Below are 57030 nucleotides of genomic sequence, written 5' to 3'. Positions count from 1 at the left end.
GTGACGGCGGCGGCCTCGATCGAGGGCGGTGGTCGGGTCAGACACCCCATGTCGTTTGGTGTCAAGCGGCAAGGGGGTGGGCGTGATGCGACCAGGCAGTTGCTTCGTCGTAGAGAGTGCGGGTTTTGAGCATCCGTGGAGGATGCCGACGAGGCGGTTGCCGAGCTGGCGGAGAGCGGGGTTGTAGCCGATCTCGCGGGTGCGTTGCTTGGCGTAGTAGCGGCGGGCGCCGGGTGAGGCCCGCAGGGCGGAGAACGCCTGGGTCTGCAACGCGTCGGCGAGGCGGTTGTCGCGGACGTAGCGGGCCTGGACGGTGTGGCTCTTGCCGGAGGCCCGGGTGATGGGACTGGTGCCGGCGTAGTTCTTGCGGGCCTTCGCATCGGCGTAGCGGGGGGATCGTCTCCGAACTCGGCGAGCACCCGGGCGCCGGTGACCTCCGCGACCCGGTAGCCGGAGGCGATCAGGGCCTGCACCCAGGAGCCGCGGTCGGTCTCGGTCCCGACCACCACCGCAGCGGCGTCCGGGTGCTCACCGCCGTGCTTCGTGACGGCTCGTGCAGCTTCGCGATCCCCTCCACGCCCTCAAGCAGCCTCGCCACGGCCAGTTTCCGGCCTGCCTCGTCCTGGACCTCGACATCGTGATGGTCTTCGGCCCAGACATCGCCGATCAGCAGCAACTCGTCCTCTTGGTCAGGTCCTTCGCTCCTTGCAGCCTGCGGAAGGCGCGGCACGCGGCCTAATGGATCCAGTGCTCACGCCCCACTGCACGGCGGGCACGCCACCCCATCAACGGTCTGGCCTCCCGGCCGACCAGCAGGGGCACGGTCTGACTCCGGAAGTCACATGCTTCAGGCAGCGAAAGTGCTCACCTGCTGGCGGCTACGGCACCGAGTCTCGCCGACCCGGCAAGTCCCATTAGGCGGTGGGTACGGCCACCAGGTCCAGTCGGCCGTCGGCCAGGGCCACGATGGTGGAGACCAACACCTGCAGGCCGGTCAGTTCGGCTTCCTGGTCGGGCAGGGAGAGGTGCTGCATCGTGAGCCCGTCGAAGCCGGCGAGGAAGAACCGGGCGATGGCCTCCGCCGGATGGGCAAGGGCATGGCCGGTGCGGTCGGCGGCCTCCGCCACCAGCTTCGTCGTCACCTTCGTGACCTCGCGGTGGTGGCTCTCCAGAGCCTCGCGCAGGTGCGGTGTCCGCAGCGCGAACATGGCCAGTTCGGTGAGCAACTGGTGGCTCGCCGGTGTCTCGTGCACCGTGCGCCACAGTGCGGCGGCCAGTGCGGCGACCGTCTCCTCGAAGCCCGCGTCCGCAGGCGCGGCCCGCTCGACCTGGGCGACCAGCTCCTCGGTGAGCTGTTCCATGACGGCCTTGTACAGATCTTCCTTGGTGCCGAAGGTGTAGTGCACCGTCGCCTGGGCCACGCCGAGCTCGGCGGCGATGGCGCGGGTGCTTCCGGCGGCGATGCCCTCCCGGGTCATCAGGTCGATCGCCGCCTTGATCAGCTGAGGGCGGCGTTCAGCCGCGGAAACATGTGCCATGAGGACATCATACCGACTTAGTCCATTGATCCAGTCGATCGATCATATCGATTGGGTCGACTGCGACGGCCGCCCGCTGCGGTCCCCTCTGTGGCCGCACAGGTCATTTCCTGCCCGACGCCGGGTGCGTAGGTTCCCGGCAACGCCTGCGAGGAGTGCGGGCGAACGCCTCTGAGGCGTGAGGGAGAAGGAGGTCGAACAATGAGTGAAACCCGGCATGACACGTGCGTCATCAGGGCGGGACCCGCGGGGCCGGCGGTCGCGAGGGCGCTGGCGGAGCGGGACCTGCCGTACATGCACCTTGAGCGGCACGCCCGGCTGGGAGGGCTCTGGGGCATGGACGATCCCGGCAACCGATGTACGAGTCGGCCTACTTCAACTCCAGCAGGACCCTCACGGCCTTCGGCGGCTGTCCGATGCCGGACCACTGCGCGGACTGTCCCTCGCACCGCGGCATCCTGTCGTACCTGACGTCCTTCGCCGAAACGTACGGGCTGACGGACCGGATCGAGTCCGGTGTCGAGGTCCGTGGCGTGGAGAAGAACGCTGACGGCACCTGGACGGTTACCTGGGCTGACGGGCAGGAGACCGTCCACGGCCAGGTCGTGGTGTGTCCCGGGTCGCAGTGCTACCCCGACATCCCTGATGTTCCGGGCGACTTCACCGGAGAGATCAGGCACAGCGTCGACTACCGGAGCGCGGATGAGTTCCGGGGCAGGCGAGTACTGGTGGTGGGGGCGGGCGCCTCCGGCTGTGACATCGCGTGCGACGCCACCCGGACCGCGGGCCACGTGGTGATCAGCATGTGCCGCGTTTACGGGTTCATTCCCAGGCACGTCTTGGGCCGTGCGGCGGACACCCCTGCCGACGGCGGGCCGAAGCTTCCCGTGTGGCTCGCGCAGAAGGCCTTCGGTCCCCTGTTGAGGATCCTGAACAGCGACGTGACCTGCCTGGGCCTCCAGAAGCCGGACCGCAAGCTGTTCGAGACGCATCCCGTGGTGAACTCCATACTGCTGCACCACCTGCTCATGGCGGCTGCTGACGACCGGAAACGGCTCGTCGTGCTCGTATCGGTCAAGAACGAAGGCAGAGCCATAAGAAAGACGGTGCATCAGGGCCGGGTTCCGCCTCCTCGGGGGCGGGGCCCGGCCCTTCGGTCTGCACGGACCTGCCACTGGCTTACGGGGACCTTCCACGGCGGAAATCTCCCTGCAACGTCAAGCGTGTCTACTCATATGCAACAACGATTCACCACAGTGGACATCCGGTATCGAGCAGGGAGGGCCCCATGACGACCGACCCCGAAGCGGACAACCCCGATCTCGCCGAGCTGGTCCGCGCCGACGGCATCGAGTTCGTGCTGGCCGTCTTCGTCGACCTGACCGGCAAGCCGTGCGCCAAGCTCGTCCCGGCCCAGGCCGTCGAGGAACTCCGCGACGAGGGCGTCGGGTTCGCCGGGTACGCGGCGGGCGCGCTCGGCCAGCAGCCCAGCGACCCCGACGTCATCGCCCGGCCGGACGTCTCGTCGTACACACCCGTCCCGTTCATCAAGCCCGGCCTCGCCCTCGTCCACTGCGACCCGTACGTGGAGGGCGAACCCTGGCTGTACGCACCGCGCGTCATCCTGCGCAGGCTGCTGGAGCGGGCGGCGGCGCAGGGGCTGTCCCTGTCGGTGGGTGCCGAGGTCGAGTACTTCCTCGTCAACCGGGACGAGCACGGCGTGCTCCGCGTCGCCGACACCAAGGACACCGCTGCCCAGCCCTGTTACGACGCCCGCGGGCTGACCCGCATGTACGACCACCTCACCGCCGTCTCCAGTGCCATGAACTCCCTCGGCTGGGGCAACTACGCCAACGACCACGAGGACGGAAACGGCCAGTTCGAGCAGAACTTCAAGCACGCCGACGCCCTCACCACCGCCGACCGGGTCATCACCATGAGGTATCTGGTCTCCGTGCTGGCCGAGCAGCGCGGCATGACCGCCACGTTCATGCCGAAGCCGTTCACCGACCGCACCGGCACCGGCATGCACCTGCACATGTCGCTGTGGCGGGGAGGGGATCCCACCTTCCCCGACGCCACGGACGGGCGAGGACTGGGCCTGTCCCCGCTCGCCTACTCCTTCGTCGCCGGGATCGTCGAGCATGCGCGGGGGCTGCAGGCCGTCATCGCGCCGACGGTCAACTCCTACAAGCGCACGGGTGCGGTCTCCACCCGCTCCGGCGCCACCTGGTCGCCGCGCCTGGCGGGCTACGGCGGCAACGACCGTACCCACTTCGTCCGTGTCCCCGACGGCAACCGCATCGAGCTGCGCGGCGGAGACGGCGCCGCCAACCCCTACCTCGCCGCTGCCGCCGCCCTCGCCGCAGGCCTCGACGGCATCGAGCGCGGCCTCGACCCGGGCGAGCCCGGCGCGGCCGGCAAGGGCCCGGAACTCCCGCCCACCCTGCTGCACGCCGTGGAGGCGCTGCAGGCCGACGACGTGATCAGCGGCGCGCTTGACGCGGTGGGCGCCGGGGTGAGCCGGTACTTCGCGGACCTCAAGCGCGAGGAGTTCTTCGACTGGCACGCCACGGTCGGCCCCTGGGAGCTGGACCGCTATCTGACCGCCTTCTGACCATCATCCGATCGCCTTCTGAAGGGACTTGAGATGTGCGGAATCGTGGGGCTCCATCTGCGTGAGCCCGCACTCGAACCACGACTCGGCGAGCTGCTGACCGCGATGCTGGGGCAGGTCGTCGAGCGCGGCCCCGACTCGGCAGGTGTCGCGGTCTACGGTGATCCGCGGCTGTCGCCAAAGGGGCGCGCCGTCGTCTCGCTGCTCGGCGTCACGCCGGCCGAAGCCGAGGCGGCGCTGCCCGGTGCGGTGGCCATCGGGGCCGACGCCACCACGGTCGTGCACGCGGAAGTGTCGATCACCGGCCTGCTCGCGGTCGTCGCGGATGCGCTGCCGCACGCCACCGTCATCGGCTCCGGCACCGACATGGCCGTACTCAAGGGGACCGGAAATCCGGCGGAGTTGGCCGAGGGCTTCGGGCTGCCGACCGTCACCGGCCGGCAGGGCGTCGGCCACACCCGCATGGCCACCGAGTCCGCCGTCACCCCCGAAGGCGCCCACCCCTTCTCCGTCGGCCCCGGGCAGTGCCTCGTGCACAACGGGTCCTTCGCCAACCACGCCACCATCCGCCGCGAACTGCGCGCCCAGGGTGTGGAGTTCGACAGCGAGAACGACTCCGAGGTCGGCGCGCGCTTCGTCGCCCACCAGCTGGAACAGGGCGCCGACCTGGAGAAGGCGCTGCGGCTGCTGTGTGAGCGGTTCGACGGCTTCTACACGCTGCTGGTGTCCACCAGCGACTCCTTCGCCGTCGTCCGCGACGCCATCGCCTGCAAGCCGGCGCTGGTCGCCGAGACCGACGCGTGGGTGGCGATGGCCTCCGAGTACCGGGCGCTGGACGTCCTGCCGGGCATCGGAAACGCCCGCATCTTCGAACCCGAGCCGGAAGAGGTGTACGTATGGCGACGCTGATCGACCTGGCCGAGACCCCGGTGCGGGAGCTCAACCAGGCTCTGCACGACCAGGGCGCGACCGCCTGGCGGATCCTCAACCCCCGTGGCGCACACGCCGTGGCCTGCGGCATCCGGGAGGATCTCGCCGTCGACATCGAGGGGCACGTCGGTTATTACTGCGCCGGCATGAACCAGCGCGCCACGGTCACCGTCCACGGCAACGCCAGCACCGGAGTCGCCGAGAACATGATGTCCGGCACGGTGCGCGTGCGTGGTAATGCGTCCCAGTCGGCCGGGGCCACCGCCCACGGGGGGCTTCTGGTCATCGACGGGGATGCGTCTGCGCGGTGCGGTATTTCCATGAAGGGCGTGGACATTGTTGTCGGCGGCAACGTCGGTCATATGAGTGCGTTCATGGGGCAGGCCGGGCGGTTGGTGGTCTGTGGTGACGCAGGGGATGCGCTGGGGGACTCGTTGTACGAGGCCCGGATCTACGTCCGCGGCACGGTGAAGTCCCTCGGCGCGGACTGTGTCGAGAAGGAGATGCGGGCCGAACACTTCGCGGAGCTGGTCGAGTTGCTCAAGGCCGCAGAGCGGGACGAGGGCCCTGCCGAGTTCCGCCGGTACGGGTCGGCGAGGGCGCTGTATCACTTCAAGGTCGACAACACCGCTTCGTATTAGCTCCGCTGGGAGGACGTTATTTGTCTGCGGGCCGGTTGTGGCGGTCGCGCCCACGCGGCGGAGCCGCACATCCATACAGCCCCGCGCCCCTAAAAGAGGCGCCACACCCCCGCTCTGTAAGGAGTTGAACCTTGGAACCCGCATCCCATGGCCTGCGTGAGTCGGCCACCTTCGATCGTGCCACCATTCACGCCATTCAGCGTGCCGCCGAGACCGGTATCTATGACATTCGCGGTTGGGGGGCCAAACGCAGGCTTCCGCACTTCGACGACCTGTTGCTGCTCGGCGCCTCCATGTCCCGCTATCCGCTGGAGGGTTACCGCGAACGCTGCGACACCGACGTGGTCCTCGGCACCCGGCATGCGAAGCATCCCCTGCGCCTTGCCACTCCCGTCACCATCGCCGGCATGAGCTTCGGTGCCCTGTCCGCCCAGGCCAAGGAGGCTCTCGGACGCGGTGCCAGCGAGGTCGGGACGTCCACGACCACCGGCGACGGTGGTATGACGCCGGAGGAGCGCGGGCACTCCAAGCACCTCGTCTACCAGTACCTGCCGTCCCGTTACGGCATGACCCCCGATGACCTGCGTGCCGCCGACGCCATCGAGGTGGTTCTCGGCCAGGGCGCCAAGCCCGGCGGCGGAGGCATGCTGCTCGGCCAGAAGATCACAGAACGGGTCGCAGGGATGCGCACGCTGCCCATAGGCATCGACCAGCGCAGTGCCTGCCGCCACCCCGACTGGACCGGTCCCGACGACCTCGCCATCAAGATCCTGGAACTCCGTGAGATCACGGACTGGGAGAAGCCGATCTATGTGAAGGTCGGCGCGACCCGGACCTACTACGACGTGAAGCTGGCCGTGCACGCGGGCGCGGACGTCGTGGTCGTCGACGGCATGCAGGGCGGCACGGCAGCCACCCAGGACGTCTTCATCGAACACGTCGGCATCCCCACCCTGGCCGCCCTGCCCCAAGCCGTGGGCGCCCTGCAGGAGTTGGGCGTGCACCGCGAGGTCCAGCTGATCGTCTCCGGCGGTATCCGGGGCGGCGCCGACATGGCCAAGGCCCTCGCGCTCGGCGCGGACGCGGTCGCCATCGGCACGGCCGCGCTGATCGCGCTCGGCGACAATCACCCGAAGTACGACGCCGAGTACCGTGAACTCGGCTCCGCGGCGGGCTACTTCGACGACTACCAGGACGGCCGCGACCCGGCCGGCATCTCCACCCAGGACGAGGAACTGTCCGCCCGCCTCGATCCGGAGGAGGCCGGCCGCCGGCTGGCGAACTACCTGCGCGTGATGACCATGGAGGCCCAGACCCTCGCCCGCGCCTGCGGCAAGGCGCACCTCCTGCATCTCGAGCCCGAGGACCTGGTTGCCCTTACCATCGAGTCCGCCGCCATGGCCCGCGTCCCGCTCGCGGGCACCAACTGGATCCCCGGGGAGGGCCTGTGATCGCCGTCGTAGGTGCCGGACTGATGGGCGCGGCCACCGCCTGGCAACTCGCCCGGCGCGGCCACGAGGTCACGCTCATCGAGGCGTACAACATCGGCCACAAGCACGGCAGCTCGCACGGCAGCTCACGGATCATCCGGCGGGCATACGCCGACCCCTTCTACGTAGGGCTGACCGGGCAGGCGTACGAGCAGTGGCGGGAACTGGAGGTCGACAGCTCAACTCCCTTGCTGCGCAGGACCGGTGGCCTCGACATGGGCAAGAACCGCGACCCGAAGGCGATCGCCGACCTTCTTGCCGCTGCCCGCGTGCCTCATGAACTCCTCGGCCCGGAGGAGGCCGCGGAGCGCTGGCCGTACATCCGCATCACGGGCCCGGTGCTCTACCACCCGGACGCGGGTGTGGTTGACGCCGACCAGACCGTCGCGGCCTGCGTACGGCGGGCGATCGAGCACGGTTCGCAGGCGATCATCGGTGCGCGGGTCACAGGCATCGAGGTCCAGGGCGGCGAGCGGGTGCTCCTGCGCACCGACGACGGACGCGAGGTCGTCGCGGACACCGTGGTGATCGCCGCGGGCGCCTGGCTGCCCGAGCTCGAACTGCCCGTCCCGCTACCGCCGTTGGAGGTGACCCAGCAGCAGGTCTTCCACTTCCGGCAGCGGGATCCGTCCGTCCAGTGGCCGACGCTGATCTGGGACGGGGCGCTGCATCTCTACGGACTGCCGTCGGGAAGCGACGGCGGCCCGCTGCCCACGGTCAAGGTCGCCGAACACGACCGTGGCACCCCCACCACCGCCCGCACCCGCAGCGGGGTCGTCGATCCGTCGTCGCGGACGCGGGTGAGCGGCTTCGTCCGCGACCGTCTCCCGGGCCTCGATCCCGACCCGACCGCGGAAGCGACCTGCCTCTACACCACCACCGCCGACGAGGACTTCGTCCTCGACCGCCACGGGCCCTTCGTCGTCGTCTCCCCGTGCTCCGGACAAGGCGCGAAGTTCGCCCCGCTCATTGGCGCGATGGCGGCCGACCTCGCGACCGGCCGCGCCGAGCCCCACTCCCGATTCCGGCTGGGGCGCTCGGCATAGGATGCGCCGGTGACCGAGCACCCCGAACCCGCAGCGGCAGCCGACGACAAGGCCCTGGAGCGCATCATCGCGGTCCGGGCCCGTGAGTACCGGCAGGCGGCCGGGCTCTCGGTCGGCGAGATGGCGCAGCGGGTCGGCATCTCCAAGGCCATGCTGTCGAAGATCGAGAACGCCCAGACCGCGTGCAGCCTCACCACCCTCTCCCGGCTCGCACGCGGTCTCGACGTGCCGGTCACCGCCCTGTTCCGCGGCATGGACGACGAACGCGAGGCGGTCTTCGTGCCCGCCGGACACGGCGCGCGGATCGTGCGGCGGGGCACCAAGATCGGCCACGAGTACGCCCAGCTCGGGTCCCTCCGCGGCGCCCACAAGCGCATGGACGCCCTGCTGGTCACCCTCACCGAGGAGAGCGAGGTCTTCCCGCTCTTCCAGCACGCCGGCACCGAGCTCCTCTACATGCTCGAAGGTGTCATGGTCTACGGCCACGGCAAGTCCAGCTACACCCTGCGCCCCGGCGACGCCCTCCAGTTCGACGGCGAGGCCCCGCACGGGCCCGAGCGGCTGGTCGAACTGCCCATCCGCTTCCTTACGGTGACGGCGTTCGGGGACAGCCCGCACCACTGAGCCATTTTCCATCCTCAGTCTGAGCTGGCCAGATGGAGGGTGAGGACAGTTTGGACGAGGCTTGTGATCGGGGTCGTCGAGCAGCGGAGTTTGTGTAGGAGCCGCCAGGACTTGAGGGTGGCGATGGCTGGTTCGACCAGTGCCCGGACCTTCGCATGGGACCGGTTGACGGCCTGCTGACCGGCGGAGAGGCGGTCCTCTTCGGCACATTGCCCAGTTCCTGCCTTGCGCAGGCACTCAACATGGAGATCCGGATCACGGTCGACGGGGCCTTCACAGAAGAGCTCTGGTAGCTTCGTGGGCCAAGCGGCAACACGCGAGAACTGTCCGCAGAAGCCATGTCCGCCCGGGTGACGAAGTCAGGCTTGCCGATCTCGCCGACGAGCATCTCGACGACCAGCGCCCGCCCGCCCTCGTGCACGGCGGACCGGCAGTTCCTCAGGATGGTGACGCACTGGTCGTCGTCCCAGTCGTGCAGGACCGTCTTCAGGAGGTAGAGGTCCGCGGGGGGAACCTCGCTGAAGAAATCGCCCGCCGCGGTGGAGAAGCGGTCCGCCAGGCCGCGCCTCCCGGCCTCGCGGCGGGCGCCCTCGACGGCGTGGGGAAGGTCGAGGACCTGCTCGTGCAGCCGGGGGTCCGCCTCCATCAGCGCCAGGACGAAATGGCCGTCCGCGCCGCCGACATCGACCACGGTGGACACGCCGGCGGTGTCGAGCGCGGCCACCGCGCCCTGCGTCACCAGGGCGGACAGGTCCCCCATCGACCGGGCGAAGAGCGCTGCCTCCCCGGCGTTCTCCGGCCGCGTGCAGTACTCCCTGATCTCCGCTCCCAGCGCTTTCTCCGCCTGGTTGCTCCCTCGCCGCACCGCCTCGGGGAAGTGCGCCAGGGACGTCCAGTGCGCATGTCCGGTCTGGACCAGCACCAGGGAGCGCAGGGAACCCGGTACGTCCGCACGGAGCGCCCGGCCCGGCGCGGTGAGGCCGAAACGGCGATCGCCCTCGTGGCTCAGGAGTCCGAGCGAGGAGGCCGCACGCATCAGGCGGAAGGTGGCCCGGGGATGACTGCCCGCGCGCTCCGCCACCTCTTCGGCCGTCAGCGGGCCCTCCGCAAGGTGATCGGCGATGCGCAACTCGGCCAGCGCGCGGAGGGTCTGCGCCACGACGCCGCCGGTGAGCAGCTCCATGACGGCGGCGGCGTCCGCCGCGGGATCGTTCGGTGCGTCGGCGGTGCCGGGCGTCATGTCGGTCAAGGCAACCGACTCCTTTCACGTGTCACACGTCCGGGGCAGGCCGGAGGGGTGGCGGGGCAACAAGGGGAAGACCCGGGGCACGGCGGGGCGGCGCCCCGATGGGGGCACGGCGTGGACCCGAGCTGCGCATGCGCCGGCTTCGGACGCCACACGCCCCGGCCTCCGTGTCCCCTGCCGGGATCGGCTTCTCCGTGCACCTTAGGAAGATCCGTACGGTGCGCGCTTGTATCTCAGGGACATGCTGATGGAACATCAGCGTCATGGAATGACAGAGAAGTTGCGTCGGCAGGCGATGAGCGGCACGGGGACGGGGAGTACCGGGCCGGCGGCCGCCGTCCGCAGCAGGACCTTCGCGGTGGACGTCACGGCCCCGGGCACCCCGCAAGAGGGTATCGGCGCCTTCCGCCGCGCGTGGCGTGCACAGGTCGGTGCCGCGTTCCCGCTGCCTTCCTTCGCTCCGGGTGCGTCGGGTGGCTTCCGGGTCAGGGTGCGGGCGTCCAGAGTCCACGACGCGGTGATCGCGGACCTCTACAGCGAGTCGTTCGCCGGCCGTACGCAGGGGGTCCGGAGCCACGTCGAGGACCGGGTGCTGGTCCATGTGGTGCGGCGCGGCACGTGGCGCTTCGGCGGGCCGCACGACGGCGGCGGCGGAGCCACCGTGGGGGCCGGGCAGTTCATCGTCCGGCACAACGGTCCGCCGTCGCGGTTCGAGGTCCAGCCGGGCACGAGGGCGGATGTGCTGATCCTGCCCGCCTCACTCCTCGGGCCGGTGCCGGCCGGCCATCAGGTGCTGGGACCGTCGGACTCGGCCGAGATGCGGGTGCTCATGGCCCAGGCGAACATGACCGCCGCCACGCTGGAGGACCTCTCCCCGGCCGGCCTACGGGCCGCCCGCAACGCCCTGGTCGAGCTGGTCAGGGGTGTGCTGCGGCGGGAGCTCGACGGCGACGAGCCCCATCCGGCTCGGGCGGTGGCGCAGGCGGCGAAGGACATCGTGGACAGCCGCCTCACCGACCCTGATCTCTCCCCTTCGATGCTGGCCCGTGAGCTCAGCATCCCGGTACGGACGCTGCACCGGGTGTTCGCCGCGGCCGGGGAGTCCGTGGGCGCCTACATCCGCCGCCGCCGGCTGGAGCAGGCCCGTCTCCGGCTCCTGGCCGCGCCGCGCGGCCGGCTGAGCGTTTCGGAACTCGCCGCCTACTGGCAGTTCGCGGACAGCAGTCACTTCATCCGTGCCTTCAAGCAGCAGTACGGCCGGACACCCGCCCAGTACGCCCGGGCCCACGACTGCCACCGCGGTGAGGGCAGTGAGGCAGTGACGGCGGCCACTCGGCGCACCCCCCTGCCCCGGACCGGCCCTGATACGGGGACGGCCGGTCACACCGCGCGTTCCGCAGCCAGCCCTCTACCGCCCCCGGGGCGGCGCCGTGGAGGCGCGTACCACGAGTTCGGTGGCGAGTTCGACGTGGTGGGACTCGGCCTTCTCACCGCCTGCCAGCCGGAGGGCGGTGCGCAGGGCGGCACCGCCCATCTCCCGCAGCGGCTGGCGCACGGTGGTCAGCGGTGGTGAGGCCATCCGGGCGAGGCTGGTGTCGTCGAAGCCGACCACGCTCAGGTCCTCGGGGATGCGCAGGCCCCGGGCGCGGGCGGCCTCGATCACGCCCAGGGCGATCTCGTCGTTGCCCGCGAAGATCGCCGTCGGCCGCTCGTCCAGGCCCAGGAGCTCCGTGGCGCCGAGCAACCCGGTCTCGTAGGTGAATTCTCCGGGCCGGACGTAGGCCTCGGGCACCTGTGCGCCTTCCGCCTCCACCGCGGCGCGGTAGCCGTGCATGCGTGCCTGGTTGCACACGGCCATGGCGGGTCCGCCGAGATAGGCGATGCGGCGGTGGCCGAGGGAGAGCAGGTACCGGGTCGCGGCCAGGCCGCCCGCGAAGTTGGTCGCCCCGACGCTGTGGACCCGGCTGTCCGGCAGGTGCAGCGGGTCGAGCACGACCAGCGGCAGCCCGGACCGGGCCAGTTCGTTCAGATGCGCCGCGGTGTACACGCTGGTGACCGCGATGACGGCGCGGCGCCCGGCGGAGACCAGGTCCCGGGCCCAGTGCGGGGCGCTGGACGCCTTGCTGACCACCACCGAGGCCCCCAGTTCGGCCGCGGCGTCGACGATGCCCTCCAGGGTCTCGGCCACGTACGACTTGAGGCCCCCCTTGAACTGCACCTCGATGGTCGGGCTCTCGACGGCCTCGGTGTGACGGAACACGGGCGCGAGGTAGTCGTGCTGGTGGAGCAGTTCCTGCACCCGGGTGCGGGTGTGCGGCGCCACGTCACCGCGGCCGTTGACCACCTTGGACACGGTCGCGACGGAGACCCCGGCCGCCTGGGCGATGTCCGCCAGCGTGGTGCGCCTGCCGTTCGCTCGCATCGGTTCCTCTCAGCTGTACGTCCACCGGTGTGGTGAGCCGCCGGTCGGGACGGCGGCGCAGGTGGAGCCGGTCAACCGTACGGCAATCCGGCGCCGCGCTCGTCCGGGGAGGCGCCAACCGGCCCTTCGCCTCGACGCCTCCCCCGATCCGCGTGAGCTGTGGGCGATCGCGGGGGAACGCGACCCGATCACCGTGCAGCACGCCGTCCCGGCCACGTGCGCCCGCGCCCGGCTCCAGGGGCGGCACCCCGGCGCGCCGGGCCGGTTGCCGGGCGGTCCGGCCCGGCAGCCCGAACGGCGGCGGACCTGCACCGAGGCCGGTGGACCGGCCGGCCACGGCACTCCCCGACGCGGTTCATTTCGAAACAGTTTCGGTCCCTGTCAAGACCCTCAGAGCCCTCCTCCACCTGATGTTATGCAGCGACTTGCCGCGCGACAACGTGCCCGCACGTACCTTGACAGTCGCTCGACCCGAAACCTAATTTGCACGGACAGGGCTCAGAGAAGGCTGTTTCGAAAACCTTTCACCATGACTCACGAGAAGCCGGCGGCTCTCGAGTACGGAGAAAAGACATGGCGCTCTCCCGACGTACCCTCCTCGCCCTGGCCGCCGGCGTGCCGGTCTCCGCGGCGCTGACGGCCTGCGGCGGCTCGTCCGGGCCCGGCCGGAGCGGTGGCGGGGCCACGTACTGGTACCTGAACGGCCAGCCGCAGGAAACGGCCAGAGCCGGCGCGGTGGACGCGTTCAACAAGGCCCACCCCGACGGGCAGATCAAGGACACCACCTTCCAGAACGACGCGTACAAGACGAAGATCAAGACCGCCATCGGTTCCGGGCAGGCGCCCACCATCATTTGGGGCTGGGGCGGCGGGACCCTGCGCACCTACGCGGAGGCGGGCCAGGTCGAGGACCTCACCTCGTTCTTCGAGGAGCACTCCGACGTCAAGGAGGGGCTGTTCCCGTCCTCGTTCGGCGCGGCGACGGTCGACGGCAAGATCTACGCGATGCCGTGCGAGACCGTGCAGCCGATCATCCTCTACTACAACAGGAAGGTCTTCGACCAGGTCGGCGTGGAACCGCCGGAGTCCTGGGACGACATCATGGCGCTGGTGCCCAAGTTCAACGCGAAGGGCATAGCACCGTTCTCCCTCGGTGGTCAGTCCCGGTGGACGAGCATGATGTGGCTGGAGTTCCTGTTCGACCGCATCGGCGGCTCCGAGGTCTTCCAGGCCGTCATCGAGGGCGAGAAGGACGCCTGGTCCCACCCTGACGCCATCAAGGCGCTGACCAAGGCGCAGGAGCTGGTCGAGGCCGACGGGTTCATCAAGGGCTTCTCCTCGATCACCGCGGACTCCAACGCCGACCAGGCACTGCTGTACACCGGCAAGGCCGCGATGATGCTGCACGGCGCCTGGTCGTACGGCATCCAGCAGACCGACGGCGGGGACTTCGTCTCCGGCGGCGGCCTGGGCTACATGACCTTCCCGCCCGTCGAGGGCGGCAAGGGCGATCCGAGTAACACGGTCGGCAACCCCGCCCAGTACCTGTCCATCTCCTCGAAGGCGAGCGCGGAGCAGAAGAAGATCGCCAAGGACTTCTTCGCCACCGGCGTCCTCCAGGAGGCCGAGGTGAAGCAGTGGATCGACAACGGGTCGGTCCCGATCCGACTGGGCACGGAGAAGCTGCTGGCCGCCTCCGAGAGCGCCGACTTCCTGCGGTTCACCTACGACATCGCCAGCAAGGCCGAGGTGTTCGTCCAGTCCTGGGACCAGGCGCTCAGCCCGACGGCCGCCGAGACCCTGCTGGACAACATCGTCAAGTTGTTCCAGCTGTCCATCTCCCCCGAGCAGTTCGCCCGCAACCTCAACGCGGTCATCGGGAAATGAGCGCGCTCACCGGCCACCCGCCACGTCGCGAACCGCGCAGCATCCTGCCGTGGCTGGCGACGCCGGCGCTGGTGGTCTTCGTCGGCTTCGCCGTGATTCCGCTCGTCGGTGTCTTGGCGCTGAGCTTCACCACGTGGGACGGGATCGGCACCATCCGCCCGTCGGGGCTGACCAGCTGGCGCGCGGTGCTCACCGACCCCGGACTCCCGCACGCCCTCTGGGTGACGTTCGCGGTGATGGCCCTGTCCTGGGCCGTCCAGACGCCGCTGAGCATCCTGCTCGGCGCCTTCCTGGCGGGCCGGCAGCGCTACCGTGCGGTGCTGGGCGTGGTGTACTTCGTCCCCCTGATGCTCAGCTCCGCGGCCATCGCGATCGCGTACAAGGCCCTGCTGGACCCCAACTTCGGGCTCGGCGCCGGGCTGGGGATCCCGCTGCTCAGCCAGGACTGGCTGGGGCGCCCCGGGCTCGCCTTCGGGGTCGTCGTCTTCGTCGTCTCCTGGCAGTTCATCCCGTTCCACACCTTGATCTACCAGGGTGGTGTCCAGCAGATCCCGAAGTCCCTGTACGAGGCGGCGCAGCTGGACGGGGCCGGACGGATCCGGCAGTTCTTCGGCATCACGCTGCCCCAGCTGAAGTACACCATCATCACCTCGTCCACGCTGATGGTGGTCGGGTCGCTGACCTTCTTCGACCTCATCTTCGTCCTGACCGCGGGCGGCCCCGGCGACGCCACCCGGGTCCTCGCCCTGGACATGTACAAGCGGGGCTTCCAGGCCAGCCTGATGGGACCGGCCAGCGCCATCGCGGTCATCCTCGTCCTGGTGGGCCTGGCCCTCGCCCTGCTGCTGCGCCGGCTCGGGGGCCGGGACGCCGGCGCGAGCCAACTCGAGGGGGCCTGACGTGACCACCACGCTGACCAAGCCGCGACGACCGCAGAAGGCCGCGCACCGCGAGCGGCAGCACCGTTCCCCGCAGCCCGCCCGCCGGCGCAACTGGGCCGGCGGGCTGGCCGGATGGCTCTGGCTCGCCGTCGTCGCCGTACCCCTGTACTGGACCCTCATCACCAGCCTCAAGGCCCAGAGCAACTACTACGCGAGCAACCCGCTGGTGCCCACGGGCAGCCCCACCCTGGACAACTACCGGCTGGTCATCGAGTCCGACTTCCTCCGGTACTTCGTGAACAGCGTCGTGGTCACCGCCGGCGCCGTGGTACCGGCGGTCGCGTTCTCCTTCATGGCCGCCTACGCGATCGTGCGTGGCTGGCGCATGCGGTTCCTGCGGGCGATGAACGGGCTGTTCCTCATGGGCCTGGCCATCCCGCTGCAGGCGACGGTGATCCCGGTCTACCTGATCATCATCAGGCTGAACCTGTACGACAGCCTGCCGGCGCTGATCCTCCCGTCGATCGCCTTCGCCATTCCGCTGTCCGTGCTGGTGCTCGCCAATTTCATCCGCGACGTGCCCAAGGAGCTCTTCGACTCGATGCGGGTCGACGGCGCCACCGAGTGGGCGACGCTGTGGCGGCTGGCGGCACCGCTGACCCGGCCGGCCATCCTCACCGTGACCATCTTCAACGCGCTGACCATCTGGAACGGATTCCTGCTGCCGCTGGTCCTCACGCAGAGCCCGGACCTGCGGACCCTGCCGCTGGCGCTGTGGACCTTCCAGGGCCAGTACGGGGTCAACGTCCCCGCCGTGCTCGCCGCCGTCGTCCTCACCACCCTGCCCGTCCTGGTCCTGTACGCGTTCGGCCGCCGCCAGCTGCTCAGCGGCCTGACCGCCGGATTCAGCCGCTGACCGGCGGCGACGCCGCCGCCTGGAGACGCCGCACCCCGCCCTGACCTGCTCGTCGAACCGTCCGCCCGTCGCTCCCTGCACGGGGGCCCGAGGGGCGTAGGAGGAAAGTGAACGCCAGCGTGGCCTCGGATACCGCCCCCGGTACCCCCTCTGGAACGACCCCGCCGTCCCCGTCACCGCGCGGGTCGACGCCCTGATCGGCGCGATGACCCTTGAGGAGAAGACCGCCCAGCTGTACGGAGTGTGGGTGGGCGCCTCCGATCAGGGCGGTGAGGTGGCCCCCCATCAGCACGACATGGAGGAACCCGTCGATCTCGACGCGCTCCTGCCCGCCGGGCTGGGCCAGTTGACCCGCCCCTTCGGCACCGTCCCGGTCGACCCCGCCCTGGGCGCGCTCTCACTGGCCCGCACCCAGGCCCGCATCGCCGCCACGAACCGGTTCGGCATCCCCGCTCTCGCGCACGACGAGTGCCTGGCCGGCTTCGCCGCCTGGCGGGCGACGGCCTACCCCGTCCCGCTGTCCTGGGGCGCCACCTTCGACCCGGACACGGTGCGGCGCATGGCCGCCGCCATCGGCCGCGACATGCGCGCCGTCGGCGTCCACCAGGGGCTCGCGCCCGTCCTGGACGTGGTGCGCGACGCCCGCTGGGGCCGGGTCGAGGAGACCATCGGCGAGGACCCGTACCTCGTCGGCACCATCGGGACGGCCTATGTGCGGGGCATCGAGTCCGCGGGAATCGTCGCCACCCTCAAGCATTTCGCCGGCTACTCGGCCTCCCGCGCCGGCCGCAACCTCGCCCCCTCCTCCGTGGGCCCGCGGGAGCGCGCCGACGTGCTGCTGCCGCCCTTCGAGATGGCGATCCGCGAGGGCGGCGCCCGGTCGGTGATGAACGCCTACACCGACACCGACGGGATACCCTCCGCGGCCGACGAGGAACTGCTCACCGGGCTGCTCCGCGACACCTGGGGCTTCGAGGGCACCGTCGTCGCCGACTACTTCGCCGTCGCCTTCCTGAAGACCCTGCACGGCGTCGCGGGCGACTGGGCCGGCGCCGCCGGCTCGGCGCTGCGCGCGGGCATCGACGTCGAGCTGCCCAACGTCAAGACCTACGGCGCGCCCCTGGCCGAGGCCGTGGCCGACGGCCGGGTACCGGAGGCGCTGGTCGACCGCGCCCTGCGCCGGGTCCTGACCCAGAAGGCGGAGCTGGGCCTGCTCGACCCGGACTGGGACCCCCTGCCGGCCGCGCTCGGCGGGGCCGGCCTGGATGATCCGGGCACCCTGGACGATCCGGACGCCCTGCGCGGCCGGATCGACCTCGACGGCCCGGAGAACCGCGCGCTGGCCCGCACACTCGCCGAGGAAGCCGTCGTGCTGCTGAGCAACGACGGCACCCTGCCGCTCGCCGGGCCGCGCCGCATCGCCCTGCTCGGCCCCAACGCCGACGAACCCACCGCCGTGCTGGGCTGCTACTCCTTCCCCCAGCACATCGGCGTCCGGCACCCCGGGACCCCGCTCGGCATCGAGCTGCCCACGCTGCGCGACACGCTCGCCGCCGAGTTCCCGGACGCCGAGATCACGGTCGCCCGCGGCACCGGGATCGACGACGGGGATCTGTCCGGCATCGAGGAGGCCGCCCGGGTGGCAGGCGAGGCCGACCTCGCTTTGGTGGTGCTCGGCGACCGCGCCGGTCTCTTCGGGCGGGGCACCAGCGGCGAGGGCTGCGACGTCGAGACGCTGGAGCTGCCCGGCGCGCAGCAGCATCTGCTCGACACCCTGCTCGACCTGGAGACTCCCGTGGTCACCGTGTTGCTCGCGGGACGGCCGTACGCCCTCGGCCGCGCCGTGACGGAGTCCGCCGCGATCGTGCAGTCCTTCTTCCCGGGCGAGGAGGGGACGCACGCGATCGCCGGGGTGCTCAGCGGCCGGGTCAATCCCTCGGGGCGTCTCCCGGTGAGCGTGGCGCGCGGGCCGGGCTCCCAGCCGGCCACCTACCTCGGGGCGCGGCTCGCCCACGCCAGCGAGGTGTCCAGCCTCGACCCGACCCCCGCGTTCGCCTTCGGTCACGGCCTGTCCTACACGCGGTTCGACTGGGCCGATCTGACCGTGGACGCCCAGGAGGCCCCGACGGACGGCGAGTTCACCCTCTCCTTCACCGTCCGCAACACCGGCGAGCGGTCCGGGACCGAGGTCGTCCAGCTCTATCTGCACGACCCGGTGGCCTCCGTCGTCCAGCCGGTGCAGCGCCTCGTCGGCTACACCCGGGTCGCGCTGGAGCCGGGCGAGGCCCGGCGCCTCCGGGCCACGGTCCCCGCCGACGTCGCCTCCTTCACCGGGCGCGACGGCCGGCGCGTCGTCGAACCGGGCGAGCTGGAACTGCGCCTGGCCGCCTCCAGCGCGGAGCCGCGCCTGACGGCCGGGGTCACGCTGACCGGAGCCGAGCGCCATGTGGACCACACCCGGCGCTTGCACGCCGCGATCGGGCAGGAGCCGGCCGCCCGGGCATGAACCGGGAGTGTGCGGCGCCGCCGGAGTAGCGGCGGCGCCGCACACGGGGCCCGCGGGGCCGGGCCCCTGGTGGTCTCCGGGCCGTTCGTCTCACAGCAGCCCGCGCCGGGCGAGGTTGCGCATCAGCGCTCCGACGCCGAACGTCCACGGCGCGGCCTGTTCGCTGGGGACGACGGTGTTGACCAGGGCGCCGAGGCGCGGGCTGGAGATCCGCACGAGGTCGCCGTACTCGTGGGTGAAGCCCGCGCCGGGCGTCTTCCGGTCCTCGGTGGGGGCGAAGAGCGTGCCGGTGAACAGCACGAAGCCGTCCGGGTACTGGTGGTGCGGACCGTGCGTGGCGGCCACCAGGTCCAGGACGTCGCGGCTGATCTCGCGCAGGGAGCTGCTGCCGTGCAGGACGTAGCCGTCCGGGCCGTCGATCCGCAGGTCGATGTCGAGCCCGCGTACGGCGTCGAGGCCGAAGTCCTCGTCGAAGAGGCGGATGAACGGGCCGATCGCGCAGGAGGCGTTGTTGTCCTTCGCGCGGGACAGCAGCAGGGCGCTGCGTCCCTCGATGTCGCGGAGGTTGACGTCGTTGCCGAGCGTCGCGCCGCGTACCCGGCCGCGCGAGTCCACGACGAGCACGGCCTCGGGCTCGGGGTTGTTCCACACCGAGGCGGAGAGCACGCCGATGTCGGCGCCGGTGCCGACCGCGGACAGCACCGGGGCCTTGGTGAACACCTCCGGGTCCGGCCCGATCCCGACCTCCAGGTACTGCGACCACAGCCCTTCGGCGAGGAGCAGTTCCTTGGCCCGGTCCGCCTCCGGCGACCCGGGGCGGATGCCGTCGAGCGCGCCGCCCACCACCTGCCCGACGCGGGCCCGCACCCGCTCGGCCTGCGCCGGATCGCCGCCCGTGCGCTCCTCGATGACGCGTTCCAGCAGACTCCGGGCGAAGGTGACCCCCGCGGCCTTGATCACCTGCAGGTCGACGGGGGCGAGCAGATGCGGGACGTCACGGCGGCCGGGCGGTGCCTCCAGCAGTTCGTCCAGGGGCCAGACCTGCCCGCCGCCGGCCTCGCGGACGACCGCCGCCGCGTCCTCGCGCTCCATGAGGCCGGAGACGGTGGGTGCGAGGGCGGTCAGGTCGACGACGTGCTCACCGCGGACCGCGGCGACGCACGGGCCGTCACACTCCGGGTCGTGGACGCGCGCGACGAGGGCGGCCCGGCCGGCGTCCTCCGGCAGGACGGAGCCGGGGGTGAGCGCCCGGCGGGGACGCGCTGCTGCCGATTCCACGATGCTCTCCTGGCTTCGAAGGGGCGCGAGCTGACGCGAGAGGGCGCGAGGTGACGTGAAAGTGGGCGCGGTGCCCCGGGGCGGGGTCAGTGGGAGTCGCGGGGGACCTCGTGTCCCCGGCTTCCGCGCAGGAAGCCGAAGTCGGCGCCCTGGTCGGCCTGTTCCACGTGCTGGGTGTAGAGCCAGGCGTAGCCGCCGGCGTACCGCCCGGCGGGTGCCCGCCAGGCCTCCCGGCGCCGGGTGAGCTCGGCGTCGTCCACGTCCAGGCGCAGGGTGCGGTCCGGGACGTCGAGGACGACGGGGTCCCCGTCGCGCACCAGGGCGAGTGGTCCGCCGACGGCGGCCTCGGGCGCCACGTGCAGGACCACCGTCCCGTATCCGGTGCCGCTCATGCGGCCGTCGCAGACGCGCACCATGTCCGTGACGCCGGCCTTCAGCAGCTTGGCGGGGAGCGGGACGTTGGACACCTCGGGCATCCCGGGGTAGCCCCTGGGGCCGGCGTTGCGGATGACGATGACGGTGTTCTCGTCGACGTCGAGGTCCGGGTCGTCGGCCACGGCGTGGTAGGCCTCGGGGGAGTCGAAGACGCGCGCCGGGCCCCGGTGGGTGAGCAGGTGCGGGGACGCCGCGGACTGCTTGATCACGGCGCCGTCGGGGCACAGGTTGCCGCGGAGGACGGCGATACCGGTGCCGGCCGGCTGGAAGGGGGCGTCGAGGGAGGTGATGACCTCGGAGCCGACGCGCTCGGCGGTCTCGGTGTTCTCGGCGAGGGTGCGCCCGGTGACCGTGATCTGCTCGCCGTGCAGCAGCTCGCCGCCGAGCAGTTCGGCGATGACGGCGGGCAGGCCGCCCGCGTAGCAGAAGTCCTCCATGAGATACCCGCCGCTGGGCATCAGGTTGACCAGGGTCGGCACCGCCCGGACCAGCTCGTCGAAGTCCCGCAGGCCCAGCTCGACGCCGACGCGGCCGGCGATGGCGGTGAGATGGATGATGGCGTTCGTGGAGCCGCCGATGGCCGCGTTGGCCCGGATGGCGTTCTCGAACGCCTCCCGGGTGAGGATCCGCGAGGGGCGCAGCTCCTCCTCCACCATCCGCACGATGCGCTGCCCCGCCGCCTGCGCTGTCTCCATCCGCCGGGAGTCGACCGCGGGCCAGGCCGCCGAGCCCGGCAGCTGCATGCCGAGCGCCTCGGCCATGCAGGCCATCGTGGAGGCGGTCCCCATGGTCATGCAGTGGCCGTCTGAACGGGCCATGCACCCTTCCGCGAAGAAGCACTCCTCCTCGGTCATCCGCCCGGTCTTCAGGTCCTCCTCGAACTTCCACACGTGGGTGCCGGATCCCACGTCCTGGCCGCGGTACTTGCCGTTGAGCATCGGCCCGCCGGTGACCATGACGGCGGGCAGGTCGACGCTGGCGGCGCCCATGAGCATGGCGGGGGTCGTCTTGTCGCAGCCGGACAGCAGCACGACGCCGTCGAGCGGATTGGCCCGGATCAGCTCCTCGACCTCCATGGCCATGAGGTTGCGGTACAGCATGGCGGTGGGGCGCATCAGGGTCTCGCCGGTGGCCATGGTGGGGAACTGGAGGGGAAAGCCGCCCGCCTGCCACACACCGCGCTTGACGGCTTCGGCGACGCGGGTCAGATGGGCGTTGCACGGGGCGAGTTCGGAAGCGCTGGTGGCGATGCCGATGACGGGGCGCCCGTCGAACACCTCGTGCCCGAACCCCTGGTTGCGCATCCAGGAGCGGTACAGCATCCCGCTGCGGCCCTGTGCGCCGAACCACGCCTGGCTGCGGCGGCTCGTCTGCTGACCGTCGGTCATGTGGCACTCCCGTGGCTCCGGCGTACGTGGTGGCGGTCCGCTGCGCGATGGGGCGTTGCGCGATGAGGCGTTGCCGGGTGTGGGCCCGCGGGCCGTACCCTGTACCGCAATCATTAAATGATTCGATGAATGGCGTCCAGGGGGCGGGCAGAGATCGTGGAGCAGCACTTCCTGACCATGCACCAGCGCGTGGTCGACGAACTCGGGCGGCGCATCGCCGGTGGCGTGTGGGGGCCGGGAGATCCGCTGCCGGTGGAGGACGTGCTCGCGGCCGAGATCGGTGTCAGCCGGGGAGTGGTGCGGGAGGCGGTCAAGGCGCTGGTGGCCAAGGGGATGTTGCGCGTGCGTCCGCGCACCGGCACGCGCGTGCTGCCCCCGGAGCAGTGGAACCACCTGGACCGTGACGTGCTGCGCTGGCGGCAGACCGGGAACGCCACGGCCCTGCTGCGCGACACGAGTGAGCTGCGCCGGATCGTCGAGCCCGGGGCGGCGCGCCTCGCCGCCGAACGGGCCGGACCCGAGCGCGTACGAGCCCTGTACGACTCGCTGGCCGCCATGGAGGCCGCGGCGGCGGACCCCGGCCTCGGCGGCTACGTCGAGGCCGACATCGCCTTCCACCGGGCCCTGCTGGACGCCGGCGGCAACCGTCTCCTCGGCTCGCTGGGCCGCGCCGTCGGCATCGCGCTGGAGCACAGCTTCCTCGTCAGCACCCGGACCCCCGGCGCGGTGGAGGCCTCGCTGCCGCGCCACCGCGCCGTCGTGCGGGCTGTCGAGGCCCGCGATCCCGCGGCCGCGGCGGCCGCCGTCCTGGCCATCATCGAAGCCGCCGAGGAGGAGATCGCCCGCTCCCCCGGCCTGCCGGACGACCCCGTGTGACCTCCCACGGCCGCGAACCGGCAGGGCTGCGGCGGGGCAGCGACGGGCAAGGGCACGGAAGCGGCCGGCGGCAGCGCGCCGGACGGCGCCCGGGGACGGCCGGATACAGTGCGAGGGACGGCAGCCCGGCCAGGGAGGGGAAGCGTGACCGACACCAGCGACACCCGGCCCGCCGAGGAGGAGGCGCGAGCGCCGCGGTCCGGCCGGCTGCTGCACCGCCTGATGCGCTTCATACCCCTGATAGCCCCCCTCCTGCTGTGGGCCGTGCCCTGCTGGGTGCTGCTGTACGGCGGCCAGCGCTGGCCCCTGCCCGTCACGCTCTCCGGTACCGCCCTGTTCGCTCTCGGCCTCGTCGGTGTGCCGTTCGCGATGGCGCGCGGCCACGGCCGGCGCCAGCAGGACCGGGCGGCGATCATCGGTGACACCCTGCTGGGTGCCAGCTGGGTTCTGTTCACCTGGTCCGTGCTGCTCGGTGTCCTCCTGAGGCCCGCCCTGGCCGTGGCCGGCGCCGGCGACAGCCAGGACCGGGCCCGCATCGTCACCTGGGCCGTCCTCTGCACCACCGCCGTGCTGCTCGCCTGGGGGTACGCCGAGGCCCGCCGCGTGCCCCGCGTGCGCCGGCTGGACGTGCGCCTTCCGCGGCTGGGCGCGGGGCTGGACGGTCTGCGCGTCGCCCTCATCACGGACACCCACTACGGCCCCCTCGACCGCGCGCGCTGGTCGGCCCGAGTGTGCGAGAAGGTGAACGAGCTGGACGCCGACCTGGTCTGCCACACCGGCGACATCGCGGACGGCACGGCCCAGCGCCGCCGCGCCCAGGCCGCCCCCCTCGGCACGGTGCGGGCCACCCGCGCCCGGGTGTACGTCACCGGCAACCACGAGTACTACAGCGAGGCCCAGGGCTGGGTCGACCTGATGGACGAGCTGGGCTGGGAGCCACTCCGCAACCGGCACCTGCTGCTCGAACGTGGCGGCGACACCCTCGTGGTGGCCGGCGTGGACGATGTCACCGCCGAGTCCTCCGGCCTGCCGGGCCACGGCGCCCATCTCGCCGGCGCTCTGCAGGGCGCCGACCCCGAGCTGCCCGTCCTGCTCCTGGCGCACCAGCCCGCGTTCGTCGACCGGGCGGCGGCCGGCGGCGTCGACCTCCAGCTCTCCGGCCACACCCACGGCGGCCAGATCTGGCCCTTCCACCACCTGGTCCGCCTCGACCAGCCCGCCCTCGCCGGCCTCAGCCGCCACGGCGCCCGCACGCTCCTCTACACCAGCCGCGGCACCGGCTTCTGGGGCCCGCCGTTCCGCGTCTTCGCCCCCAGCGAGATCACCCTGCTCGTGCTCCGCTCCCCGCACCCGCCCGCCTGGTCGTAGCACGGAGCGGGTCCGGCACCTCCGCCGTGACGCCCGACGCGGTCATCCGGGCGCCCTGGCGCATGGGTGGCCGGCGGGTCTCGGCAGGTCCTCCCGGACGGCGATCGGTACCCGGACCGGTCAAGGCGTCGGTGCCGTCGGTGGCCCAGGCCGGTCGCGGGCGGACACCGCCCGGCGGACGCCGTGGGATCCGGCGCCCGCCGGGCGGTGGACGGTCAGCCGATGGCTGATGACCGGGGCACGAGGGTGCGCCGGTTCCGCGCACCGCGGGCACCGGGGCCGGGTCCGCGGAGTGCCCGGACCCGGTGCGTCAGCTCTCCAGGCGACAGCGCTGGTTCGCTCCGCCCGTGCAACTCCACAGCTGGATCTTCGTCCCGTTGGCGGTCGCCTGCCCGCTGGCGTCCAGGCAGAGTCCCGACTGCGCCGCTGTGATCGTGGCGTCGGCGTTGACGTTCCACTGCTGGTCCGCCTGGTTGTTGCAGTCCCAGATCGCCACAGGGCTGCCGTTGCCCGCGCCCTGGCCGCCCCCAGGCACTTGGTGCCGTAGACCATCAGCTGCCTGCCGTCGGTCCGGGTCCACCGCTGGTTGGCGCCGCCGTTGCAGTCCCACAGCTGTGCCTGCGTGCCGTTGGCCGTGGTGGAGCCGTTGATGTCGATCCAGCGTCCCGACTGCTGGCCGACGATCCGCCGGCCGCCGGAGGGCTCCTGCGGCGCGTCCGACCCGAACTGCGTGATGAACTGCCACACCGCCGCCGACGTCCAGGTGCGCCAGCCGCTGGGCAAGGCGGACATCGGCGCGCTGGTGGTGTGGAAGCGCCTGCGGGCCGACATACCGTGGGCCGCGGCGCTGATGTCGGTTCCCGACGCAGAGGTGCGGACTGTGACGGCTCAGGCCGGCGTCGGCGTGGCCCTGCACGAGCCGGCGGGATCGCCGCGCTGGCTGCTCGAACCCGCCCCCTACCGGCCCGCGCGGTACTCCGCCGCCCAGTGGCTCTTCCACGAGCAGGCCTGGCGTCAGCTCGGGCCGGACCGCTCCTGACCCCGCGGCTCCGCGGCCCCGGGCAGCGCCGCCGGACTCTGGCCACGACCGTCTCCGGCAGGGCACTTCGGATCTCCCTGCACCTGACCGGTGCGGCAGCGCCCGTCAGGACCAGCCCGCTCGTGCGGACCGGAACATGCGGGAGGACGTCGATCGCCGACCGGTCGTTGACCATGATCAGCAAGCGGTCCCGCATGCGACCCCTGTCCTTCACGGCTTCGTTGGGCAGGGCGGGACGCCGTGCCTGACCGCGTCCCGCGCCACGTGCTGACGGTCCGTGCGCCGGGTGGTGAGTGGCGAGCGGCGAGCGTGACAGAGCAGCGTGTCCCGCCCCGTCCCTGCCCGGTGCTACAGTATGAACGATCGATCTCGATCGCAGGGTTGTTACTCTCCAAGGACGCCACCGTTGTCGCCTCGCGCGACGCCACGGCGGTGTACCGCTTGAGGAGAGGCAAGGCCTGGGTAGCGCCGCGTGCGCGACCCGGGCCTTTTTCGTTGCCTGAATCCGGGCGGGAGAGATCGCGGACCTACGCAGGACGGCAGGGACCAGGGATGCAGGAACGCATCATGAACACACCCGCACCGGGGATCGACGGGCTGGCGGAGGAGATCCTCCGTGACGTCGGTGGAGCGGAGAACATCGAGAGCCTCACACACTGCGCGACGCGGCTGCGCTTCCAGCTCCATGACGGCAGCAAGGTCGACCAGGCCGCGCTCGACGCCCTCGACGGCGTCATGGGCACGGTGCCGCAGTCCGGAGACCGCTTCCAGATCGTGATCGGCGGCGCCGTCGCGAACGTCCACGCCAAGATCATCAACTTGCCGTCGATGAGCCGCTCCGGCGCGGCGCGCCCGAAGTCCGACGCGGGGGTCAAGGCCGCGGTTCGCGCCAAGAGCCGGGGCCGCTTCGCCTGGCTCGACAACTTCTTCGAGTACCTCTCCGACTCGTTCCGCCCGCTGCTCGGCGTGCTGCTGGGCGCCTCGCTGATCATCGCGATCGCCTCGGTCCTGGATGCCCTGGGCGTGGTCGACTTCCGTGCCGAGGACAAGTCGGCCACCTGGGTGTTCGTCGACGCGATGTGGCGCTCGGTGCTGTACTTCCTGCCGATCATGGTCGCCTACAACGCGGCCAAGAAGCTGCAGATCGACCCGTGGGTGGGCGCCACGGTGATGGCCGCGGTGATGACCCCGAACTTCACGGGAATGCTCAACCCCGACTCCGGCATCCCGGGCGTCACCTGCTCCACCAACTCCACGCTGGGCACTCAGCAGTGCGTGGCGGACGTCTTCGGCCTGCCGCTCCAGCTCAACGACTACGGCGGCCAGGTGTTCGTACCGCTGCTGATGGTCGCCCTGCTCGCCCTGGTCTACAAGGGTCTGCAGCGCGTGTTCCCCGAGAACATCCAGCTGGTCTTCGTGCCGTTCTTCAGCATGCTGATCATGATCCCGGTGACCGCCTTCCTCGTCGGCCCCCTGGGGGTCTGGGCCGGCAACGGCATCGGGGAGGGTCTGGCCTGGCTGAACGACAACGCCCCGCTCGTCTTCGCGATCTTCATCCCGCTGCTGTACCCGTTCCTGGTGCCGCTGGGCCTGCACTGGCCGCTGAACGCGCTGATGCTCCAGAACATCAACACCATCGGCTACGACTTCATCCAGGGCCCGATGGGCGCCTGGAACTTCGCCTGCTTCGGTGCGACCGCGGGCGTACTGCTGCTCTCGATTCGCCACCGCGAGCCGCTCATGCGCCAGACCGCCACGGGCGCCCTGGCCGCGGGCCTGTTCGGCGGCATCTCCGAACCGTCGCTGTACGGCATCCACCTGCGCTTCAAGCGGATCTACCCGCGTATGCTCGTGGGCTGCCTGGTGGGCGGTGTGATCGTGGGCGTCCTGGGCGGCGTGGACACCGAGGTATTCGCCTTCACCTCTGTGCTGACCATCCCGGTCTTCTCCCCGGTGGGCGTCTACCTCATCGCGATCACGGCGGCCTTCGTCACCGCGATGGTGCTCGTCTACCTCTCCGACTACCGCACTCGCGAGGAGCGCGCCCAGGCAAACGCCGAGCGCGACGCCGCCGAGGCCGCCGCCCGCGGTGGGGCCACCGACACCGACACCGACGCCGACGCCCGCCGTGAGACCGCAGCGGCCGACGACCGTGAACTGGTCACCGTCGGCGCCGCGTACGCGGAAGCCACCGCCGATGCCACGGGCCCCGCCACCGCCGCCGCTTGCAGCGCACCCACCGGCACCGCTTCCGTCGCTCCCACCGCCGCCGCGAACAGCACCGCCCTCTGCGCGCCGGTCGCGGGCCGCGTGACCGGCCTCGACAAGGTCGAGGACCCGGTCTTCTCCTCCCGCGCGCTCGGCGAGGGCGTGGGCATCGAGCCGGCTGACGGCCGTGTCGTCGCCCCGGTCGACGGCGAACTGATCACCGTCGCGGACACCGGCCACGCCTTCGGCATCCGCACCACGCACGGCGTCGAGGTGCTCATCCACATCGGCATCGACACGGTACAGATGCAGGGCGAGGGCTTCGACGTGCACGTCGCGCCCGGCCAGCAGGTCAGCTCCGGTGACCTCCTGGCCGAGGTTGACCTCGACGCCATACGCGCCGCGAACCACCCGACCGTCACCCTCATGACCGTCCTGAACACCGCGGATCTCGCCGCGGTGGAGCCGCACACCGGGCAGGACGTCACCGCCGGTGCCCTCGTGGTGACCGTACGGCGGTGATGTCCCACTGCCGGTCCGGCGCGCGCACGCCCCTTGGCATGATGGGCGCGCCGGACCGGAAGACGCAGGACGGGGCACGGACAGGAGGGGGACGGCGGTGAAGGTACTGCGGGTCCTCAACAACAATGTGGTCCTCGCACGTGATGAGAAGGGCCAGGAGGTCATCCTCACCGGACGCGGCATCGGCTTCAGCTCCAGCCAGGGCAAGCCTGTCGATGCCGCGCTGGTGAAGCGGGTCTTCGTCCCGGCCGACGGCCGTGACCCCGATCACCTGGCCGAGGCTCTCGCCCTCATCAGCGAGGAGGTACTCCACGCTGTCGTGACCGCTCTCGCCGAGGTCGGCATCGAAGAGCGCGAGTCCACCCGCCCCACCCTCGCCATCGCCGTCGCCGACCACATCGCCGGCGCGCTGGAGCGGGCCGCGCGGGGTATCGCCATCGAGTACCCGCTGCGCGCCGAGGTCCAGACCCTGTACGCCACCGAGTACGCCCAGGCGCAGCGCCTGCTGCGCGCCATCAACGAGCGCCTGACCCCGAAACTGGATGCGTCCGAGGCGACCGCGCTCGCGCTGCACCTGGTCAACGCGGGCTTCGTCTCCGGCGATCTGTCCTTCACGTACACGATGACCGGGGTCATACAGCAGATGCTCGCCGTGGTGCGGGAGCGCTACAGCCTGGGTGTCTTCGAGGCGTCCATGGGCGCGGCGCGGTTCATCACCCACGTGCGCTACCTCTTCGTGCGCATCCAGCAGCAGCAGCTCAAGGGCCAGGAGTCCACGATCGGCAAGGGCATCCGCCAGCACTACCCGGAGGCGACCCGCACCGCGCAGCAGTTGGCGACGATCGTCGAACTGCGTCTGGGACAGCAACTGAGCGAGGACGAGGTCTCCTACCTGGCACTCCATGTGGCCCGCATGACCATGGACGCCAACGGCACCGCCACGTAGAAGCCGTCAAGGAATAACGCGTTGCTTCACGGAGACGAACTCGTTGATGTGGTATGTGCATATCCGGCGAGGTTCCGCAGCCAGTTGGCCGACGGTTCGACGTTCTGCTCCCGCACCTGAACGAGCGTCACAACCCCACGGGGAGTTTCCGAGCGGCGGCCGAGCCGGCCGGCTGCGACCACCACACGGTGGCCCGGTATGTGGGTTTTGGAGGGGATCCGGTGATTCCGGCGCCCCACCGTAACCGTGCGTGAGGGTCACAGCTCGCAGTTGGTCTCGTTCTCGACGTTGGTGCAGGTGTCGGTGCCGGGTCCGCCGTCGGCGGTGTCGCTACTGCCAGTCCCGCCGTCGATGGTGTCGTCCATGGCGCTCCCGGTGGGGGTGAAGGTGCCATTGAGGGTTTTGTAGTCCCCGTAGATGGTGTCGTTGCCCATGCCGCCGTCGATGTAGTCGGCGTCTCCGGCCACTCCCACGAGTGCCGGGAGGTCGACGGACCCGAAGGCACCGTTGAGGAGGTCGCTGCCGCCCTGGCCGAAGATACGGTCATTGTCGCTCGTCGCTGCGGGGACCGATGGTGTCTGCGCGTTGCCGTAGACGGTGTCGTCGCCGCCGCCGGCGCAGATGACATCATCGCCGCCCAGGCCGGAGATAGTGTCGTCCCCGTCCAGGCCGGCGATCACGTCTGGGCCGTTGGTGCCGGTGAGGGTGTCGTTGCCGCTGGTGCCGGTGATCGTGGCGGTCTGACCGTCGCAGGTGACCGGATCTGCGGCGGCCGGGCTGGCTCCGACGGTCATCCCGCCTACCAGCAGGATGACCGCACCGGCTAGTCCGGTGGCACGCGACCGCGCGGAGGAAGCTTTCTTCATCCCATACCTCCCTTGCCCCCGGACCGGGTGCCGCCACCAAGAGAGGGGTGGCGCGTCAGTCCGATCACCCGGCCAGGCTGAGTGCCTGAATTGGAAGGCCCGTACACCGAAGCTCTGGCCTGTGGTTGCTGTGGATCTGGCACTGAACCGACGCTCGTGAGGTGAGGTCGGGGCTTGTCGCCGGCGAGGGGAGAGCCAGCACCCGGCGGGCAGGGGGTGGGCTGGATGCCTGCGAGCACGAAGGTCGGAAGCGTCACGCGTCAGCGGTATGAGGAACTCGTCGACCGGGACCGGAAGCTGGTGCTGGACGAGTCGAAGATCCAGTTCAAGGTCGGGGACGATGCCTTGGAGATCGAGCCTCTGCGGCAGCACGGCGGCTCCCACCCGTCCACGGACGAGGAGGCGTGCGGTGTCCGGCAGACGCTGGAGATGTTCGCCGAAGACGTGGGCCTGTCCTACAGCCAGGTGCGGATCTACCGCTATACAGCCGGTAAGTGGCCGGCGGAGCACCGGGCGGAGGGTGTGCCGTTTGAGATCCACCGCATTCTGGAGAAGCTGGAGGACCGCTTCGAGCGGATCCTGAAGCCGCCCCGGCATCCGCGCAACGGCAGACTCCAGTGGACGGGGGACGCGGCGAAACGGCAGGTGGGCTGGCAGGTGGATACGCCCAAGACGGTCCAGGAGAAGGTCGAGGCAATCCATGACCTGGCGTCGGACGAGCAGGTCGCGGTAAGGGTGGCGACCGACTTCCTGCGCCGTCCCGCGGTCGCATTCCGTGCAGCGGGCGATGACACCGCCCGGCACCTGTTCAACAAGGCCCAGTCCCACCGGGCCGTCCAGGCCGAGAAGAACGCCGAGGCGCCGGTGCCCGGGCAGGAGAATCCGGTGGCCCCGGCTGTCCGGGCCATCGACCGCACGCTGGAGTTCTTGGACCTGGTGGGCGCCTGCCACAAGTTCGTGTCCTCCACCAGCCGTCTGGTGCCGCTGGTGCGTGACCGGGACCTGTCCGAGGACGCCCGCGAAGTGATCGGCCACAACCTGTCTCGCGTCCGCGCCGCCTGCGACTGGGTGGAGCACGCGGTGTCCACGGGGGAGACCGACATGGACGAGGAACTGGCCCGGCTGCTGCGGGGCGAGTAGCCGTGGCGCGTTCCCGTGCCCGGGGTGATGCGGCCCGGGCGCACGCGAGGTGCATCTGCCGGATCCTGCTGGAGGCCCGGCCGGCCGGTCTGCTCTTTCCGCAGCTGCTGGCGGCCTGCGAACTCACCCCGGCCCAGGCCTGGTCCGGGATCGCGATGCTGAAGGACACCATCGTCGACAACGGCTGGCCGCCCCTGGTGGTCACCCGGCGGGACGGATACCTGTTCACGGCCGCCCCTGACGAGCTGGAGTCGTACGAGGTGGCGAAGATCCGGGAGAAGCTGACCGAGGTCCGCCGGCTGATCACCGCGACGGTCGCCCCGCACGCCGCACTCGCTCCGGACGACAAGCGGGTGCGGCACATCGTCACCCAGCTCAACTCGGTCGAGTCGACCCTCGACCTGATCGCCTGACAGCAGGGGCCGGGATGCGGCAGCGCCGTTACGCCTCCGACACCACCGACGAGGAATGGTCGCTGATCGAAGGGCTGCTGCCGCCGCCCGCATGGACGACCCGGCGGGGCGGGCGCCCCGAGAAGCATCCACGCCGGGCGATCTTCGACGCGATCCGCTACGTGTGCTGCGAGGGCTGCCGCTGGCGGTCGCTGCCCGCGGACTTCCCGCCGCCGCAGACGGTCTACGGGTTTTTCCGCAGATGGACGAAGTCCGGGGTACTGGAGACGATCCGCGACCACCTGCGGCGTGGAGTGCGGTGCACCGCGGGCGCCTCACCGCACGGGGTGGCGACCGTCATTGACAGCCAGTCCGTCAAGGCGGCCGAGACCGTGGGCAGGAACTCGCGGGGATACGATCCCGGCAAACGCATCAACGGCCGCAAGCGGCACCTCGTGGTGGATCTCTACGGGCTTCCCCTGCTGGTCACCGTCACCCCCGCTGACATGCACGACGCGAACGCGGGACGGCTTGTCCTGGCCCGGCTGCGCCGGGAACATCCGGAGATCGCGATCGTCTGGGCCGACCGGGCCTACGCCGGCACCCTCATCACCTGGGCCAGGACCACTCTGGGCCTGACGGTCAAGACCGTCAGCCGCCCCAAGGACGCCACCGGCTTCGTCCTGCTGCCCCGCAGATGGATCGTCGAACGAAGTCTCGCGTGGATCTTGCACGCCAGGCGGCTGGTCAGAGACTACGAAAGACTGCCGGCCCACGCAGAGGCCATGGTCAACCTCGCGCTCATCATCCTGATGAGCCGCCGCCTGACCCGGCCCTCGCCTCATCCCACCGCGGCCGCAGCTCGCCCGGCAGACGCCCTGCGGGCAGCGTGACCGCACGACCACTCCCTAACAGCCGGGCAGCCTTCCTATCCTGGATCAAGGGCAGCCGGGCCCCTGTCCCCGCAGGCCGTGACCGCTGAGACCGGCTGGAGCCGTGCCGCCGATGCATGACTCCAGCCTCCGTCCTCATCGGGCCGCCCGTAGTTTCCTCGGCGGAATCCGCGCACCACCCGTCGTCCGTCAACGTCCGGTCAGAGGCGATGGATGACGATGCGCTTGCTGCTGTCGGCTGGGAGCGACCACGCATGCTCGACATCGTGCAGCGGGACGGGGTCGGGCTCCACTGCGTAGGCGCCGTCGACGATGGCGGCGGCAACGGTGGGGATCTCGGCTGTCATGGTGGTACCCGTCAGCGATCCCTGGCCACTGCCGAGGACTTGAAGCCTTGTCGAGCGCAGCGCGCCGGCGGGCAGCGTCGCTCGTGGTCCGGCCATCTCGCCAAGGTTCACCCAGGTGAGCGGGCGTATCGGGGCGGCCCGGTTGACGACCATCGCGGCCATCGCCTCGGTTGCTGGTTCTGCCCAGAGGAAGTCGAGCACGATGTCGATCTCGGCGCCGATGCGAGCGATCGTCTCTACGTCACCGGTCAGGGCGGTCGCGGTGACGCCGGGGAGCGCGGCGAGCCGTTCGCGGTCCCGGCCCACGGCAACCACCTGGTCGGCGCCAAGGCGGCGGGCCACCTGCACCGCCATGCGCCCGGTGCCGCCGGTAGCGCCAAGGACCAGCACATTCTGTCCGGGCCGCATCGTGATCCGCTGGGTGAGCGCCAGCCAGGAGGCGATCACGCAGTTCAGCGTCGCAGCGATGGTCAACGGGTCGGCGTGGGCGGGCAGGACGACGCTGTGCCGTGTGTCGATGACCGCGCGTTCGGCCATCGAGCCGTACTTGCCGTTCAGCGACATGAAGTACCAGAGCCGACCGTCGGCGTCACGGCCGACGCCGTCGATGCCCGGCACCAGCGGCAGGCCGGAGCCGGCACTGGTGTAATGCGACCCGCTGGCCTGCATGCGGACCCGAGGATGCAGGCCAGCAGCCAGCACCTCGACGACGATCTCGTGCTCGTCGGCCGGCTTCGGGTCGGGGAACTCCAGGTATCGAGGGGCTGTGCCGTATGCAGTGACAACCGCTGCTTTCATGACCGGTCCGCCTTCTCCAGTAGCGCGGCCAGATCGGCGGCGGAGGCGGGGCGGCCGGGGGCGGCGAACATGCCGTCCGGATCGAGATAGGCCAGTTGCGCGGGCGTGCCCGGCGCGAACCGGCGGCTCTCGGCGAGCGGTCCCACATCGTAGGCGTCGAAGCCGAGCGAGTCGATCAGGGTGGCCACCGTCGCCTTGGCCGCTGCGGAGTCCCCCGCGATGGGCACGGCACTGCGGTCGGCCGCGCCGACCGGCCGCGCAAGTTGCGGCAGGTGCCGGAAGAACACGGTGCTGAACGCCTTGACCACGTACGCGTCCCCCAGATGTGCCTGCAACAGCAGGTGCGGCGGGATGTCGCCGGCCTCGATCTCGGGGACAGCGCCCTGGCGCGCCGGGTCGTAGTTGAGGGTGTCAATGACGACCCGACCGCGCAGCGCTTCGACCGGCACCTGCCGGTAGGCGCGGATCGGGATGGTCACTACCACCAGGTCACCGGCGGCCGCAGCCTCGGTGGTGGTCGCCGCGCGGGCCTGGGAGCCCAGCCGGGCCGCCGCCTCCCGCAGGCTCTGCGGTCCGCGGCTGTTACTCAGCACGATGTCGTGCCCGGCAGCGACGGCCAGCTGCGCGAGCGCGCCGCCGATCCGTCCGCTGCCGATGAAGCCAATCGTTGTCATGATCCGAATCTAAGCCGCCCCGGTCGTACCTTCTATGCTGGAAAATCCGTCGTTTGTTCGCGATCGTCCGGAGGCATGATGGATCCGCTGAGCGAGGTACTGGCGCTGCTGAAGCCGCGCAGCTACATCACCGCCGGATTCGACGCCGGTGGTGACTGGGCGCTGGAACTCGACGACCTGGCCGGCCGGATCAAGTGCTACGCGGTCGTCAAGGGCGCCTGCTGGCTGACGATCGGCGGCGACGCGCCGGTGCCCATCCCGCAAGGCGCCTGTTTTGTGCTGCCCACCGGCCGGACCGCCGTCATCGGCAGCGCAGCGGACGTCGAGCCGGTGCGCTCCTCCGTGGTGCTCGACCCCGACCGCAGCGGGAAGGTCGTCACCTACAACGGTGGCGGGGACGTCTATCTGGTCGGCAGCCGCTTCGAAGCTGGTAGCCCGCACGTCGAACTGCTGCTGCACAACCTGCCCCCGCTCATGGTGGTCAAGACCTCCGACGACCGCGCCCGGTTGCGCTGGTCGATCGAGCTGATGATGGAGGAGTTCCGCGAGCCCCGCCCCGGCTCGGCCCTGATAGCCCAGCAGCTTGCGCACATGATGCTGGTCCAGGCGCTGCGCCTCTACCTGGCCGCGCCGGCACGTGACGACGTCGGCTGGTTCGCCGCACTCGCCGACCCACAGGTGCATGCCGCCCTGGCAGCGATGCATGCCGACCCCGCCCACTCCTGGACCGTACGGGAACTCGCCACGACCGCCGGCATGTCCCGCACCACCTTTGCCGAGCGCTTCCGGGCCCGCGCTGGCGAGACCCCGATCGCCTACCTCGCCCGGTGGCGGATGATGCTCGCCGCCGAGCGCCTCCAGCAGGGCAACGACACCATCGCCCGGATCGCCGGCTCCCTGGGATACGAGTCTGAGCACGCCTTCAGCACCGCGTTCAAACGCATCATGGGTACGCCCCCGCGACGCTACGCCGGATCTGTCAGCCAGAACGGCTCCGCCGAGAACGCGCAATGCCCCCCGCCGGGGTGGCGATAGGCACTCTGGCAAAAGACCAGCAGCCGGGGGCCGGCCGTCATCGAAGCTGGAGTCGTCGACGACCACGGCATGTCATGCACGCCCACTGTCGGCGCTTACTGCCGGACGGAGATCTCGGCTGAGTGCGGTCAGCGGCTTCCTGCGGCCGCCTCGGGCAGTCGCAGCGGCCGGTAGCCGTCGGTGTCGAGCTGGGCGAGTTCACCGTCGATGTCGACCGAGTGGGTGCCGTAGAAGTGCACGTTCTCGTGGTGGGTCGGCCAGATGTGCGCCAGGACCTCGTCGTCGACCTGGCGGCCGCCTCTGCGCAGGGCGGCCACGCCGAGGCCGTGGTACTCCGTGGACCAGCAGACGATCGCGTTGGTGGCCAGGGTCAGGCACCACATCTGCTCGCTCTGCTGCTCATGATGCCGGCGCTGCAGCGCGCGCCTTCGTCGGCGTAGGCCAGGGAGCGGCGCAGGGCGTGCAGGTTCTCGCCCTGGTTCAGCTGCCGGGTGATGCGCCGCCGGTAGGTCTCGTCTGCGAGGTATCGGGTGGCGTAGACGGTGCGCCGCAGCGCACCATATTCCTTGATCGCGGACGTGAGCGCGTTCTGCCGCCGCTTCGAGGAGCACAGCTTGCCGACGACCAGCGCCGCGGTGGCGTGCCCGCCCTGGACAGACGCGGCGACCCGCAGCAGGTCATCCCGCATGTCCGCGATCACCTCGGTGTTCAGCCGCCGGGTCAGCAGCGCCCCAGCGCGCGGATAACTAGGGGCGGGCCTCATCACCAGGATGCTCCGGGACACCTCCCGCAGTACCAGGAACATCCACAGGACGGCATCCCGCGCGAGCGCCGTACCGGGGGGAGCCCGGCCTCGCGCATCCGGTCGCCACCGCACGCGCGCGGCGGCGACCGAACCCTCTCAACGCTCCCACCTCTACACGGTTGTGCCTGCGCATCAGCTCAGCCCTTTTCAACCCACCCTGCCACCACCGCTTGGCATGTCGGCTTCACCAGCAGGTTCTGACGCCAGAGTGGCGCTGTTCCGATCTGCTGGGAAGGGAGTGAGGCAGCGTGCAAACACGGCGCTCGAGAGCAGCAATCGGGCTCACCCAGCCCCTGGTGCGGGACAACCCCGGTATGCGTGGTGGGGATGGGCTGTTCGAAGTCGAGCCGGTCGAGGCGAAGCGGCTGCAGGGCCGTCTGGCGGCGGTGGGCAAGACATTTCAGGCGTTCGACCCGTACCAGGTCCCGCTGCTGCCTCCCTCGCTGAACGACTGGCTGCCCGAGGACCGCTTCGCCCGGTTCGTCGCAGACCTGGTCGACGGGGTACTCGACATCTCCCCGCTTCTGGCCCACTGCACCGAGAAGCGCGGTCACCCGCCCTATGGCCCCCGGCTGATGGCGCGCCTGCTGATTTTCGGCTGCACCACCGGTGTCCGCTCCTCCCGGGCGACCGAGCGCAAATGCGCCGACGACGTGGCGTTCCGGTTCCTGGCCGCCGGCCAGGCCCCGGACTTCCGCTCGATCGCCCGGTTCCGCCGCCGTCACCTCAACGCCCTGGCGGGATTCTGTAACAAGCCCATGGCCACTTCGGTGATCAGCACAAGCAGAACCAGCAGCAGGGCGGGAAGAGAAAGGAACTCAGCGACCGTCACGGCCGAGGCCGCACGGCCGGCTCTGGAGCGACGGCTGTGCGCAGCCCCGGCGGCGATATACGGCACCGTGCCGAGACCGGTACAGCAGGAAGATCGCTGCGATCGCTGCGGTACCGGAAAGCACCGTTACCGGTGCTCTGGTGCTCGTGGTCCCGTCTCAGAACTGGGTGAAGGGCGGGATCACCCGTGTGATCGCGATGAGCCGCAGGCGGGGGAGAGGCGGCGCGTAGAACCAGCCGTCGGCCAGGAGCGGGATGCGCCGCGCACCTCCCGGTACGCCCTTCCGGGGCCCTTCCCCGAGGTCGGTGACGTCGACGCCGACCTCGGCGAGGGCGACCATCTCTCCCGCGCAGAACTCTCGCAACTGGTCGTTTGTGAGAGAGGCGTGGCTCCGGTTCTTCGGCGTGCGGGCGGACCCGGCCGCACGCCGGGAGATCACGCCGGGGCTGTGGCGGTGTGCGCTTCCTGGGATGCGAGGACTGCGGGCATGTTGGCTTCGATGTGGCCGATGAAGGCCATGAGGTGGTCAGCGGTGGTTTCCCCCAGGGGTGTGAGGGAGTAGTTGACGCTCGGGGGCATTGCGGTGAGGACCTCGCGGCTGACGAAGCCGTCGCGCTCCAGGGCCTGGAGTGTCTGGGCGAGCATCTTCTCGCTGACTCCGTCGATGCGCCGACGCAGGGCGTTGAAGCGCGCGGGCCCCTTGCGCAGACCGGCGAGGACCAGGACGCCCCAGCGGCCCGTGAGGTGGTCCAGGACCTGACGGGAGGGGCAGTGCTTGGCGAAGACGTCGAACTCCAGCGCGGCCGCCTGGCGCTCGTCCTCGGTGGACGGCTCGTTCATGAGTACCTCCTTTTCCTTTACGTTACCTCGAACACAGTGCGGTGTATAAGTTTGCACTAACTATTAGTTAGTGTACGGTGAGGGAGCCGGGAAGCCGCCCGGCCCCCTCCCTCAACACACGAAGGAATTGGTCATGATCGTCGTCACCGGTGCCACCGGACAGTTCGGCCGCCAGGTCATCGAGCACCTGCTTCAGCGCGGGATGCCCGCCGACCAGATCGCCGCCGCGGTGCGCACCCCCGCCAAGGCCGCGGACCTCGCCGCCCAGGGCGTCGAAATCCGCCTGGCCGACTACGACAGGCCCGAGACCCTGCTCACCGCCTTCGCCGGTGCCGACAAGCTCCTGCTCGTCTCCTCGACCGGCCCGGACGACGCCCGCATCGCCCAGCACCGCGCGGCCGTCGAGACCGCGGCCAAGGCCGGTGTCGGCCTGATTGCCTACACTTCGGTCATCGGTGCCCCTGCCAATCCGCTCGGCCTGGCGCGCGTGCACCGCGACACCGAGCAGGCCATCGCCGACTCCGGCCTGCCCGCAGTGCTGCTGCGCAACGGCTGGTACACCGAGAACTACACCGCAGCCCTCCCCGAGGCCGTTGAGCGCGGCTCTCTCGCGGGCAGCGCGGGAGGAGGGCGGATCGCCTCCGCCGCCCGCGCGGACTTCGCCGAAGCCGCCGCCGTGGTCCTCACCCGCGACGACCAGGCCGGAAAGGTCTACGAGCTCACCGGTGACACCGCCTGGTCGCTGCCGGAGCTGGCCGCCGAGAGCGCCGCGCAGTCGGGCAGGCCGGTCACCTACACGGACCTGCCCGCCGAGCGGTACCGGCAGATCCTCGCCGGGGCCGGGCTGCCCGACTTCGTCACCGACCTGATCGTCGATGCCGACGTGCAGGTCTCCCACGGCGCGCTGGCCGGCGTCACCGCCGACCTGAGAGGACTCCTGGGACGGCCGACCACCCCGCTGTCCACCGTCGTCACCCAGGCCCTCGCGGCCTGACACCCGCCGCAACAGCGACCCTCCTGCCACCCGTACAGACGCAAGGAACGGCACGACCATGCGCGTAGAGATCTGGGGCGACGTCGTCTGCCCCTGGTGCTACATCGGCACCGCCCGCTTCGAGAAGGCCCTGACCGGCTTCGTACACCGCGACCAGGTCGAGGTCATCCACCGCTCGTTCGAACTCGACCCCGCTCGCGACAAAACGCACGTGGAGCCGGTGCACAAGATGCTGGCCGACAAGTTCGGTCCCCAGGGCCCCGGCATGGACCGGCAGGCCGCGACAACAGCGGCCGGTGAAGGGCTCGCCTACCGCACCGACCGCCAGGTCGGCAGCACCCTGGACGCCCACCGCCTCCTGCACCTCGCCAAGGCACACGGCCTCCAGCACCAACTGCTGAACCTCCTCTTCGAAGCCAACTTCGCCCACGCCCGGACCATCTTCACCCCGGACGCCCTCCTCGGCCTCGCCCTGGCGGCCGGACTCGACGCGGACGAGGCACGCCGAGTCCTGGACGACCCCGACGCCTACCTCAACGCCGTACGCGCCGACGAACGGGAAGCCGCCCGCCTGGGGGCAACCGGCGTCCCCTTCTTCCTCATCGACCACCGCTACGCCCTCTCCGGAGGCCGGCCGGCCGAAGCCTTCGCCCAGGCACTGCACACCGCCTGGACCCAGCGCCCGCCCACCGGGACCGCCCGACCGCGAGGCCGGCGGCCAGGCCAGTGATCGTACGGAGGTTCGCGCCGCGTACCAGGTCGGGGGCGGGCAGGCGTTCGCCCGACCGGGGCAACGGCACCGGGCGGCCCAGGCGCAACGCCAGCTGCTCCTCCACGTGCGCTTCCAGGCTCCCCGTGCTGGCCGTGTCCACGGTGTACTCCCATGCCTCCGGCGCGGTGATCCAGTCCAGGGCCCGGACCGAGGGCCAGTCGGGCATCGGACGGCGCGCGTCGAAGTCCTCCAGCACCGCCCAGCGCAGCCGGTTGACGAGCTCCTTTCTGCGCAGGTCCAGGTAGGTGCGGAGTGCTTCCTCATGCTCGGCGGAGTGGCTGATCGGTTCCAGGGGTGGGCTCATCGCGCGCAGGGTGTCGTTCAGCTCGGCGAATCCGATGCCCAGGTCGCGCCGCAGTTCGTCCGTACTGCGCGTCGCGCGGGCCCTGGCGATGAACTCGGTTACGGGGACGGAAAGTTCGGCGGCGTGCTCTTCGAGGTGAGCCTGGAACTCCCGGGTGTCGCCTGGCGGCGGCAGGAACAGTGAGTTCGCCGCCTCTGTGCCGAGCAGCTGGACGAGGAAGGGCCGGCAGCGCTCCAGGACCACACCGATGGCCCCGTCGATCCGGCGGCTCATCTCCTCGACCTGGTGGACCGTGACTTCCAGGGCGTCGGCGAGCTCCTCCTGGCTCGGGGTGTGCAGATTGGCGTGGCGGGAGGCGAACTGGTGGGCGGCGAGGCGCAGCCGGTCGCCGAACTCCCGACGTCCCAGCAGTTCCGCGAGCGCCACCATGATGCGGGTGGTCTCGGGCCAGCCCGGCTCGCCTGCCGGTGCGAGGACGAGCCCTCTTCCTCACCCAACTCCTCCACGCAGACCTCACCGCCTCCACCCGCCCCTTCGTCTTCACCACCCTGCGCGGAAAACCCCTACGCCGCTCCGGCTTGCAACGCCGCCCTGTGGGCCCCGGCCGTCAACGGCAGCCGCCACACTTCCCCGCCCTGGCCCCCGTCGCCCCGGGCCTGACCTTCCACGGACTACGGCACTCCCACAAGACCTGGCTCATCGAAGACGGCGTCCCCGAAGTCGCCCAGGCACGACGCCTCGGCCACGCCATGCAAAACAAGATCGACGACGTCTACTCCCACGTCGCCACCAGCGTCGAAGAGCGCCTTCTCAGGCACCTCGAAGCCCGCTGGCAACGCGCCATCGAGCACCACAACCGAGAGGGCGATAACCCCGAACCGCTTCGACTCACCGCTTGAATAGCACGGACTCGGCGGCGGTTCACGCCTCACGCCACTGCCGGTAGGCCGCGATGGCGACGACCAGGTCTTCCCACGCCATCCCGGACGTCTTCACAACCGTCGGGCGGTCACCGGGGATGGCCGCGCTCCCCTCGCCGAGCAGGTCGGCCATGGTCACCAGGGAATTCGATTCGAACCTGCCTTCCTGCACCGCGAGGATGACGTCCCCGGCCTCGCGGAGTGCGACGTCCCGGCTCTCGACGATGACCGTTGCGCGGCCCATGAGCACGCCGTCGAGTTCCCGCACCGACGGTTCATGAGAGCCGACGGCCAGCACGACTGCTGAGTCGCGTACGAGGTGTCCGTCCACGACCGGCCGGCGGGCCGAGGTCGCTGTGACGATGACGTCGGCGTTGCGAACACAACCGGCGACCGCCGTGTCATCCGAGGCAAGGTGACGGTCTGCCCAGACCGGGGTCGCACCGCCGCGACGCGTCACGGCCGTGACATCGGCGAGGGGCACGTGTGCCTGGATCGTGCGCACGTGTCCCTCGCCCTGCGGGCCCACCCCGAAGACCACGAGCCGCAGCCCGTCGGCGGAGGAGTCCGCGAGAACGCGCAGCCGGTCCAGACAGGCCCCCACCGAGACCGCGGGTGTGCGCAGGGTCGTCAGTGCGACCCCGTCGAGGATCGCGGCGGGAGTCAGCGTCTCACTGTCGTGCAGGAGGTACGTCGCGTTGATCCGCCGCAGGCCACGCACGGCATTGCCCGGAGCGACGGTGGCGACCTTCACCCCGAACCAGCCGCCGGTCTCCGACGGCATGAGCAGACCCTGGCCGTTGGTCAGAGCAAGGACGCTGCGCGGCACGTCGTGGTCCGGATCGAGCCCCGCAGCCAGTGCGTCACGGACCGCGGCCACGGCGGCGGTGTAACCGAGCGCGAAGACGTCATCGGCATCGAGGATTGCGCTCATCGCAGCACGAATCCGGGAACGAGCACGTCGCGGGGATCAACGGTGAACCGGCACGTCCCGACCGCATGGGCCGTGCCCGTCACCGCCGTGACAACCGCCGGAAGTCCGTGTGCCGTGGTCTGTTCCGCGATCCGCGCGCGGAACACGGAGCCCACCACGGATTCGTGCCGCAGCTCGTCACCGGGACGCAGCTCCCCGGTGGCGGCGAGCAGCGCGACCCTGGCCGATGTGCCCGAACCGCACGGGGATCGGTCGACCTCACCATCGGCGAACACCGTGATATTGCGTTGGTGCAACTGTCGACTGCCGTCGGCCCTCAGCCGCGGAGGGCAGACTTCCTCGGTGAGGACCGTCCCGTAGACCCCGGACAGCCGGGCATCGCTCGGGTGCTCGGCGGCGCCGGCGGCGTTGAGCGCGTTGCGGATCTCGCGGCCCACCGCGATGAGTTCCGTGACCTCCTGCGGCCGCACGCGTAGGCCAACCGCCTTGGCAGGCAGCACGGCATACATCGCACCGCCGAACCCGATGTCGACGCTGGCCTTCCCGCGCGAGGTCGCGACCTCGACGCCGCCGGCGTGGACGTGGCCGGCGACATTCGTGAACGTCACATCCTCCACCACGCCCCCGGTGGTGCGGACGCTCGCCGTGACGCGCCCCGAGGGTACGTCGACCACGACGTCCGTCACGCCGTCGGCGGGAGCCGGGACCCGGCCGGAAGCGACTGCCCATGCCCCGAGGGCGATCGTGCCGTGTCCGCATGCCGTCGAGAACCCGTCCTTGTGCCAGAAGAGGACACCGAGGTGAGCGTCGGAGTCGTCCGGTGGAACCAGGAAACCGCCATACATGTCCGCGTGACCGCGGGGCTCGCTGCACAGCAGCGCCCGCATCCACTGCACGTCCTCGCTCTGCATCGCCACGATCCGGCGCTCTGCGACGGTCAGTCCGTAACCGGTCACTGCGGCGGGGCTGTCCGGCACGATGCGGAACGGTTCGCCACCGGTATGCCAGTCGATCGTCTCGACCGCGTCTGTCCTTCTCATCCGCTCACGCTCCAAGGTATGCCTCGACGACCTGTGGGTCGGCGCGCAGATCGGCGGCCGGCCCGGTCACCGTCACGCGGCCGGAGTCGATGACATAACCGCGGTGGGCGATCTTGAGGGCGGCCCGTGCGTTCTGCTCGATGAGCAGAACCGACGTGCCTGCCCGGTTGATCGACACGATGGCGTCCATGACGTGAGCCACGACCAGCGGGGCCAGCCCCATCGACGGCTCGTCCAGCATGATCAGCCGGGGCCCGGCGACCATCGCCCGGCCGATCGCCAGCATCTGCTGCTCACCGCCGGAGAGAGTGCCACCCTGCTGGTTCCGGCGCTCGGCCATGCGCGGGAACAGTTCGTAGACCTGATCGATCCGTTTGTCGATCGACAAGCTGTCGCGCACGGTGTAACCGCCGAGCTGAAGGTTCTCATGCACTGTCAGCCGTGAGAAGATCCGCCGGCCCTCGGGCACGTGCACGATCCCGCGCTCGACGACAGACCAGGGAGTTGCCGCCGTGATGTCTTCTCCGTACGCCGTGACGGTCCCGGCCCGGGACCGCACCACGCCGGATATCGTTGAGACCGTCGTGGACTTGCCGGCGCCGTTGTTCCCCAGCAGCGCGACGATCTCGTTCTCGCCGACGGTGAGGTCGAGTCCCCTGAGGGCTTCCACCTTGCCGTAGGCGACCTCAAGGCCCTTGATGTCAAGGATTGTCTTCACCACTCCACCTCCGCCGTGGCACCCGAACCCCCTGCGGCCGCGATACGCGCTGCCTCCGCGTGCGCCTCCTCGTCCTCCGCACCGAGGTACGCCTCGATGACCGCCGGGTTCCTCCTGATCGCCGCCGGCGTGCCCTCGGCGATCTCCTTGCCGTAGCTCAGGACGACGATCCGTTCGGACACCTCCATGACCAGGCCCATGTCGTGCTCGATCAGGACCACCGCGATCCCGAGGCCGGCGATGCGCCGCATGAGATCGAGCAGTTGTGCCTTCTCCCCGTGGTTCAGTCCGGCCGCCGGCTCGTCGAGCAGGAGCATCCGGGGCTCACGGGCAAGGGCTCGGGCGATCTCGACGCGCCGCTGCTCGCCGTACGGGAGGTTGCGGATCTGCGCGGTCCGGTCGTACTCCATCCCGACGAAGTCCAGCCACTTGTGCGCCTCGGCGGTGGCCGCGTCCTCGCCACGCCAGTAGCGCGGTGTGTGCAGCATCGCGTCGAGAAAATTCTGCTTGATACGGACGTGCATGCCGGCCCGCACGTTGTCCAGCACCGTCAGGTCGCCGAACAGCCGGAGGTTCTGGAACGTCCGCGCGATCCCGCTCGCGGCGATCACAGCCGGCCGCTTCCCCGTGATGTCGGTCCCGCCGAACGTCACCGAGCCCGCCGAAGGCCGGTAGAAGCCCGTGATGCAGTTGAAGGCACTCGTCTTGCCGGCACCGTTCGGACCGATGACCGAAAGCACCTCGCCTTCGTGGACGGAGAACCTCAGGCCGTCGACGGCGCGTACTCCACCGAACGAGACCGCCATGTCCTTCACGTCAAGGAGCACCCTGCTCACGACGCACCTCCCTGGGCTCGGCGCCCGTGCCGCCTCGGCTCGCCGCTACGGGCCGGCAGCAGTCCCTGCGGGCGGAAGATCATGAAGACGATCAGCAGCAGACCGAAGATGAGATAACGCCAGTTCTCCGCGCCGCGCAGCAGCTCGGGCAGCAGCGAGATCGCGAGAGCACCGATCACGACACCCGGCGTGGACCCCATACCACCGAGGACGACGGCCATCAGAATGAGCGCCGACCACAGGAAGTTGAAGCTCGGCGGAGAGATCGCTGTCTGATGTGCCGCAAACAGCACGCCCGCGATGCCGCCGAAGACCGCGCCGGCGATGTAGGCCGCGAACTTCACCTTGTAGGTGTGGATGCCCATGGCCTCGGCGGCGTCCTCGTCCTCGCGGACGAACCGCCACGCCCGGCCCATCCGGCCGCGCCCGAGCCGGCTCGAGAACAGCACCGCGACACAGACCACGGCCGCGGTGACCCAGTAGAGGGCGATGTCGGCACGCAGGCCGAAATCGCCGAAGTCGGGGATTCCGTACAAGCCGTTCGGTCCGCCGGTGAATTCCAGGTTGTTCGCCGTGATGCGGATGATCTCCCCGAAACCGAGGGTGACGATGGCCAGGTAGTCGCTGCGCAGTCGAAGCGTCGGACCGCCGATGAGGAGTCCGCTGATGACCGCGGCGAGCACGACCACGGGGATGGTGGCGATCACCGGCCACCCGAAGCCTGTCGCCAGGAGGCCCGAGGTGTACGCGCCGACTGCGAAGAACGCGGCGTACCCGAGGTCGAGCAGCCCGCAGTAGCCGACCACGATGTTCAGCCCGACCGCGAGCATCACGAAGATGAGCGCGTCCGTGGCGAGCTGGATGGTGTAGGTGCTGGAGTTGAGGTATGGCAGTGCCACCGCGGCAACGGCCACGCCGAGGCCGAGCCACTTGCTCGCCAGCACGCCCGACGCCGCCTGGGCGATGGCCGCACGGCTCGGCTTCGGCGTCCCGACTCCCTTGCCCGCGAGCGCGATGTTCGCAGGCGCGCGCTCCTCCACGGCGTTGACGTAGGCCGAGGCCTCCTCGCCGGCGCGCAGGGTCGACTCGTCGTTCATCACACACGCTCCGTGACACGCTCGCCGAGCAGCCCTGTCGGGCGCACGGTCAGGAAGAGGATGAGGAAACCGAACGCGAAGACGTCACGCCACTCGCTGCCGAGGTACGCGACCCCGAACGACTCCAGCAACCCGAGTACGACCGCGCCGAGAACGGCTCCGCGCAGGTTCCCGATGCCGCCGATGACCGCCGCGGTGAATGCCTTGAGCCCGATGATGAAACCCATCAGGAAGTCGATCTTCCCGTAGTACGCACCGGCCATGACGCCCGCGGCGCCGGCCAGCGCCGACCCGAGGAAGAAGGTCCGCGAGATGACCCGGTCGACGTTGATCCCCATGAGCAGACAGGCCTTGGGGTCCTGCGAGATCGCCCGCATCGCACGGCCCGAACGGGTCTTCCGGACCAGGGTGTCGAGGGCGATCATGAGCACGACCGCGATCGCCATCATCGCCAGCTGCGCATAGGTCATGCGCGCGCCTGCGAGGTCCAGCGTGCCACCGTGGATGCCGATCTGGTACACCTCCGGGGTCGGGCCGAAGGCGACTGCGATGCCGTACTCGAGCGCGAAACTCGCGCCGACAGCGGTGATGAGGACGGACAGCCGGGGCGCGCTCCGCAGCGGGCGGTAGGCCGTCCGCTCCAGGACCATGCCGAAGGTACCGGTAGCGATCATCGCGACGATCATGATGGTGATGAGCGCGAAGAATCCACCGCCGAGCGCACCGGCACCGACGCTGAGTACGGTGAAGCCGGCGAACGCTCCGAGCATGTAGATGTCCCCGTGAGCGAAGTTGAGCAGTTTGATGATCCCGTAGACCATCGAGTAGCCGAGTGCGACCAGGGCGTAGAACGAGCCGACGAACAGGCCGCTGAGCACGAGTTGGGCGAAGTGGTCCATGCAAGATTCCCGGTGCGTGAAGGGAAGCAGCGACGCGCGGGTGGCCGGCCGGTGTTGACCGGCCACCCGGCCGACGTCACTTATTCAGGACGAAGTTGTCGTCTCTGACGACGAGGATGTCGAAGCCGCCGGCGCTCAGCGTGTGCTGGGCGGTGAACTTCAGCGGGCCGGAGAAGATCTTGAGGCCGTCGATCTGCTCGAGCGCGCTGGTGACGGCCTGGCCGTCGGTGGAGCCGGCCTTTCTGACCGCCTCTGCGGCGACGCGCACCGCGTCGTATGCCTGCGTCGAGTAGGGGCCGGGCTCGGAGCCGAACTTCTCCTTGTACTTGGCGACCCAGGCCTCGCCACCGGGGATGGTCTGCGGCGTCTGGGTCATCGTGGCGAACACGCCCTGCGCGTTCTTCTGGCCGGCGATCTTGACCAGCTTGGCGTCGACCGAACCATCCGCGACCATGATCTCGCCCTTGTAGCCTGCGGCCTTGAGCTGCTTGATGAGCAGGCCGCCCTCCTGGTAGTACCCCGTCCAGTAGATGAAGTCCGCCTTTGAGTCCAGTACCGCGTTGATGGCACCGGAGTAGTCCGACTCGCCTGCGGTGACCGACTGATGGTTGACGACCTCAACGTCGAACTGCTTCAGACCGTCTTCGGTGCGCTTGGTGATGTCGGTGGAGTACGAAGTGTTGTCGTCCATCAGGGCGACGCCCTTGCTGCCCGTTGCCTTGATGAACTTCGACGCGGCCTCCGCCTGCTGGATGCCCGTGCCGTTGAGCAGGAAGACGTTCCGCCGCTTCTGCGCGACCAGGTCGGCGGAGTTGGCGGCCGGGATGAGCATGGGGATGTGCGCCTTGCCGAAGATGCTCAGTGTCGGCAGGGTCGCCGAGGAACAGTAGCCGCCGACCGAGATGTCGATGCCGGCACTGACGAGTTTGGCCGCACCGGCGGCGGCCGTCTTGGGGTCGCACGCCTCGTCCTCGACGGTGAGCGAAAGCTTGCGGCCGTTGACCCCGCCCTTGGCGTTGATCTCGTCGACAGCGAGCTGGGCTCCATCCTTCATGTAAGGGCCGATGGCGGCCGAGCTGCCGGTCAGCGGCGTGAGCATGCCGAGCTTGACGGTTCCGGAGCTGTCGTCTCCGGAACTGTCCTGGGCGAAATTGCCGCCACATGCAGTGATGGTGAGCCCGAGTGCCATGGCGGCCGCCGTCATGGGGCCGCGACGAATGAGGGTCATGCCTTACTCCATCTCGCGTGGTCCGCTGGCGTGCGGACCGTCCGTGGGCCGAGGGTGCTCCCCGGCTGCGGCAATGCCACGTACGCACATGCGATGTATGGCATTGCCCAGAAGCTGTGTTGGGGCCGTGGGAGGGGGAGGGCGCCGGCACTTGTGGTGGACGCGTGAGTCTGCTGTAGGAATGCCACGGCTGTAATGTGTGACATTGCACAGAGGGGTGGGGTGTCGTGGCTGGGAGTTTCGCCGGTACTCGTGGTGGACGCGTAACTCTGCCTGCGTCGATGCCATGCACACATGCTGTGATGTGTGACATTGCACAGACCATAGCTGTCAGCGCCGTGAGGTGCGAGCTTTGTCGACACTTGTGATGGACGCGTGACTTTTGGCCCGTCTCGTATGCCGCATGGCGGCATACGAGGTCACTCAGAGTGCGAAGCCGGCCGGGTAGGGGTCGGACGGATCGAGCATGTACTGCGCGGTTCCGGTGATCCAGGCGCGTCCCGTAACGGATGGCAGGACGCCCGGTCGGCCGCCGACTGTCGTCTCGCCGAGGATCCGCCCGACGAACCGGGAGCCGATGAACGACTCGTTGACGAACTCCTGGCCGGCCAGCAGCTGCCTTCGTGCGTGCAGCTGCGCCATCCGAGCGCTGGTACCCGTGCCACAGGGAGACCGGTCGAACCAGCCCGGGTGAATCGCCATGGCGTGCCGCGAGTGCTCAGCAGTCGATCCGGGAGCTTCGAGATAGACGTGGTGGCACACGTTGATCTCGGGATTCTCCGGGTGGGCCACCGGGTTCTGCGTGTTGATCGCGTTCATGATGGACAGTCCGGCGTCGAGCAACCGCTGCTTCTCCGCCCGGTCGAAGGGAATGCCGAGATCCTCGAGCCGGACGATGGCGTAGAAGTTGCCGCCGTAGGCGATGTCGTATCGCACCGGCCCGTACCCTTCGACATCTACCACCTGATCGAGAGCGTGGCAGTACGATGCGACATTCTCCAGGGTCACCGACTCGGCGTGGCCGTCACGGACCCGCACCCGGGCCGTGACCAGCCCCGCCGGTGTGTCGAGACGGACCAGGGTCTCCGGCTCTACGACCTCGACCATCCCCGTCTCGACGAGGACCGTCGCGACGCCGATGGTCCCGTGCCCGCACATGGGCAGGCATCCGGAGACCTCGATGTAGAGCACGCCGAAGTCGGCATCCGGCCGGGTCGGGGGCTGCAAAATGGCCCCGGACATCGACGCGTGCCCGCGCGGCTCGTACATGAGCAGGGTGCGCAGGTGCTCCCGTTCTGCTACGAACCGCTGCCGCCGCTCGAACATGGTTGCCCCGGGGATGACACCGACGCCACCCGTGATCACGCGGGTCGGCATCCCCTCGGTGTGTGAGTCGACAGCGTGGTAACAGACAGTCGAGCGCATCGTCAGTTGACTCCGGCGTCGATGAGGGCCTGGGTGGCGACGCGCACGACGACCTCCGTCTCCGGGCTGAGTGCCTGCCGCGGCGGGCGGCAGGCGCCACCACGTCGGCCGATCATCTCCTGGCCGAGCTTGATGGCCTGGATGAACTCCGTCTTGCTGTCCCACCGCAGAACCGGGTGCAGCTGACGGTAGAGCGGCAGGGCCGTCTCGAGGTCACCGGAGACCGAGGCGTTGTACAGCGCGAGACAGGCCTGGGGGAAGACCTGAGGATAACCGGCAACCCAGCCCTTGGCGCCGGCTATGCCGACCTCCAGAACGGTGTCGTCGGTGCCGATCATGAGGTCGAGGCCGGGCGCGAGCTCGGAGATCTCGTAGCACCGCCGGACATCACCGGAGAACTCCTTGACGCCGACGATGAAACCCTCGGCGTGCAGCTTGGCCAGCAGCTCCGGGCGCAGGTCGACCTTGGTGTCGACGGGGTTGTTGTACGCGGTGACGGGAAGGCCGACCGAGGCCACCAGCTCGAAGTGCTCGAGGACTGCGCGGTCGTCGGCGCGGTAGGCGTTGGGCGGCAGGCACATGACGGCCTGGCAGCCTGCGTCCTTGGCGAACTGGGCATGCCGCTGGGCCTCGCCACCGCCATAGGCGCCGACGCCCGGCATCACGGTGAACCCCTCGGGGGCGTTCGCAATGGCCGCTTCGACGACGCGGTCGCGCTCCTCGTACGTCAAGGTCTGGTACTCGCCCAGCGAACCGCTCGGCGCGACACCGTGCAGCCCCTGCTCGGCGAGCCAGGAAACGCTCTCCCCGTAGGCGCCGAAGTCCACCGTGAGGTCGTCGTTGAACGGCAGGCTCGTCGCGACGATGACGCCGTGCCAGGGCTTGCGAGTCTCGCTCATGAATGCTCCTTTATCGGTTTTCACTGTATTTTTCGAAGTCGCCGAGCGCACCGAGGGTGACGGGCGTCGCGACGAGTCGTTCCGCGGGCACGTAGGCCCGCTCCTGTGATGCGAGGCAGTGGACCGCCGGTCCGCACATCCGCCCCTGGCACCAGCCCATACCGGCCCGGGTCAGCTGCTTGACCTGCCGGTGATCACTTGCCCCGCTGCCGGTGCAGGCGGCCCGGACCGCGCCCGCGGTCACCTCCTCGCACCGGCACACGACGGTCTCGTCGGTCAGCCACGAGGACCATGCCGGCGGGATCGGGTGAGCAAGGCTCATCGCCCGCGCGAAGGCACGTTGCCTGGCCACCGTGGCGCGCACCCTGGTCAGACGCTTCTTCCCCAGCACGGGAGCCGCTCCGGAATCGGCGAGAACCGACTCGGCGGCAAGATGCCCCTCACCCACCGCGAGGGGAGCGCCGCCCACACCGCACGCCTCACCCGCGGCATAGAGGCCGGGGACGGTGGTGCGCTGCCCGTCGTCGACGGCGACGACCGCGTTGCCGTCCTCGGAATCCGTGAGCTCACAGCCGAGGGGGAGGAGCAGGTCGAGCTGAGGTGTGAAACCCCAGCCGACGCCGACGGCATCGACCTCGACCCGTCGTTCCGTGCCCGGGCGCGGACTGCCGTCGTAGGCCAGTGAGGCAATGCGGACCGACGTCACCCGGTCGCCCCCTTCGGCGCCGATAATCGCCGTGCGCGGTCGGACCCGGATGCCGTGGCGCGCCAGCGCGGCGGCGTACCGGGCACCCTCAACCCACTTGCCCGGGTTGCCCAGAAGCGGACCCGGGTGCCGCAGCCACGCCAGCGGGTGGGCCGCCTCGCACACCGCGACCACCTCGACTCCGCGTTTCGCGAGGCCTGCGGCCACCGGCAGCAGGAACGGGCCGGTGCCGCCCAGCGCCACGCGGCTCCCGGCCGCGACGCCGCCGCCCTTGAGCAGCGCCTGGAGGCCACCGACGGTGAGTACACCCGGCAGGTCCCACCCGGGGAACGGCAGTTGCCGGTCGTAGGCCCCGGTGGCCACGAGCAACCTCGGCGCGCGCAGGACCACGGCAGTCTCCTCGGGCACCTTGCGCCGGTCGACCGCGCGGACCGCGAATCCGTCGCCCTCGCGGACGGCGGACCACACGTGGTGCGCCAGGCGCAGTCCGAGCCGGCCGTTCGCCCGGCCTGCCGACAGCGCACGGGAGAGCGCATGGTAATCCCGCAGTTTGTGGTGGAGATCTTCTGTCCGGATCGCCGACCGTGCGTGCTCGGGCGGATGCCGCCAGAACTGACCTCCGACGGCGGTGCCCGAGTCGACGAGGATGACGCGCAGCCCGCCGGCCAGAGCCGTGACCGCCGCGGCCATACCGGCCGGCCCCGCACCCACAACAATGAGATCCGCTGTTTCACTCATCGTCACCCTCCCCGGTCGTGACGGTCATGCCCGGGCGTGCCGGCACCAGACAGGCACGCTGCCCACCGGCTCCGTCAATCGTCACCAGGCAGTCGAAGCAGACGCCGATCCCGCAGAACACGCCGCGCGGGCGGTGCCCGATGCGGGTGGTGCGCCAGGCGACCCGGCCCGCGGCCACGAGGGCCGCGGCAACGGTCTGTCCCTCGATGAACGCCAGCGGCCTTCCATCGACGATGATCTCGCTCACTCTGACCCACCTCCGGAGGTGAAGAAGCGGTCGGGTAGAAGGCCTGCGTGCGCTGCCGGATCGGCGCCGTGCCAGGGACGGCCCAGCAGCTGGGCCGTCACGAGCGCACCCGTTGCGGGGGCGAGACCGATGCCCGCGCCCTCGTGACCGCATGCATGGACAACCCCCGGGACCCGCGGGTCGGGACCGATGACCGGCAGGTGATCCGGGCAGTACGGCCGGAAGCCGCGGTAGGCGCGGATTACCTGGACCTCACTCAGGAAGGGGAACAGCCGGCACGCCTGCGCGGCAAGTTTGGCGACCACGGCGGGATTCATCGTCGTGTCGAAGCCGACGCGTTCCCGGCTGGCACCGATGAGGATCGTGCCGCCCCGCGTGCCCTCGACGACGCACGAGGTCTCCAGTCCGGCGTCGGACGAGGCGACGTTGGCGACGTAGTCGGCCGAGTAGACCTTGTGCCGGACCATCGGTGGCAGCGGTTCGGTCACGAGGACGAAGCCCCGGCGTGGCAGCACCTCGATGGGCGCACCCAGTCGGCGGCCGACCTCACCGCCCCAGGTCCCCGCAGCGTTGACGACGGCATCGGCGGGAAGGACGTCTCCGGCCGTCGTCCGGATGCCGGTGACCCGGCCGTCCCGGTCGGTCACTGCGGCGGCGACCTCACCCATATGGAAGCCCGCGCCACGCGCCACGGCGGCGCGCAGCAGTGCGGCCGCCGCGAGAACGGGCTGCACTTGGGCATCCTGCGGGTAATGGACGCCGCCGGGGATCCCCGGTGCGAGGTGGGGCTCGAGGTCGTGTACGCGATCGATCGGCTCGACAAGGACACCGGCCGCTGCCTGCCGCGCGGCGAATGCGCGGAGCGCCGCGAGACCTTCGGCCGTGCTCGCGACGACCAGGCCGCCCTTGGGTTCGAGCTCGAAGGAGTCCGGCCCGAGTTCCTCGCCGGCCTCGTCCCAGAGCACACGGCTCAGGTGAGCCAGATCGAGTTCGGGCCCCGGTTCCTTGTCGGAGAGAAGGACGTTGCCCTCCCCGCGACTCGTCGTCCCGGCACCGACGGGTCCGCGGTCGACGACCGTGACATCCAGGCCTGCCAAGGCGGCGTGGAAGGCACACGCGGCGCCGACGACGCCCGCGCCCACGACGAGGACCTTCAGGGTCATCGACTCTCCCTCTGTGCAATGTCACATGTTATTGCCTAGGGTATACGTCAGAGCGAGCTGAGACAACGACCGCACCGATATGACTTTTGTCCTGCATGGACGAGGGATGGAGAACTGTGAACCTGACGGGAAGCTCAATCGTGGCCGGCCGGGACGTTCAAGGGACGGGCGAAGCATGGCGCGGCATCGTGGCCGCGACGGCCGAGCCCCAGGGCCCCGAGTTGCGGGATGCCTCGCCGGACCATGTTGCGCAGGCAGCCCGGACTGCCTCCTCGGCCGCGCGCGACTGCCGCGCCCTGCCCGCGCATCGGCGGGCTGCCTTCCTCGACGCCTGCGCGGAGGAGATCGAGGCACTCGGCGACACCCTCCTGCGGCTCGCAGCGAGCGAGTCCGGGCTGCCACTGGACCGCCTGACCGCCGAACGCGGACGCACCTGCGGGCAGTTGCGCATGTTCGCCGACCTCGTCCGAAGCGGGGATGCGCTGGGAGTCCGTGTCGACCCCGCGCTCCCCGAGCGTCAGCCACTGCCCCGGGCGGACCTGCGCCTGCGCAAGCTACCCCTCGGCCCCGTCGCCGTGTTCGGCGCGAGTAACTTCCCGCTGGCCTTCTCCGTCGCCGGCGGTGACACCGCCTCAGCTCTTGCCGCGGGCTGTCCGGTCATTGCCAAGGCGCACCCGGCTCATCCGGGCACATGCGAACTCGTCGCCCGGGCCGTCACCGCTGCCGGCGAGCGCACCGGCATGCCCGCCGGTGTCTTCTCGTTGCTGGTCGGCCGCGGTACCGAGGTCGGCCAGGCGCTGGTGCGCGATCCGCGGATTATGGCCGTCGGATTCACCGGTTCCAGGAGCGGAGGGCTGGCGCTGGTCGAGGCCGCGAACGCCCGGCCCGTGCCCATCCCGGTCCATGCCGAGATGTCGGCGGTCAACCCTGTGATCGTCCTTGACGGCGCCCTGTCCGATCCCGCATCGCTTGCCACCGCGTACGTGTCGTCGCTGACCAACGGGTCAGGCCAGTTCTGCACGAACCCCGGTCTCCTGCTGCTGCCGGCGGGCACAGCAGGTGACGCCTTCTGCACGGCCGTGGCCCAGGCCGTGGACGGCACGACCGGACAGGTCATGATCACCCCGGGGATCGCAGAGGCGTACACCCGGGGGACTCGGCGGTGGGCGGCCGTCGACGGTGTCTCCGTGGTGGCACAGGGTGTGCCCGGTGAGAGCCCGTACGCGCCGGGTTCCGCGGTCCTCGAATGCGACGCGGCGACGTACGCGAGCCACGAGGACCTCTCGGGTGAGGTCTTCGGTGCCGCCGGACTCGTCGTGCGGTGGTCCGGGGCCGACGAGCTCCTTGCTCTGCTGGAGCAGATCGAGGGGCAGTTGACGGCCACCCTGCACGGGACCGACGCCGACCTGGCGACGGCCGAGCGCGTCCTGCCGGTGCTGGAAGAGCGAGCCGGGCGCATCCTGTGGGGCGGTTGGCCGACGGGGGTCGAGGTCTGCCACGCCATGGTGCACGGTGGTCCGTGGCCCGCGACGTCCTCGCCCGGTACGACCAGTGTCGGGACCCTGGCGATCGAACGCTGGCTCCGGCCCGTCTGCTACCAGTCGTTCCCCGATGCACTCCTGCCCGAGGAACTGCGCGCCGGCAACCCGCTGGGTGTCACCCGCCTCGTCGACGGCGTGCTGGAGCCGCGGTCCAGGTAACGGCACACCGAACTCCTGCCGCGGCACCGGACACATACAGGGATGCGAGCCTTCGGAGAGGCTGCCCGCGCCACGGGACTCAAGACGGTTACCGGCTTGCAGCCCGTCGTCCCGGCAGTGAGGGGGACGTTTCCACGGGCCAGGGCCTCGCAGTCACGGGCCGCTTGTTGTCCAGGGCGGCCGGGAGAGCGGTTCCGGACAGAGCGGCCGTGGCTTCCGGGCGCACGGCAACTCGTGCAGCGACGGCTTGCCGGCCTCACGTGGACGCGGCACCCGGCCCGGGTCAGGCCTGCTCAGCGCGTGATGGATCCCTGCCGGTGACCTTCACGGCAGCGCCCGCCCCTGCCGACCTGCTCTCGCCAAGTCGGGTGAAGCCCAGGCGCGGTAGGGCCGCGCCCACCACAGCTGCGCGAGCGGTCAGGGATGCCGGTCGGTGTGCGTGATTCCTCATGGAAGATCGCCGCATGTCCCGTTGCGGCACCGTGAGTTGGTGACGTCTTCCTCGGTACGAGGTCTTCAAGAAACATGTGACGTGTGCCATTGTACTGTCGCATGGCACGCACGTGTTCATGCCAAACCTCTCGGGGCGACCGCTCCGGAACCGCGCAGGACAACTCTCACTCAGGCCACGCCCTCGGCGTGGCCTCACCCACCGCTGGAGGCGGCACGTGAGAACGAAACAGGTGCGACAGGACGTAGCCAGGATTCTGGTCCTGGTGCTGACACTGTGCTTGGGGGTCGGGCTGCTCTCCGCGCCCGGCCAGGCGGCAACGACGGCCACGTCCAAGAAGGCACCAAAGGACCCGCCACCGCAGTCGTCTTCGGCCGCGCAGGACCGTGAGGAGCCCGAACACGTCCGCAAGGCGCCGCTGAAGCCGGCGGACCGCGCGCCACTGCCGGCGACGAAGGACGCGCTCAAGAGGGACTACGACGATCCGGCCTCGCCGGCACCGCGGGTCAGCCCGTCGATGAAGGCGGCGCAGCAGAAGCAGGGATCGCTCTCCCCGTCCGCCGTGCCCGCGTGCAACACCAGTGACTTCACCAGCCGTTCCGGCGCCGCGCTCGTCCAGCAGATCAAGGCATCGACCACGGACTGCATCAATACGCTGTTCAATCTGACCGGCAGCGACGCCTACTACGCCTTCCGCGAGTCGCAGATGGCCAGTGTCGCCTATGCGGTCAGGGACGGCTCATCCGCGTACCCGGGCAACAGCAGCACCGGGATGCCGCAGCTGGTGCTGTACCTGCGGGCGGGCTACTACGTACACTGGTACAACGCCTCAACCGTGGGCACCTACGGGCCCAGTCTCCAGACAGCGATACGGTCGGGCCTCGACGCCTTCTTCGCCAGCACTCATTCCAGGGACGTCACCGACGCCAACGGTGAAACCCTCGCCGAGGCTGTCACGCTGATCGACAGTGCCGAGGAGAATGCCCGCTACCTGTATGTGGTCAAGCGGCTGTTGAACGACTACAACAGCTCCTACAACACCTCGTGGTGGATGCTGAACGCCGTCAACAACGTCTACACGGTGCTCTTCCGGGGCCACCAGGTGCCCGCGTTCGTCACCGCGGTGAAGGCCGACCCGAGCGTGATCGACACGGTGTATACCTTCGGGTCCTCGCATACCGGTCTGCTGGGCACCGACCAGGGCTACCTCACCTCCAACGCGGGACGCGAACTCGGACGCTTCCTGCAGCACACGGAACTCCACTCCAGGGTCCGCCCGCACGCCACGAGCCTGCTCAACCAGAGCTCCATCACTGGCAGGACGGCGCCGTTGTGGGTCGGCGTCGCGGAGATGACGGACTACTACGACAAGGCCAACTGCTCCTCCTACGGCACCTGCAACCTGCAGCAGCGCCTGGCCGCAGAAGTTCTCCCCATCAACCACACCTGCAGCTCGAGCCTGCGCATCAAGGCGCAGGAGATGACGGCGGGCCAGCTCAGCAGCACCTGCAGCAGCCTGGCCGGCCAGGACGCCTTCTTCCACAACATTGCCAAGGACAGTGGTCCGGTCGCCGGAGACCGCAACACCACCCTCGAAGTGGTGGTGTTCGACTCCAGCACCGACTACCAGACCTACGCCGGGGCGATGTACGGCATCGACACCAACAACGGCGGTATGTACCTGGAGGGCGATCCCTCTGCGGCGGGCAACCAGCCGAGGTTCATCGCCTACGAAGCCGAATGGCTGAGGCCGACATTCGAGATCTGGAACCTCAACCACGAGTACACGCACTACCTCGACGGCCGCTTCAACATGCACGGTGACTTCACGTCCAACGTCTCGACCCCCACCATATGGTGGATCGAGGGCTTCGCCGAGTACGTGTCCTACTCCTACCGCAACGTGCGGTACGACGCGGCCATCACCGAGGCGGGCCGCCGAACCTACGCGCTGCGCACCCTGTTCGACACCACCTACAGCCACGACACGACACGCATCTACCGGTGGGGCTATCTCGCCGTCCGGTACATGCTCCAGTCCCACCGCGCGGAGGCGGACACCGTCCTCGGCTACTACCGCACCGGTAACTGGAACGCCGCACGGACGTACCTGACCAACAGCATCGGCTCCCGCTACGACACGGACTGGTATAGCTGGCTGTCGGCGTGCGCGGCAGGCGACTGCGGGGGCAGCACGAACCCGCCCGGGAACCAGGCCCCGACGGCCGCCTTCACCGTCGCCGTCAGCGGTATGACGGCCTCCTTCGCCGACAAGTCAACCGACTCCGACGGCACCATCGCCTCACGGTCGTGGGACTTCGGTGACGGCACCACATCGACCGCCGCCAACCCGTCGAAGACCTACACGTCGGCCGGCACCTACACCGTCAAGCTCACGGTCACCGACGACAAGGGTGCTCCGAACACTGCCACGCAGAGTATTGCCGTCGGCGGGGGCAGCACCGTCCCCGAGTGCACCGGCAGCGACACCCGCCAACTCGACCGGAACTGCAAGCGCAGCAACCTGTCGGCG

The 57030-nt window shown here is 70.1% G+C and carries 48 protein-coding genes and 8 pseudogenes (1 of these 56 only partly in view); 28 read left to right on the top strand and 28 right to left on the bottom strand.

Going from position 1 to position 57030, the window contains the following annotated elements; translation table 11 throughout:
- Positions 1 to 61: 61 nt before the first annotated feature.
- Positions 62 to 434: pseudogene (locus tag E4N63_RS04215) on the bottom strand (transposase); the annotation flags it as partial.
- Positions 435 to 553: 119 nt separating this feature from the next.
- Between E4N63_RS04215 and E4N63_RS04210 the strand changes: the two are divergent.
- Positions 554 to 739, top strand: coding sequence for a hypothetical protein (locus E4N63_RS04210; RefSeq protein WP_185831051.1), 186 nt, complete (start codon positions 554 to 556; stop codon positions 737 to 739).
- Between the two features lie 175 nt (positions 740 to 914).
- Here E4N63_RS04210 and E4N63_RS04205 read toward each other — a convergent pair whose 3' ends face one another.
- Positions 915 to 1538: a TetR/AcrR family transcriptional regulator gene (locus E4N63_RS04205; protein ID WP_125621530.1), complete on the bottom strand. Its 624-nt coding sequence runs from the start codon at positions 1536 to 1538 to the stop codon at positions 915 to 917.
- A gap of 201 nt (positions 1539 to 1739) precedes the next feature.
- Here E4N63_RS04205 and E4N63_RS04200 point away from each other — a divergent pair.
- The 7 genes and pseudogenes from E4N63_RS04200 to E4N63_RS04170 form a co-directional block, all read left to right on the top strand.
- A pseudogene (locus E4N63_RS04200) lies at positions 1740 to 2563 on the top strand (flavin-containing monooxygenase); the annotation flags it as partial.
- 263 nt (positions 2564 to 2826) lie between these two features.
- Positions 2827 to 4155 carry a type III glutamate--ammonia ligase gene (gene glnT, locus E4N63_RS04195; protein WP_125621528.1) on the top strand — a complete coding sequence of 443 codons (1329 nt, stop codon included), beginning with the start codon at positions 2827 to 2829 and terminating at the stop codon, positions 4153 to 4155.
- Positions 4156 to 4188: 33 nt separating this feature from the next.
- Positions 4189 to 5064: a glutamine amidotransferase family protein gene (locus tag E4N63_RS04190; RefSeq protein ID WP_125621526.1), complete on the top strand. Its 876-nt coding sequence runs from the start codon at positions 4189 to 4191 to the stop codon at positions 5062 to 5064.
- Positions 5052 to 5726 carry a glutamate synthase gene (locus E4N63_RS04185; RefSeq protein WP_125621524.1) on the top strand — a complete coding sequence of 225 codons (675 nt, stop codon included), beginning with the start codon at positions 5052 to 5054 and terminating at the stop codon, positions 5724 to 5726. Before E4N63_RS04190 ends, E4N63_RS04185 begins: the two co-directional genes overlap by 13 nt.
- A gap of 131 nt (positions 5727 to 5857) precedes the next feature.
- Positions 5858 to 7177, top strand: a complete 1320-nt coding sequence (locus E4N63_RS04180) for an FMN-binding glutamate synthase family protein (protein WP_125621522.1) — start codon at positions 5858 to 5860, stop codon at positions 7175 to 7177.
- The gene (locus E4N63_RS04175; protein ID WP_230239922.1) at positions 7174 to 8262 is read left to right on the top strand and encodes an FAD-dependent oxidoreductase; all 1089 of its coding nucleotides are present in this window, start codon (positions 7174 to 7176) and stop codon (positions 8260 to 8262) included. The genes E4N63_RS04180 and E4N63_RS04175 overlap by 4 nt, the downstream gene beginning before the upstream one ends.
- Before the next feature lie 9 nt (positions 8263 to 8271).
- Positions 8272 to 8886, top strand: coding sequence for an XRE family transcriptional regulator (locus E4N63_RS04170; RefSeq protein WP_125621518.1), 615 nt, complete (start codon positions 8272 to 8274; stop codon positions 8884 to 8886).
- A gap of 14 nt (positions 8887 to 8900) precedes the next feature.
- Here E4N63_RS04170 and E4N63_RS04165 read toward each other — a convergent pair.
- Both E4N63_RS04165 and E4N63_RS04160 read right to left on the bottom strand, forming a co-directional pair.
- A pseudogene (locus tag E4N63_RS04165) lies at positions 8901 to 9083 on the bottom strand (transposase family protein); the annotation flags it as partial.
- 179 nt (positions 9084 to 9262) lie between these two features.
- Positions 9263 to 10069, bottom strand: a pseudogene (locus E4N63_RS04160) (methyltransferase); the annotation flags it as partial.
- Between the two features lie 304 nt (positions 10070 to 10373).
- On the opposite strand from E4N63_RS04160, the pseudogene E4N63_RS30935 reads away from it, so the two are divergent.
- Positions 10374 to 11402 (top strand): annotated as a pseudogene (locus E4N63_RS30935) (helix-turn-helix domain-containing protein); the annotation flags it as partial.
- Between the two features lie 138 nt (positions 11403 to 11540).
- On the opposite strand, the gene E4N63_RS04150 reads toward E4N63_RS30935, so the two are convergent.
- On the bottom strand, positions 11541 to 12554 hold the full coding sequence (locus E4N63_RS04150; RefSeq protein ID WP_125621514.1) for a LacI family DNA-binding transcriptional regulator: 1014 nt from the start codon (positions 12552 to 12554) through the stop codon (positions 11541 to 11543).
- 573 nt (positions 12555 to 13127) lie between these two features.
- On the opposite strand from E4N63_RS04150, the gene E4N63_RS04145 reads away from it, so the two are divergent.
- The 4 genes from E4N63_RS04145 to E4N63_RS04130 all read left to right on the top strand — a co-directional run bounded on the left by E4N63_RS04145 (position 13128) and on the right by E4N63_RS04130 (position 18744).
- Positions 13128 to 14441, top strand: a complete 1314-nt coding sequence (locus E4N63_RS04145; protein WP_230239921.1) for an extracellular solute-binding protein — start codon at positions 13128 to 13130, stop codon at positions 14439 to 14441.
- Positions 14438 to 15340 (top strand): carbohydrate ABC transporter permease, encoded by a 903-nt coding sequence (locus E4N63_RS04140; RefSeq protein WP_125621510.1) that lies wholly within the window; start codon positions 14438 to 14440, stop codon positions 15338 to 15340. The genes E4N63_RS04145 and E4N63_RS04140 overlap by 4 nt, the downstream gene beginning before the upstream one ends.
- A gap of 1 nt (position 15341) precedes the next feature.
- Positions 15342 to 16238 carry a carbohydrate ABC transporter permease gene (locus E4N63_RS04135; RefSeq protein ID WP_125621508.1) on the top strand — a complete coding sequence of 299 codons (897 nt, stop codon included), beginning with the start codon at positions 15342 to 15344 and terminating at the stop codon, positions 16236 to 16238.
- Positions 16239 to 16443: 205 nt separating this feature from the next.
- Complete coding sequence (locus E4N63_RS04130) at positions 16444 to 18744, top strand: beta-glucosidase (protein ID WP_374112678.1); 2301 nt, start codon at positions 16444 to 16446, stop codon at positions 18742 to 18744.
- 90 nt (positions 18745 to 18834) lie between these two features.
- Here the strand turns inward: E4N63_RS04130 and E4N63_RS04125 are convergent, their stop codons facing one another.
- Both E4N63_RS04125 and E4N63_RS04120 read right to left on the bottom strand, forming a co-directional pair.
- On the bottom strand, positions 18835 to 20022 hold the full coding sequence (locus tag E4N63_RS04125; protein ID WP_230239920.1) for a fumarylacetoacetate hydrolase family protein: 1188 nt from the start codon (positions 20020 to 20022) through the stop codon (positions 18835 to 18837).
- 86 nt (positions 20023 to 20108) lie between these two features.
- Entirely contained in the window at positions 20109 to 21845 is a 1737-nt protein-coding gene (locus E4N63_RS04120) for an IlvD/Edd family dehydratase (RefSeq protein WP_230239919.1), read from the bottom strand.
- A gap of 129 nt (positions 21846 to 21974) precedes the next feature.
- On the opposite strand from E4N63_RS04120, the gene E4N63_RS04115 reads away from it, so the two are divergent.
- Positions 21975 to 22721, top strand: a complete 747-nt coding sequence (locus E4N63_RS04115; protein WP_043462478.1) for a FadR/GntR family transcriptional regulator — start codon at positions 21975 to 21977, stop codon at positions 22719 to 22721.
- Between the two features lie 144 nt (positions 22722 to 22865).
- Entirely contained in the window at positions 22866 to 24089 is a 1224-nt protein-coding gene (locus E4N63_RS04110) for a metallophosphoesterase (protein WP_230239918.1), read from the top strand.
- Positions 24090 to 24399: 310 nt separating this feature from the next.
- Here E4N63_RS04110 and E4N63_RS30930 read toward each other — a convergent pair whose 3' ends face one another.
- Both E4N63_RS30930 and E4N63_RS30925 read right to left on the bottom strand, forming a co-directional pair.
- On the bottom strand, positions 24400 to 24585 hold the full coding sequence (locus E4N63_RS30930) for a ricin-type beta-trefoil lectin domain protein (RefSeq protein ID WP_374112677.1): 186 nt from the start codon (positions 24583 to 24585) through the stop codon (positions 24400 to 24402).
- Between the two features lie 68 nt (positions 24586 to 24653).
- Positions 24654 to 24881 (bottom strand): annotated as a pseudogene (locus E4N63_RS30925) (RICIN domain-containing protein); the annotation flags it as partial.
- On the opposite strand from E4N63_RS30925, the gene E4N63_RS04100 reads away from it, so the two are divergent.
- The 3 genes from E4N63_RS04100 (at position 24823) to E4N63_RS04090 (ending at position 28804) form a co-directional block, all read left to right on the top strand.
- Entirely contained in the window at positions 24823 to 25128 is a 306-nt protein-coding gene (locus tag E4N63_RS04100; RefSeq protein WP_125621498.1) for a hypothetical protein, read from the top strand. The pseudogene E4N63_RS30925 and the gene E4N63_RS04100 sit on opposite strands and share 59 nt — an antisense overlap.
- 567 nt (positions 25129 to 25695) lie before the next feature.
- Complete coding sequence (locus E4N63_RS04095; RefSeq protein ID WP_230239917.1) at positions 25696 to 27858, top strand: glucose PTS transporter subunit IIA; 2163 nt, start codon at positions 25696 to 25698, stop codon at positions 27856 to 27858.
- Between the two features lie 97 nt (positions 27859 to 27955).
- Positions 27956 to 28804 (top strand): PRD domain-containing protein, encoded by an 849-nt coding sequence (locus E4N63_RS04090; protein WP_230239916.1) that lies wholly within the window; start codon positions 27956 to 27958, stop codon positions 28802 to 28804.
- A 257-nt stretch (positions 28805 to 29061) separates the two neighbouring features.
- On the opposite strand, the gene E4N63_RS04085 is transcribed toward E4N63_RS04090, so the two are convergent.
- Entirely contained in the window at positions 29062 to 29670 is a 609-nt protein-coding gene (locus tag E4N63_RS04085) for a calcium-binding protein (RefSeq protein ID WP_230239915.1), read from the bottom strand.
- Between the two features lie 225 nt (positions 29671 to 29895).
- Between E4N63_RS04085 and E4N63_RS04080 the strand changes: the two genes are divergently transcribed.
- The 3 genes and pseudogenes from E4N63_RS04080 to E4N63_RS04070 all read left to right on the top strand — a co-directional run bounded on the left by E4N63_RS04080 (position 29896) and on the right by E4N63_RS04070 (position 32184).
- Positions 29896 to 30810, top strand: a complete 915-nt coding sequence (locus E4N63_RS04080) for a DUF6192 family protein (RefSeq protein ID WP_230239914.1) — start codon at positions 29896 to 29898, stop codon at positions 30808 to 30810.
- 2 nt (positions 30811 to 30812) lie between these two features.
- A complete protein-coding gene (locus E4N63_RS04075) occupies positions 30813 to 31223 on the top strand; it encodes a RacP protein (RefSeq protein WP_230239913.1) in 411 nt (136 codons plus the stop codon).
- A gap of 14 nt (positions 31224 to 31237) precedes the next feature.
- A pseudogene (locus E4N63_RS04070) lies at positions 31238 to 32184 on the top strand (IS5 family transposase).
- A 111-nt stretch (positions 32185 to 32295) separates the two neighbouring features.
- Here E4N63_RS04070 and E4N63_RS04065 read toward each other — a convergent pair.
- Entirely contained in the window at positions 32296 to 33240 is a 945-nt protein-coding gene (locus tag E4N63_RS04065; protein ID WP_125621488.1) for a zinc-binding alcohol dehydrogenase family protein, read from the bottom strand.
- On the bottom strand, positions 33237 to 33914 hold the full coding sequence (locus E4N63_RS04060; protein ID WP_125621486.1) for an NADPH-dependent F420 reductase: 678 nt from the start codon (positions 33912 to 33914) through the stop codon (positions 33237 to 33239). Before E4N63_RS04060 ends, E4N63_RS04065 begins: the two co-directional genes overlap by 4 nt.
- Before the next feature lie 75 nt (positions 33915 to 33989).
- On the opposite strand from E4N63_RS04060, the gene E4N63_RS04055 reads away from it, so the two are divergent.
- Positions 33990 to 34949: an AraC family transcriptional regulator gene (locus E4N63_RS04055; protein WP_221772582.1), complete on the top strand. Its 960-nt coding sequence runs from the start codon at positions 33990 to 33992 to the stop codon at positions 34947 to 34949.
- Between the two features lie 128 nt (positions 34950 to 35077).
- Here E4N63_RS04055 and E4N63_RS30435 read toward each other — a convergent pair whose 3' ends face one another.
- Together E4N63_RS30435 and E4N63_RS30430 are read right to left on the bottom strand one after the other, a co-directional pair.
- A complete protein-coding gene (locus E4N63_RS30435; protein ID WP_268270958.1) occupies positions 35078 to 35332 on the bottom strand; it encodes a Tn3 family transposase in 255 nt (84 codons plus the stop codon).
- Positions 35320 to 35754 (bottom strand): Tn3 family transposase, encoded by a 435-nt coding sequence (locus E4N63_RS30430; protein ID WP_268270957.1) that lies wholly within the window; start codon positions 35752 to 35754, stop codon positions 35320 to 35322. The genes E4N63_RS30435 and E4N63_RS30430 overlap by 13 nt, the downstream gene beginning before the upstream one ends.
- 332 nt (positions 35755 to 36086) lie before the next feature.
- On the opposite strand from E4N63_RS30430, the pseudogene E4N63_RS04045 reads away from it, so the two are divergent.
- Positions 36087 to 36494, top strand: a pseudogene (locus tag E4N63_RS04045) (transposase); the annotation flags it as partial.
- Positions 36495 to 36743: 249 nt separating this feature from the next.
- Here E4N63_RS04045 and E4N63_RS04040 read toward each other — a convergent pair.
- Both E4N63_RS04040 and E4N63_RS04035 read right to left on the bottom strand, forming a co-directional pair.
- Entirely contained in the window at positions 36744 to 36950 is a 207-nt protein-coding gene (locus E4N63_RS04040; protein WP_230239912.1) for a hypothetical protein, read from the bottom strand.
- A 71-nt stretch (positions 36951 to 37021) separates the two neighbouring features.
- On the bottom strand, positions 37022 to 37426 hold the full coding sequence (locus E4N63_RS04035) for a helix-turn-helix domain-containing protein (protein WP_125621484.1): 405 nt from the start codon (positions 37424 to 37426) through the stop codon (positions 37022 to 37024).
- 133 nt (positions 37427 to 37559) lie between these two features.
- On the opposite strand from E4N63_RS04035, the gene E4N63_RS04030 reads away from it, so the two are divergent.
- The 3 genes from E4N63_RS04030 to E4N63_RS04020 all read left to right on the top strand — a co-directional run bounded on the left by E4N63_RS04030 (position 37560) and on the right by E4N63_RS04020 (position 40395).
- Positions 37560 to 38420 carry an SDR family oxidoreductase gene (locus tag E4N63_RS04030; RefSeq protein WP_230239911.1) on the top strand — a complete coding sequence of 287 codons (861 nt, stop codon included), beginning with the start codon at positions 37560 to 37562 and terminating at the stop codon, positions 38418 to 38420.
- 58 nt (positions 38421 to 38478) lie between these two features.
- Entirely contained in the window at positions 38479 to 39150 is a 672-nt protein-coding gene (locus E4N63_RS04025; protein WP_230239910.1) for a DsbA family oxidoreductase, read from the top strand.
- An 813-nt stretch (positions 39151 to 39963) separates the two neighbouring features.
- Positions 39964 to 40395 (top strand): tyrosine-type recombinase/integrase, encoded by a 432-nt coding sequence (locus tag E4N63_RS04020; protein ID WP_230239909.1) that lies wholly within the window; start codon positions 39964 to 39966, stop codon positions 40393 to 40395.
- 22 nt (positions 40396 to 40417) lie between these two features.
- Here the strand turns inward: E4N63_RS04020 and E4N63_RS04015 are convergent, their stop codons facing one another.
- The 12 genes from E4N63_RS04015 to E4N63_RS03960 form a co-directional block, all read right to left on the bottom strand.
- Positions 40418 to 41350: an ornithine cyclodeaminase family protein gene (locus E4N63_RS04015; RefSeq protein WP_230239908.1), complete on the bottom strand. Its 933-nt coding sequence runs from the start codon at positions 41348 to 41350 to the stop codon at positions 40418 to 40420.
- The gene (locus E4N63_RS04010) at positions 41347 to 42390 is read right to left on the bottom strand and encodes a proline racemase family protein (RefSeq protein WP_230239907.1); all 1044 of its coding nucleotides are present in this window, start codon (positions 42388 to 42390) and stop codon (positions 41347 to 41349) included. The genes E4N63_RS04015 and E4N63_RS04010 overlap by 4 nt, the downstream gene beginning before the upstream one ends.
- 4 nt (positions 42391 to 42394) lie before the next feature.
- Positions 42395 to 43108 (bottom strand): ABC transporter ATP-binding protein, encoded by a 714-nt coding sequence (locus E4N63_RS30920; protein ID WP_125621476.1) that lies wholly within the window; start codon positions 43106 to 43108, stop codon positions 42395 to 42397.
- Positions 43105 to 43944 carry an ABC transporter ATP-binding protein gene (locus tag E4N63_RS04000; RefSeq protein ID WP_230239906.1) on the bottom strand — a complete coding sequence of 280 codons (840 nt, stop codon included), beginning with the start codon at positions 43942 to 43944 and terminating at the stop codon, positions 43105 to 43107. Before E4N63_RS04000 ends, E4N63_RS30920 begins: the two co-directional genes overlap by 4 nt.
- Complete coding sequence (locus E4N63_RS03995) at positions 43941 to 45041, bottom strand: branched-chain amino acid ABC transporter permease (protein WP_230239905.1); 1101 nt, start codon at positions 45039 to 45041, stop codon at positions 43941 to 43943. Before E4N63_RS03995 ends, E4N63_RS04000 begins: the two co-directional genes overlap by 4 nt.
- On the bottom strand, positions 45041 to 45940 hold the full coding sequence (locus tag E4N63_RS03990) for a branched-chain amino acid ABC transporter permease (RefSeq protein WP_019710714.1): 900 nt from the start codon (positions 45938 to 45940) through the stop codon (positions 45041 to 45043). The genes E4N63_RS03995 and E4N63_RS03990 overlap by 1 nt, the downstream gene beginning before the upstream one ends.
- Before the next feature lie 76 nt (positions 45941 to 46016).
- Entirely contained in the window at positions 46017 to 47168 is a 1152-nt protein-coding gene (locus E4N63_RS03985; RefSeq protein ID WP_230239904.1) for a branched-chain amino acid ABC transporter substrate-binding protein, read from the bottom strand.
- A gap of 423 nt (positions 47169 to 47591) precedes the next feature.
- Positions 47592 to 48593: a proline racemase family protein gene (locus E4N63_RS03980; RefSeq protein ID WP_125621469.1), complete on the bottom strand. Its 1002-nt coding sequence runs from the start codon at positions 48591 to 48593 to the stop codon at positions 47592 to 47594.
- Positions 48594 to 48595: 2 nt separating this feature from the next.
- Entirely contained in the window at positions 48596 to 49492 is an 897-nt protein-coding gene (locus tag E4N63_RS03975; RefSeq protein WP_230239903.1) for a dihydrodipicolinate synthase family protein, read from the bottom strand.
- Between the two features lie 10 nt (positions 49493 to 49502).
- Positions 49503 to 50936, bottom strand: a complete 1434-nt coding sequence (locus tag E4N63_RS03970; protein WP_230239902.1) for an NAD(P)/FAD-dependent oxidoreductase — start codon at positions 50934 to 50936, stop codon at positions 49503 to 49505.
- Positions 50929 to 51183, bottom strand: coding sequence for a (2Fe-2S)-binding protein (locus tag E4N63_RS03965; RefSeq protein WP_019710709.1), 255 nt, complete (start codon positions 51181 to 51183; stop codon positions 50929 to 50931). The genes E4N63_RS03970 and E4N63_RS03965 overlap by 8 nt, the downstream gene beginning before the upstream one ends.
- Positions 51180 to 52346 (bottom strand): FAD-binding oxidoreductase, encoded by a 1167-nt coding sequence (locus E4N63_RS03960; RefSeq protein ID WP_230239901.1) that lies wholly within the window; start codon positions 52344 to 52346, stop codon positions 51180 to 51182. Before E4N63_RS03960 ends, E4N63_RS03965 begins: the two co-directional genes overlap by 4 nt.
- A 95-nt stretch (positions 52347 to 52441) precedes the next feature.
- On the opposite strand from E4N63_RS03960, the gene E4N63_RS03955 reads away from it, so the two are divergent.
- Complete coding sequence (locus tag E4N63_RS03955) at positions 52442 to 54046, top strand: aldehyde dehydrogenase (NADP(+)) (protein WP_230239900.1); 1605 nt, start codon at positions 52442 to 52444, stop codon at positions 54044 to 54046.
- 668 nt (positions 54047 to 54714) lie between these two features.
- Positions 54715 to 57030, top strand: partial view of a collagenase gene (locus E4N63_RS03950; RefSeq protein ID WP_230239899.1) — the 5' portion only. Its footprint extends 264 nt past the window's final position; 2316 of the gene's 2580 nt are visible here — the first part of the coding sequence; the start codon lies at positions 54715 to 54717; its stop codon lies beyond the right edge, outside the window.

It is taken from the genome of Streptomyces sp. MNU89, from assembly GCF_020982505.1.
Classification (GTDB): domain Bacteria; phylum Actinomycetota; class Actinomycetes; order Streptomycetales; family Streptomycetaceae; genus Streptomyces; species Streptomyces xinghaiensis.
The sequence above is the reverse complement of the archived record's forward strand: the minus strand, read 5'-3'. Positions and strand labels throughout refer to the sequence as shown.

What these genes read in the sequence shown, in the direction of transcription:
- E4N63_RS04205 (WP_125621530.1), bottom strand. Translation starts at nt 1,538, where the DNA reads ATGGCACATGTTTCCGCGGCTGAACGCCGCCCTCAGCTGATCAAGGCG.
- glnT (WP_125621528.1), top strand. Translation starts at nt 2,827, where the DNA reads ATGACGACCGACCCCGAAGCGGACAACCCCGATCTCGCCGAGCTGGTC.
- E4N63_RS04190 (WP_125621526.1), top strand. Translation starts at nt 4,189, where the DNA reads ATGTGCGGAATCGTGGGGCTCCATCTGCGTGAGCCCGCACTCGAACCA.
- E4N63_RS04185 (WP_125621524.1), top strand. Translation starts at nt 5,052, where the DNA reads ATGGCGACGCTGATCGACCTGGCCGAGACCCCGGTGCGGGAGCTCAAC.
- E4N63_RS04150 (WP_125621514.1), bottom strand. Translation starts at nt 12,554, where the DNA reads ATGCGAGCGAACGGCAGGCGCACCACGCTGGCGGACATCGCCCAGGCG.
- E4N63_RS04145 (WP_230239921.1), top strand. Translation starts at nt 13,128, where the DNA reads ATGGCGCTCTCCCGACGTACCCTCCTCGCCCTGGCCGCCGGCGTGCCG.
- E4N63_RS04140 (WP_125621510.1), top strand. Translation starts at nt 14,438, where the DNA reads ATGAGCGCGCTCACCGGCCACCCGCCACGTCGCGAACCGCGCAGCATC.
- E4N63_RS04130 (WP_374112678.1), top strand. Translation starts at nt 16,444, where the DNA reads ATGACCCTTGAGGAGAAGACCGCCCAGCTGTACGGAGTGTGGGTGGGC.
- E4N63_RS04120 (WP_230239919.1), bottom strand. Translation starts at nt 21,845, where the DNA reads ATGACCGACGGTCAGCAGACGAGCCGCCGCAGCCAGGCGTGGTTCGGC.
- E4N63_RS04115 (WP_043462478.1), top strand. Translation starts at nt 21,975, where the DNA reads ATGGCGTCCAGGGGGCGGGCAGAGATCGTGGAGCAGCACTTCCTGACC.
- E4N63_RS04100 (WP_125621498.1), top strand. Translation starts at nt 24,823, where the DNA reads ATGAACTGCCACACCGCCGCCGACGTCCAGGTGCGCCAGCCGCTGGGC.
- E4N63_RS04095 (WP_230239917.1), top strand. Translation starts at nt 25,696, where the DNA reads ATGAACACACCCGCACCGGGGATCGACGGGCTGGCGGAGGAGATCCTC.
- E4N63_RS04085 (WP_230239915.1), bottom strand. Translation starts at nt 29,670, where the DNA reads ATGAAGAAAGCTTCCTCCGCGCGGTCGCGTGCCACCGGACTAGCCGGT.
- E4N63_RS04080 (WP_230239914.1), top strand. Translation starts at nt 29,896, where the DNA reads ATGCCTGCGAGCACGAAGGTCGGAAGCGTCACGCGTCAGCGGTATGAG.
- E4N63_RS04065 (WP_125621488.1), bottom strand. Translation starts at nt 33,240, where the DNA reads ATGAAAGCAGCGGTTGTCACTGCATACGGCACAGCCCCTCGATACCTG.
- E4N63_RS04060 (WP_125621486.1), bottom strand. Translation starts at nt 33,914, where the DNA reads ATGACAACGATTGGCTTCATCGGCAGCGGACGGATCGGCGGCGCGCTC.
- E4N63_RS04055 (WP_221772582.1), top strand. Translation starts at nt 33,990, where the DNA reads ATGATGGATCCGCTGAGCGAGGTACTGGCGCTGCTGAAGCCGCGCAGC.
- E4N63_RS30435 (WP_268270958.1), bottom strand. Translation starts at nt 35,332, where the DNA reads ATGTGGTGCCTGACCCTGGCCACCAACGCGATCGTCTGCTGGTCCACG.
- E4N63_RS30430 (WP_268270957.1), bottom strand. Translation starts at nt 35,754, where the DNA reads ATGTTCCTGGTACTGCGGGAGGTGTCCCGGAGCATCCTGGTGATGAGG.
- E4N63_RS04035 (WP_125621484.1), bottom strand. Translation starts at nt 37,426, where the DNA reads ATGAACGAGCCGTCCACCGAGGACGAGCGCCAGGCGGCCGCGCTGGAG.
- E4N63_RS04030 (WP_230239911.1), top strand. Translation starts at nt 37,560, where the DNA reads ATGATCGTCGTCACCGGTGCCACCGGACAGTTCGGCCGCCAGGTCATC.
- E4N63_RS04025 (WP_230239910.1), top strand. Translation starts at nt 38,479, where the DNA reads ATGCGCGTAGAGATCTGGGGCGACGTCGTCTGCCCCTGGTGCTACATC.
- E4N63_RS04015 (WP_230239908.1), bottom strand. Translation starts at nt 41,350, where the DNA reads ATGAGCGCAATCCTCGATGCCGATGACGTCTTCGCGCTCGGTTACACC.
- E4N63_RS04010 (WP_230239907.1), bottom strand. Translation starts at nt 42,390, where the DNA reads ATGAGAAGGACAGACGCGGTCGAGACGATCGACTGGCATACCGGTGGC.
- E4N63_RS03995 (WP_230239905.1), bottom strand. Translation starts at nt 45,041, where the DNA reads ATGAACGACGAGTCGACCCTGCGCGCCGGCGAGGAGGCCTCGGCCTAC.
- E4N63_RS03990 (WP_019710714.1), bottom strand. Translation starts at nt 45,940, where the DNA reads ATGGACCACTTCGCCCAACTCGTGCTCAGCGGCCTGTTCGTCGGCTCG.
- E4N63_RS03985 (WP_230239904.1), bottom strand. Translation starts at nt 47,168, where the DNA reads ATGACCCTCATTCGTCGCGGCCCCATGACGGCGGCCGCCATGGCACTC.
- E4N63_RS03980 (WP_125621469.1), bottom strand. Translation starts at nt 48,593, where the DNA reads ATGCGCTCGACTGTCTGTTACCACGCTGTCGACTCACACACCGAGGGG.
- E4N63_RS03975 (WP_230239903.1), bottom strand. Translation starts at nt 49,492, where the DNA reads ATGAGCGAGACTCGCAAGCCCTGGCACGGCGTCATCGTCGCGACGAGC.
- E4N63_RS03970 (WP_230239902.1), bottom strand. Translation starts at nt 50,936, where the DNA reads ATGAGTGAAACAGCGGATCTCATTGTTGTGGGTGCGGGGCCGGCCGGT.
- E4N63_RS03960 (WP_230239901.1), bottom strand. Translation starts at nt 52,346, where the DNA reads ATGACCCTGAAGGTCCTCGTCGTGGGCGCGGGCGTCGTCGGCGCCGCG.
- E4N63_RS03955 (WP_230239900.1), top strand. Translation starts at nt 52,442, where the DNA reads ATGGACGAGGGATGGAGAACTGTGAACCTGACGGGAAGCTCAATCGTG.